Origin of the sequence: Chryseobacterium sp. RU33C (genome assembly GCF_900156015.1) — a bacterium.
Lineage (GTDB): Bacteria > Bacteroidota > Bacteroidia > Flavobacteriales > Weeksellaceae > Chryseobacterium > Chryseobacterium candidae.
Genome location: NZ_FTMT01000009.1, coordinates 1 through 57,671 on the forward strand (window position 1 = coordinate 1; position 57,671 = coordinate 57,671).

Annotated in this window: 43 protein-coding genes, 1 pseudogene and 2 riboswitches (1 of these 46 running past the window's edge); of the genes and pseudogenes, 11 read left to right on the top strand and 33 right to left on the bottom strand. The window is 36.8% G+C overall.

All coding sequences use genetic code 11. The features are described from left to right. From BW946_RS09290 to BW946_RS09300, 3 genes are all read left to right on the top strand, one after another. Nucleotides 1-221, top strand: a 221-nt coding sequence (locus BW946_RS09290; protein ID WP_139325990.1) for a transposase, incomplete at its 5' end; no start/stop codon positions are given. Between the two features lie 234 nt (nt 222-455). Next, nucleotides 456-1,229, top strand: a complete 774-nt coding sequence (locus tag BW946_RS09295) for a T9SS type A sorting domain-containing protein (RefSeq protein WP_076595914.1) — start codon at nt 456-458, stop codon at nt 1,227-1,229. Between the two features lie 249 nt (nt 1,230-1,478). Further along, entirely contained in the window at nt 1,479-2,213 is a 735-nt protein-coding gene (locus tag BW946_RS09300) for a T9SS type A sorting domain-containing protein (protein WP_170872068.1), read from the top strand. Between the two features lie 148 nt (nt 2,214-2,361). On the opposite strand, the gene BW946_RS09305 is transcribed toward BW946_RS09300, so the two are convergent. From BW946_RS09305 to BW946_RS09400, 20 genes and pseudogenes are all read right to left on the bottom strand, one after another. Further along, complete coding sequence (locus tag BW946_RS09305; RefSeq protein WP_076595916.1) at nt 2,362-4,620, bottom strand: DUF5074 domain-containing protein; 2,259 nt, start codon at nt 4,618-4,620, stop codon at nt 2,362-2,364. A 36-nt stretch (nt 4,621-4,656) separates the two neighbouring features. Then, entirely contained in the window at nt 4,657-5,850 is a 1,194-nt protein-coding gene (locus tag BW946_RS09310; RefSeq protein WP_076595917.1) for a cell surface protein, read from the bottom strand. Between the two features lie 14 nt (nt 5,851-5,864). Then, nucleotides 5,865-6,998: a YncE family protein gene (locus BW946_RS09315; RefSeq protein WP_076595918.1), complete on the bottom strand. Its 1,134-nt coding sequence runs from the start codon at nt 6,996-6,998 to the stop codon at nt 5,865-5,867. Continuing rightward, nucleotides 6,995-9,028 carry a TonB-dependent receptor plug domain-containing protein gene (locus tag BW946_RS09320; protein ID WP_076595919.1) on the bottom strand — a complete coding sequence of 678 codons (2,034 nt, stop codon included), beginning with the start codon at nt 9,026-9,028 and terminating at the stop codon, nt 6,995-6,997. Before BW946_RS09320 ends, BW946_RS09315 begins: the two co-directional genes overlap by 4 nt. 108 nt (nt 9,029-9,136) lie before the next feature. Then, a riboswitch (cobalamin riboswitch) is annotated at nt 9,137-9,323 on the bottom strand. A 93-nt stretch (nt 9,324-9,416) separates the two neighbouring features. Then, nucleotides 9,417-10,364 (bottom strand): transporter, encoded by a 948-nt coding sequence (locus BW946_RS09325; RefSeq protein WP_076595920.1) that lies wholly within the window; start codon nt 10,362-10,364, stop codon nt 9,417-9,419. Nucleotides 10,365-10,375: 11 nt separating this feature from the next. Next, entirely contained in the window at nt 10,376-11,431 is a 1,056-nt protein-coding gene (locus BW946_RS09330; RefSeq protein WP_076595921.1) for a cytochrome-c peroxidase, read from the bottom strand. A 10-nt stretch (nt 11,432-11,441) separates the two neighbouring features. After that, nucleotides 11,442-12,269: an MbnP family protein gene (locus tag BW946_RS09335; RefSeq protein WP_076595922.1), complete on the bottom strand. Its 828-nt coding sequence runs from the start codon at nt 12,267-12,269 to the stop codon at nt 11,442-11,444. Between the two features lie 27 nt (nt 12,270-12,296). Further along, nucleotides 12,297-13,058: a GEVED domain-containing protein gene (locus BW946_RS09340; protein ID WP_076595923.1), complete on the bottom strand. Its 762-nt coding sequence runs from the start codon at nt 13,056-13,058 to the stop codon at nt 12,297-12,299. Between the two features lie 145 nt (nt 13,059-13,203). Next, nucleotides 13,204-13,449, bottom strand: a complete 246-nt coding sequence (locus BW946_RS09345; protein ID WP_076595924.1) for a YHS domain-containing protein — start codon at nt 13,447-13,449, stop codon at nt 13,204-13,206. 48 nt (nt 13,450-13,497) lie between these two features. Beyond that, entirely contained in the window at nt 13,498-13,866 is a 369-nt protein-coding gene (locus BW946_RS09350) for a hypothetical protein (RefSeq protein ID WP_076595925.1), read from the bottom strand. A gap of 437 nt (nt 13,867-14,303) precedes the next feature. Next, nucleotides 14,304-14,975 (bottom strand): annotated as a pseudogene (locus BW946_RS09355) (superoxide dismutase); the annotation flags it as partial. A gap of 175 nt (nt 14,976-15,150) precedes the next feature. Beyond that, nucleotides 15,151-15,828: an SCO family protein gene (locus tag BW946_RS09360; protein WP_076595926.1), complete on the bottom strand. Its 678-nt coding sequence runs from the start codon at nt 15,826-15,828 to the stop codon at nt 15,151-15,153. Beyond that, entirely contained in the window at nt 15,815-16,090 is a 276-nt protein-coding gene (locus tag BW946_RS21395) for a YHS domain-containing protein (RefSeq protein ID WP_083688837.1), read from the bottom strand. Before BW946_RS21395 ends, BW946_RS09360 begins: the two co-directional genes overlap by 14 nt. Nucleotides 16,091-16,298: 208 nt before the next feature. Next, nucleotides 16,299-16,508, bottom strand: a complete 210-nt coding sequence (locus tag BW946_RS21655) for a hypothetical protein (protein WP_228402514.1) — start codon at nt 16,506-16,508, stop codon at nt 16,299-16,301. A 734-nt stretch (nt 16,509-17,242) separates the two neighbouring features. Further along, entirely contained in the window at nt 17,243-19,225 is a 1,983-nt protein-coding gene (locus BW946_RS09375) for a heavy metal translocating P-type ATPase (RefSeq protein ID WP_076595928.1), read from the bottom strand. A gap of 45 nt (nt 19,226-19,270) precedes the next feature. Further along, on the bottom strand, nt 19,271-19,690 hold the full coding sequence (locus tag BW946_RS09380) for a Fur family transcriptional regulator (RefSeq protein WP_076595929.1): 420 nt from the start codon (nt 19,688-19,690) through the stop codon (nt 19,271-19,273). Nucleotides 19,691-19,702: 12 nt separating this feature from the next. Beyond that, nucleotides 19,703-20,584 carry a bestrophin family protein gene (locus tag BW946_RS09385; RefSeq protein ID WP_076595930.1) on the bottom strand — a complete coding sequence of 294 codons (882 nt, stop codon included), beginning with the start codon at nt 20,582-20,584 and terminating at the stop codon, nt 19,703-19,705. 133 nt (nt 20,585-20,717) lie between these two features. Beyond that, nucleotides 20,718-21,947: an efflux RND transporter periplasmic adaptor subunit gene (locus tag BW946_RS09390; RefSeq protein WP_076596037.1), complete on the bottom strand. Its 1,230-nt coding sequence runs from the start codon at nt 21,945-21,947 to the stop codon at nt 20,718-20,720. A 46-nt stretch (nt 21,948-21,993) separates the two neighbouring features. Next, nucleotides 21,994-26,355, bottom strand: coding sequence for a CusA/CzcA family heavy metal efflux RND transporter (locus tag BW946_RS09395; RefSeq protein ID WP_076595931.1), 4,362 nt, complete (start codon nt 26,353-26,355; stop codon nt 21,994-21,996). Between the two features lie 148 nt (nt 26,356-26,503). Further along, nucleotides 26,504-26,827, bottom strand: coding sequence for a DUF6660 family protein (locus tag BW946_RS09400; RefSeq protein WP_076595932.1), 324 nt, complete (start codon nt 26,825-26,827; stop codon nt 26,504-26,506). 165 nt (nt 26,828-26,992) lie between these two features. On the opposite strand from BW946_RS09400, the gene BW946_RS09405 reads away from it, so the two are divergent. Both BW946_RS09405 and BW946_RS09410 read left to right on the top strand, forming a co-directional pair. Continuing rightward, the gene (locus BW946_RS09405) at nt 26,993-27,463 is read left to right on the top strand and encodes a hypothetical protein (protein WP_076595933.1); all 471 of its coding nucleotides are present in this window, start codon (nt 26,993-26,995) and stop codon (nt 27,461-27,463) included. Continuing rightward, nucleotides 27,456-27,989 carry a hypothetical protein gene (locus BW946_RS09410; RefSeq protein ID WP_083688838.1) on the top strand — a complete coding sequence of 178 codons (534 nt, stop codon included), beginning with the start codon at nt 27,456-27,458 and terminating at the stop codon, nt 27,987-27,989. The genes BW946_RS09405 and BW946_RS09410 overlap by 8 nt, the downstream gene beginning before the upstream one ends. Nucleotides 27,990-28,158: 169 nt before the next feature. Here the strand turns inward: BW946_RS09410 and BW946_RS09415 are convergent, their stop codons facing one another. Both BW946_RS09415 and BW946_RS09420 read right to left on the bottom strand, forming a co-directional pair. After that, nucleotides 28,159-29,652: a RagB/SusD family nutrient uptake outer membrane protein gene (locus tag BW946_RS09415; protein ID WP_076595934.1), complete on the bottom strand. Its 1,494-nt coding sequence runs from the start codon at nt 29,650-29,652 to the stop codon at nt 28,159-28,161. Between the two features lie 18 nt (nt 29,653-29,670). Next, nucleotides 29,671-32,604 (bottom strand): SusC/RagA family TonB-linked outer membrane protein, encoded by a 2,934-nt coding sequence (locus tag BW946_RS09420; RefSeq protein WP_076595935.1) that lies wholly within the window; start codon nt 32,602-32,604, stop codon nt 29,671-29,673. An 83-nt stretch (nt 32,605-32,687) separates the two neighbouring features. Next, a riboswitch (SAM riboswitch) is annotated at nt 32,688-32,787 on the bottom strand. Nucleotides 32,788-33,030: 243 nt separating this feature from the next. Between BW946_RS09420 and BW946_RS09425 the strand changes: the two genes are divergently transcribed. Then, a complete protein-coding gene (locus tag BW946_RS09425; protein WP_076595936.1) occupies nt 33,031-33,438 on the top strand; it encodes a type II 3-dehydroquinate dehydratase in 408 nt (135 codons plus the stop codon). A 163-nt stretch (nt 33,439-33,601) separates the two neighbouring features. Here the strand turns inward: BW946_RS09425 and pckA are convergent, their stop codons facing one another. The 8 genes from pckA to BW946_RS09465 form a co-directional block, all read right to left on the bottom strand. Further along, nucleotides 33,602-35,218: a phosphoenolpyruvate carboxykinase (ATP) gene (gene pckA, locus BW946_RS09430; protein ID WP_076595937.1), complete on the bottom strand. Its 1,617-nt coding sequence runs from the start codon at nt 35,216-35,218 to the stop codon at nt 33,602-33,604. 127 nt (nt 35,219-35,345) lie between these two features. After that, complete coding sequence (locus BW946_RS09435; RefSeq protein ID WP_076595938.1) at nt 35,346-36,251, bottom strand: GYDIA family GHMP kinase; 906 nt, start codon at nt 36,249-36,251, stop codon at nt 35,346-35,348. Between the two features lie 7 nt (nt 36,252-36,258). After that, nucleotides 36,259-37,134, bottom strand: a complete 876-nt coding sequence (gene fabD, locus BW946_RS09440; RefSeq protein WP_076595939.1) for an ACP S-malonyltransferase — start codon at nt 37,132-37,134, stop codon at nt 36,259-36,261. Nucleotides 37,135-37,204: 70 nt separating this feature from the next. After that, complete coding sequence (locus BW946_RS09445; RefSeq protein WP_076595940.1) at nt 37,205-39,172, bottom strand: LysM peptidoglycan-binding domain-containing protein; 1,968 nt, start codon at nt 39,170-39,172, stop codon at nt 37,205-37,207. A gap of 38 nt (nt 39,173-39,210) precedes the next feature. Further along, the gene (gene bshC, locus BW946_RS09450; RefSeq protein WP_076595941.1) at nt 39,211-40,797 is read right to left on the bottom strand and encodes a bacillithiol biosynthesis cysteine-adding enzyme BshC; all 1,587 of its coding nucleotides are present in this window, start codon (nt 40,795-40,797) and stop codon (nt 39,211-39,213) included. A gap of 12 nt (nt 40,798-40,809) precedes the next feature. After that, nucleotides 40,810-42,747, bottom strand: a complete 1,938-nt coding sequence (locus tag BW946_RS09455; RefSeq protein WP_076595942.1) for a putative porin — start codon at nt 42,745-42,747, stop codon at nt 40,810-40,812. 92 nt (nt 42,748-42,839) lie between these two features. Further along, nucleotides 42,840-44,480, bottom strand: a complete 1,641-nt coding sequence (locus BW946_RS09460) for a RagB/SusD family nutrient uptake outer membrane protein (protein ID WP_076595943.1) — start codon at nt 44,478-44,480, stop codon at nt 42,840-42,842. 12 nt (nt 44,481-44,492) lie between these two features. Further along, complete coding sequence (locus BW946_RS09465; RefSeq protein ID WP_076595944.1) at nt 44,493-47,357, bottom strand: SusC/RagA family TonB-linked outer membrane protein; 2,865 nt, start codon at nt 47,355-47,357, stop codon at nt 44,493-44,495. Nucleotides 47,358-47,752: 395 nt separating this feature from the next. Here BW946_RS09465 and BW946_RS09470 point away from each other — a divergent pair, with 395 nt between their 5' ends. Further along, the gene (locus BW946_RS09470; RefSeq protein WP_076595945.1) at nt 47,753-48,433 is read left to right on the top strand and encodes a hypothetical protein; all 681 of its coding nucleotides are present in this window, start codon (nt 47,753-47,755) and stop codon (nt 48,431-48,433) included. 68 nt (nt 48,434-48,501) lie between these two features. Here the strand turns inward: BW946_RS09470 and infB are convergent, their stop codons facing one another. The 3 genes from infB to rimP all read right to left on the bottom strand — a co-directional run bounded on the left by infB (nt 48,502) and on the right by rimP (nt 53,267). After that, a complete protein-coding gene (infB, locus tag BW946_RS09475) occupies nt 48,502-51,471 on the bottom strand; it encodes a translation initiation factor IF-2 (RefSeq protein ID WP_076595946.1) in 2,970 nt (989 codons plus the stop codon). Nucleotides 51,472-51,547: 76 nt separating this feature from the next. Then, complete coding sequence (gene nusA, locus BW946_RS09480) at nt 51,548-52,783, bottom strand: transcription termination factor NusA (protein WP_034691439.1); 1,236 nt, start codon at nt 52,781-52,783, stop codon at nt 51,548-51,550. A 16-nt stretch (nt 52,784-52,799) separates the two neighbouring features. Beyond that, nucleotides 52,800-53,267, bottom strand: coding sequence for a ribosome assembly cofactor RimP (gene rimP, locus BW946_RS09485; RefSeq protein ID WP_076595947.1), 468 nt, complete (start codon nt 53,265-53,267; stop codon nt 52,800-52,802). A gap of 214 nt (nt 53,268-53,481) precedes the next feature. Here rimP and BW946_RS09490 point away from each other — a divergent pair, with 214 nt between their 5' ends. The 4 genes from BW946_RS09490 to BW946_RS09505 all read left to right on the top strand — a co-directional run. Then, nucleotides 53,482-54,795 (top strand): UDP-glucose dehydrogenase family protein, encoded by a 1,314-nt coding sequence (locus BW946_RS09490; protein ID WP_076595948.1) that lies wholly within the window; start codon nt 53,482-53,484, stop codon nt 54,793-54,795. Between the two features lie 4 nt (nt 54,796-54,799). After that, on the top strand, nt 54,800-55,879 hold the full coding sequence (rfbB, locus tag BW946_RS09495; RefSeq protein WP_076595949.1) for a dTDP-glucose 4,6-dehydratase: 1,080 nt from the start codon (nt 54,800-54,802) through the stop codon (nt 55,877-55,879). 131 nt (nt 55,880-56,010) lie between these two features. Next, complete coding sequence (rfbA, locus tag BW946_RS09500; protein WP_076595950.1) at nt 56,011-56,874, top strand: glucose-1-phosphate thymidylyltransferase RfbA; 864 nt, start codon at nt 56,011-56,013, stop codon at nt 56,872-56,874. 174 nt (nt 56,875-57,048) lie between these two features. Then, nucleotides 57,049-57,671, top strand: partial view of an ABC transporter permease gene (locus tag BW946_RS09505; RefSeq protein WP_076595951.1) — the 5' portion only. It continues 226 nt past the right edge of the window; 623 of the gene's 849 nt are visible here — the first part of the coding sequence; its start codon is at nt 57,049-57,051; its stop codon lies beyond the right edge, outside the window.

A 57,671-nucleotide genomic window follows, 5' to 3' on the forward strand; every position in this document is an offset into this window, starting at 1 on the left:
ATTGGTTCAAAGAGGTGGAAGAAGCAGATTTTAAATCTTTTTCTACCTTAAGAAAAACAATAATGAATCATTACAGGGATATTTTAAACTATTTTCATCAAAGAAGCACAAATGCTGCTGCTGAATCCTTCAATGCGAAAATAAAAAACTTCAGAATGCAGCTCAGAGGTGTAAAAGACAAAGCATTCTTCTTATTCAGATTAGCTAAACTTTTTGCCTAGTCCCCAACTTTTGCGCTTGATCCATTTAATGCCCCCTATCCTATTGAATTAATGACAGCAATTTCTATCAGCAAAACACTTCCCCAATCAGGCATTATTATGCTATTTTTTATTCACTAAAGTAAAGTCATATTAAATTTCATTAAAAATATCACCAATAATGGAAATATTATTTCATATTTATTCTATTAATTATTAAATTTGAATAAAACTATTCATTCTAAAATATATAACATGAAATTCAATTTACTTTCGGGAAATCAATTCTCTATTAAAGCCGGATTGATGGCTTTATTTTTATTTTCTGCCAGCACAATGTCATTGGCACAAGACAGAATTTACGCGCATGCACAAAGTTCAGGCGTATTCGGAGTAGCCTGCCTGGGATGTCGTATAGATAATCCACTTAATGCTGTAGGTTTTAACGAAGACGACTATTCAACAATGGTATTGGGAACCGTGCTATTGGGAGGGATTCAGCAAACTCTTCTTTTCCCAGACCTGAGATCAGACACAAGACTGGTAGTAGGAATCGGAACAGATAATATCCCGTTATCAGTACAATTATTGAGCGGAGTAACACTGGAAACCATGAATGGCGGCACTTCTAACGATGATCGAAGAACAATCGATGTAAGCCTCCTTAAATTGGGAGCAACTCCTAACAGAGGTACAATAGAATTCAAGCCTGCAAAACCCTATGATGGAATAAGAATCGGATTAACCGGCGGTGTTTTGAGCCTTGGTGGTGGTTTCAGAATTTATTATGCTTATCAGGATCCATTAATAAATATTATGGCTCATAGTCAAAACGGACGGATTACTCTTGGCGGAAATGTTCCTGTGGAGGGTTCAGAAGTCACCCTGTTCAATACTTCAGGAAAAGAAGTATTACGTGCAACATTGAACTCAAATACATTCGAAGCAAAACAACCGGAAGGTGTTTACATCATGAATGTACAGACCAGGGAAGGTAAAACATATTCCAGAAAAATTTTAATCAAATAATTTAATAAGCGATAATATAAATACGGCAGACTTTGTTAGCTTGCCGTTTTTTTTATATTCATTTTTCAGATCAAAAATGGCAGCAAGCCCTTTAAACAATAATAAAACTACAATTACAAATATCAATAAATCATTGACAATTCACATAATTATGAAATAAAACAAGTAACATAATTGTTTTAATTACAAAAAGCTAAAACCAAAATTTTTCTACATATGAAATCTTATTTATTACTTAGCCAACGCACCATGAAAACTTCAATTTTGGCATTATTCCTATTTTTAACCAGCACAATGTCTTTTGCTCAGATTGTAAAAACCTACGCAGACAGCCAGACCAATCAGGTATTTGGAGTATGTCTGGGTTGTGGTGTATTGAATCCTGAGAATGACTACTCTACTTTACAGGTGTCAGTAGGTCTTCTTGCGAGAACGGAACAGACATTAATTTTCCCAACTACCAATATTGCAAACAATACCAACAAGCTTGTTCTTGCCATTGGTTCAAACGGAACTCCATTATCTGCACAGGTGTTGGGTGATGTATCTATTGAAACATTTAATGGAAATGTATCCAATAACGATTATACAAGTCTTGCTACAAAAATCATCAACATTGGAGCCGGAGATCCCAGCAAAGGTGAAATTGAGATGACGATGAACATTCCTTTTGACCGTATAAAAATTAATGTTAACTCAGGGGTATTGAATATTGGTGGTGAGCTTAGAGTATATTATGCTTACCAATACAAAGATCCATTCATTAATTTCATGACGCATAGTAATGATGGGCAGTTTACTCTGGACAAAAATGTTTCTGCTGAAGGTTCGGAGGTTACTCTCACTAATACTTCAGGCAAAGAAGTATTCCGTTCCAGGCTGACATCAAATTCTTTTGAAACAAAACAGCCACAGGGAGTATATATTATGAAACTTCAGACAAAAGAAGGAAAAACATATGCTAAAAAAGTGATAATTAAATAAGAAAAAACATAACAGATTGAATCCGGCAAGCTTTCCAAGCTTGCCGGATTTTCATATCCAATTTATAATCATATTGAATGATAAATAAAAAACCTCTGGTCAAAATTGACCAGAGGTTTTATTAACAAGATTACGATCTAAACCGGTATTAGTTTTTGATTAATTTTTGTTGATATACTGCTTTATCTGTGACAGCCTTTAAAATATAAATACCTTTTGGAAGTGTTGTCACATTGATCTGTCCGTTGTTCAGCTGTGCATTAACTACTCTGCCTGAAGTGTCATAAATAGAAACATTCTGGATTTTCTCCTGTGTTTTAATGGTAAGAATATCAGTTACAGGATTCGGATAAATGCTGAATTCAAGTTTTTTCACCTCAGCGGCGGCTAAAGTTGATGTAGTACTGTTTACTGTAATGTTTTTTTCAACCAGTTTACCATTGGAGTTAAAACCAATCACAATATCAGATGTGCCTGAAACAAGTGGTGTTAAAATCAATTCATCATTGGTATTAATCACAGCAGACACCGCTGTAGGATTGCTGTTTGATTTTATGGTTTTCACAACAGATACCGCCATATTATCGGCATCAGAAACTATTGATTTCAGATCAATCGTTGTTGTGTTTCCGGCAGTAACCTGAGAAGGTAAAATGTTACTTACAACAGGAACCGAGTTATTGGTAAATACCGTTAATGAAGGAAACCAATAGTAATCATTCAATGTTTTTGTATTGATAAGAGTTCCGGTCATATCATAAGTATGAATCCAGTTTTTCTGGTAGTGTGCTCCATATCCGCTTTCTGTAGTATTAAGAACTAATTCTCCGGTAACCGGGTTTACACGAAGTGCTGCTCCGTAAGGAATTTGTTTAAACTGACCTGTTTGTCCGGGAATTTCAGCAAAGTTTTCATTAAATGTTTTCGTGGTAACATCAAATCTTACAATCTTTGTTCCTGAACTCCAGCTGCTAATTGAATTGATCCAGTATAAAGCATTTTCTTTATTACTTGCTGTAAATCTGCCTGCATTCCATGCCCCCCAGTCTCCAAAATATTTAGTGGTAGGAATATTATAAACCTGTGTTGCAAAAGTAGTAGGATTAATGTTGATCAGCTTCTGATCCTGAATCCCCCAAACACTTCCGTCTTTGGCCTGAACCACTGAGTAGAAGCCTCCCGCAATAGTACTCACTATAGTATCGGTATTAGGATTAATGACTAAAATTCCTGCCCCTTGCTTTACTGCAAAAACATATTGTGAAGTTCGGATCATATTTCCAATCTGTCCGTTTCCTCCTGTCCCGGTTATTAAAGAACCTACCTGCAAATTATCAATATTGAAAGTAACAATACCAGTAGAAGTGCCAATATATCCTTTATGTTCGTTCACTCCTACAAATGATCTCCCATCACCTCCTCCAATATTATTAAAGCCGGCAAGTTTCTGCATGGTTTGTGCATTGGCTACAACCAGTCTTCCTCCCGGAGTATATTGCGTATCACCTCCATCAGCAGCTTGTTTTGAAACGAAATAGAATTTATCACCATAGATCGTTCCGTATTGTGTAGTTGCTCCAAAAGCCTGATTATTGTTTGCATTACTGTAGACACGGTAATTAATCTGGCCGTTATTATCAATGAAGTTTACGGAACCGTTGGTATGGCCAAACCATTCTTCGTTCACCATAAAATATCCATTGGTATAGTTTGTAGAAGCTACAAATGGAGAAACAGGAGTAATGGTAGAAGAAACAGGTGTTACATTAAATCCTACATTAAAGTTCCATACATCCCAAGAACCATTTTCCAATGCACGGGAGGAAGCACCAACACTGGAATATCCGAAATCAGCATCTGCCGGATTTTTCACCCAGTACGCCCAGTATCCGTTCACAGTCCAGCCAGACTGCCAATGATCGTTCGCGGCATCTACTATCGTGTAGCTGTCAAAATCATAAGCCGTAGTATTGACAAAACCATTCACCGGATATAAAGGATAAGTGGTATTTCCGCTTTTTATCAGAGCATTGGTCCCCTGACCGTTCAGATCAAATCCAATTCCTCCGACTGCTGATCCAAACTGTGTTCCCTGATAAAGCAGGGTATATAATCTGTGGTCTGCTTTAGCAATAGCTTTCAGCATGTCTTCCCCTGTAGCATTTCCGTTCCATTTGAATCCCCAAACCATAGCATCCGGGTTTTTACCGTCGTTCCACTGTACTACAAAAGCAGCCTGATTGGTTCCGGACCCTACCCAATACTGAATATCAGAAAAACTGATGGTAGTGGTATTAAGATTACTGATCCCTGAAATATCATTTCTGGGCACACCCTGTACTTTTATCTGCGCATTGGATAAGCATGCAAACAGAAAAAGCATCATAAAAAGATAAAACTTTTTCATTTTTTATTAATTTAAATAGATTGTATTATTAATTTATTATTTGAAATGTAAATCGTAAGCTCCCGCTACTTCTGTAGAGACTTCTCCCAGCCAGCCAGCTTCCTGATTGACTCCTGTATATATTTTCATAAAATCGATGCCCGGAAGTTTTACATATTTTCCGTTTCTGTCTACCGCCCATGAAATATCAATATTGGAAGCATCATCATTGTTCGGTGCATTATCAGCATATCCAAACTCATATGATTTTCCTACCCAATACGATCCGTCACCGTTCTGATCGTAAAAATTATTCGCAAGTCTTGTTCCCGAAAAGCTGTAAGAATGATCTGTAAACCATAAAGGATAATAGCTCTGGGCGTGAAAGGTATTTTTTGTTTTGAATCCCTGATTTCCCAGATTGTCACTCCACTTGATATATTCCACATCAGTCTGCCAGAATTCAGTTCCGGGTACAGGTGTTTTATTTTCGTCAGGCTTATGATAAGTTATGCTGTAGTCTTTAAGTGTAGCATTTTTGAAATATTCACTGCCTGCAATTTCGTACCATTCATCATTATCGGGTTTTCCGTTTTTATTTCTGTCGTAGGCCACCATAATAATTCCCGGTTCACAAGATCCTGAACGCTGATCCGCGGCATCATTTCCAAAGAATGCATTTCCCAGTACTTTAAAATCACGTCCGTTTAAATTGGGAATCGTATGATCAAAACCGAACACTACATATCCGCCATATCCTCCCAGGCTGATCATCGTAGAATTACCTCCCACTAAAGATTCATTGGCTTTCTGAAGCATATTCGCTGTGGTATTTCCAGGTAGATATTCCGGAATTTCGTTCATAAACTGTCCTACAGCAGGACGGAACTCCAATACTTTAGAAATATATTTACTGTAAGGTGTTTTTTCCTTGGTTACGATTATTTTAGAATGAAAAACCTGCTCGCTTCCATTATTGTTAATCTTTAAAGTCAAAGGGTAAGCATCTGCAGTAGGACTGATGAACTCAAGTTCTGAACTTTGAGAAATAATAGAATCGTTGATACTCCATGTAACCGATCCTGAAGCATTGGTAGGAATACTCAACACCTTTAAACGTTCAATGGTATAGGAATCATCAAGGCCTTTAAAGGTAAATTCCTCTTCATCATCGTGTTTACAGGCGATCACTCCTAAAAGGAAAAAGGATAAAAGTCCGGTTTTTAAATCAGTAAATGTATTTCTGTTCATGTCTTAAAGTTGGGTTATTTGTATAAAAAAGCGAAGTGGGCAGGGATATTTCCGCCTTCTGTTTTCCATTTAAAGTGTCCGTTTTTATCAAAGCAATACACAAATCCCATGGATACATAATTTCTGGCATCTGTGATGTAGATATCTTCTGTGATGGGATTTACGGCAATCCCATAAGGAGTTTTAATAGCGGTTTCATATTCTTTGTCAAAAATTCTGTTGGTGATAATCTCTTCTGTTTTTACATCAATGATCCCAAATGTTTTTTTGTAGCTGTGGGTATTGTAATTGAACTCATTTCCATAGAAATAGAGTTTATCATTCACAATTGTCATTTCACTTACGGAGAGATGAAAATCTTTTTTCACAGTTCCTGTGGCTGCATCTATCAAATAAAGGCTGGAAGGAACGTTATAATAATCTCCTCTTGAGGTTACGTACAAATCACCGTAATTGTCTTTTTTAATGTGATGAAGATTAATCGCTACATTTATTTTTTTGAGTTCTGTAAAAGTATTCAGATCAATTACCGAAACCGTATTGTCATAATCGGGAGCTTTATATCCTCCGGAGTTGGCCACAAACAACTGATTACCCACAATTTCCATTTCTTCCGGCTGATATCCTACTACCACTTCACGCTGAATGGAAAGAGAAGTGGTATCAATTTCCACTACTTTTCCTTTAGGAGCCTTGGGATTAATGGCTACAGGGCCGGCATAGCTGCTGGCATAAGCTTTCCCATTTTTAAAAGCTAGATATCTGCAGTTCTGCAGAGGAATAGAAGTAATACGTTTCGCCGTTTTGGCATCCAGCACTTCAATTTTATTGGAAACATTGACAACGATATAGAGTTTGCTTCCGTACACTTTAATATCATTTCCTACATCTCCCAGTTCTTTTACCACATTCGGATTGATTTCTGCGTAAATATTCCGGTAATAAGTTCCTTTGGTGTAATCAAAAAAATCCAGGGTACATTTATTACTGCCCATATTCCCTTCATTCAGCATATAGAAGCCCTTTATGGATGTATTTTCTGAGGGAAGTCCTTCTACCACTTCCTGACGGACAATAATATCATCTGTACGGCATGAGGTAAGAAAAGCTAATACAAGAAATAAAAAATAAAATTTTAGTTTTCTCATAGGGTGAAGTTTAGAATAAGTTTAAAGTTTCTTCCGGGCATCGGATAATTGATGACCACATCATAGTATTGATTGAAAATATTATTTATCTCAAGGCTTACTTTGAATTGATGATTGGCCCAGTTGAATTTTTTCCGAACAGACATATCGTGAGTATACCAGGGCTGCACATAATTGTATTGAATATTATCCTGATTCACATCATATCTTTCTCCCACATACATTGTACTGTAATTGAAACTCCAGTCTTTATAATCTGCCATCAGACTGAAAGACCCACTGTGCCATGGCGTGTAAGGTATCTGATTACGGTAAAAGGTATCTTCCGGATCGCTGATATCTCTTGCACTTTGGTACGTATAAGAAAGCAAAGGTCGAAGGGTTACTTTTCCCAGCTGCATTTCAGTCTGTACATTCACATCTGCTCCAATGATTTCAACCAACCCAAGGTTCATCATCAGCCAGCGGAACATGCTTCCGTTTGGAGCGGCTACAATTTTATCCTGTACTTTATTGTAGTAACCGTCTACTTTAGCATAAAAAGTTTTAAAGAAACGGTTGTTATAATTCTTCTGATAAGTAAATCCTACGTCATACTGATTGGTAAATTCCGGTTTCAGGTAAGTATTTCCGATATTGGTATAATAGAGATCATTAAAGGTTGGAAGCCGGAAAATCCTTTTATAGAATGCTCTGAGGGTAAGCTCCGGAATGATCTCCGGCTGATAGCTCATAAATACGGCAGGTGTCCACTCTCTGGCATCTCCCGGTCTTTTGTTTTTTCTTACTTCCTCAAATGTAAAGGTTCCTAAAAGGCTTCCCATAATTTTAAACCTGTTCCACTGATAGGTTGTTGCCAATGCTACCAATGTTGTGTAACGCGTAGGATAAGAAAAGTTATCCAGATTGGCATCCAGATTATTGTACTGAAAATCTCCACTCAGGCTGATATCCCAATTGGGCGTAATAGAATAGATATTGGATGAGGAAAGGTAGAGTTCCCGCTGGATATAGGTATTATCGGTATGAATAATAGACTGCGAACGAACCGTATCCATAAAATGGGTATAATCATAAGCAAATTTTGCTTTCAGCTGGGTTTCAAATTTCGGGAACAGTTTTTTTCTCAGATTGGCCTGTACGAAATAATTTTCATCAGATAGTCTCGCTCCCCTTCCTCCAAAACGGCCATTCACAATAGGTGCCGGCATTCCACGGTCTGAAATATAACCGTAACCACGGATATTCCAGCTTCCGTTATTCAAAGTTCCGTTGAGAGAGGTTTCAAAACGTTTTGCTTTGATGTCTGAATCCTGTCTTTTCGCAATGGTATCATAGGCCTGCTGTCCATCAGGATATTTCTTGGCATATCGAAATCTATAAATTCCGTCACTCTGCATAAATTCTCCACTGAAGCTGGCAGAAACCCTGTCTGAAATCTTCTGTTCCAATCGGAATGAAGGGTTGAAAAGATCAATAGACGCACTTTTAGCTCTTATAACGAGATTGGTTTTCCTATTTCCTTTAAATACAGGTGTTTTAGGCTGTAAATAAATAGATCCTGAAGATCCGAAGTCTTTTGCCGGTTGGAAAATCTCACTTTTCTGTCCGTTATACAATGATATTTCTTCCAGATCATCCAAGGAATATCTTCCCAAATCCACCAGTCCGTTTTGGGCATTACCCAGTTGAATTCCATCATAGAAAACCCCTACATGCTGACTTCCCATACTTCGGATATTAATGGTTTTCAAACCACCTAATCCTCCATAATCTTTGATCTGAACTCCTGAAAAGTACCGCAGTGCATCTGCAACAGAATGACTGTTCAATCTTTCCAGCTGCTCGCCCTGTAAGGTTTGTGCCGGAAGGATTTCTTTAAAATTCTTTTTGTATAGATTGATTCCTTTAATGGTCTCTTCCTGAAGACTGTCTTTTTTCCTGGTTTGAGAAGACAAAAATTGAGATATGATCACCATTATGGTGAAAACAGCTTTATAAATTGCAGAAGTAGTTAGTTTTGCCGCCATTAGCTCATTTAGGGTAATGAAGACGCTAATGGGTATAAGAATACAACGACAAAGCACAGCGGTCACTGCACAGAATCATTGATGTCCTAAGCTTTATTCCACGAAAGCGTCAAACGATTATTTTCTGGCAGGTCTTCTGACTTACTCCATTTTTGAAATCCTTCCCATTAAAAAAACAGTGGATATATTCTTCAAAAACTTTGGTGCGGAGCTTACAGCAGCGGGTCTGTTCCGGATTCTCACCGGATTCCCTTTTAAGAGCTTTTTACGGCTCACCAAATCCCGGCAAAGATAAATAATTATTCCTAATACCCAATTAAAATCATGATTGATAAACAATTAAAGCTCCCGAAGGAGCTTTAACATGGTTTTATGGAGGGTGTTTGCCCTAAATTCCAATATTAAGGAAAATACTGAATCTTGATTTGGCTTCAATATCTCCTCCTGCCAGATGAGTATACATGGGAAGCATAATTTCACTTCCCAGGCTCAGCTTTTTATAAGAAGCTTCAAATCCCAGTTTTCCGTACAAAGCGCTCCCGGCAGTGTTAGGCAATGCTTCATCAAATTGCTTATTCTGGGCATATACTTCTCCCTGAACTCCCGTTTTTACAGAAAAAACAGACTTTTCATTTCCTGCAACCTGATAAAAACCTGTTGCAGCATAATTCCACTGGTTTCCAAAACGGTAATTTTTCTTATTCTCTGTTTTGATTGTATAATCTGTGTTAACCAATACGGCAACTTTATTTTTCTGAAATTTATAATTCAAAGCCGCCTGATAATCCCAGCTTCCGGTTCCCAGCTGAAAACTTGGATTGACACCGGATGTTCCTTTTTCATCAAATTTCCCTAAAGGAATTTTCAAGCCCAAACCTCCGCTCAGATGATGGAAATTATCTTTGGAACTCATCAGCTGGTAAATTCCCATCAGATTAAGATCCCCTATTCCATTGATTTTAATATCTCCCTGCATGGTTTTCTTTTCATGAAAGTGGAATGGCAGACTTGCGTAAACACTCAGTTTCTTAGTCAGTGGAATTTTTCCCCAAAGCTGCAGGGTATTAAAATACTGATCCTGCGTAAGATCTTTTACAAATAAGTTTTCTTTGGCTTTGTAATGCTGGGCAAAGTATTTGATTCCGACAAACTGTGGATTCAGCAAAGATTCAAAGCCGGAAGAGCCGTTTCCTGCCGCACAGCCACAGGCATCACAATCATCATCAAAATTGAATCTGCTAAAGGTTTCCGGGGCAATATATGCACTGTCTCTAATGGTCTTCGCCTGATACTGACTCAACAGGATCAAACTTATGATTACTATAATCTTCTTCATGTTTCTATAAATTATTCTGCAAATTTTGGATTGGATATAAAACTCTTATCTGATAGTGTTTTCAGAAAAGCTATAATATACTGTTTATCCTGACCCGTCATGGGAATACCAGTATGCCCATTCTGTTTTAAAAGAGGATCAAGATTTGGATGATTTTCAACATTGTCTGAATAGAAATTAAGTACCGCCTCTAAGCTGTAAAATCTTCCGTCATGCATATAAGGTGCGGTATATTCTACATTTCTTAAGCTGGGAACTCTGAATTTCATGTTGTCATTCCAATCTAAAGTAACCCTGTATCTTCCTCTGTCATCGAACTGGGCGTTATAATACATTCCTGTATTTCGGTAGCTCTCATCGGTAAATAATTCTCCTGAATGACATGATGCACATTTATTCTGGAAAAGGGACATTCCCTGTGTTTCTTCAGCGGTAAAAGATACTTTTCCTTTCATCATCTGATCATATTTGGAATCTGCCGATATCATTGTTGCCATAAACTGAGAAATAGCCTTAAGAATACGGTCTCCAGTGATCTTTTCATCACCAAATGCTGCTTTAAACATTTTTTTGTAATTCGCATCACTATTCAGTTTTCCTACTGCTTCAGGAAGAGAGCTGTCCATTTCAAAATCTGTAGTAATAGGAACCAGAGATCTTTCATCCAGATTATGACTTACCCCGTCCCATGTATAATTTTTGAGAAAAGCCATATTCTGAATAGGTGGTGCATTTCTTATTCCTAATCTATCATCTATCCCATGGCTTACATTATGGCCGTGGTGGGTAAATGCATATTCCTGAATGTGACAGAACCCGCAGGAAATAGTATTATTTCTGGACAGCTTTCCTTCATAAAACAGTTTTTTTCCAAGAGCTACTCCATTTACTGTAACAGGATTTCCGGTAATATCAAACGTCATTTTGGGAAAGCCTGAAGGATATTCTAAGCTATAAGGTTCATCTTTATCAATAGGAATTCCTTCATATTCGTCAGAACATGAAACCAAAAGGCTTGTCAGGATGATGAAAATCCAAAGAGAGCAAAACCGCTCTCTCTTGGACATCGTCAATATCTTAGTCATTATGCACATGATCTACTTTAAACATTTTTGTAATGTTGTTGGTCACATTCACAAGATGCTGGCTGGATCCCATTGCCATATTGTTGCTGCTGTTCAGAGTTAAAGCAGTCTGCCCGCTCAAATACTGATTAAGATCAGCCAGAATATGTACAGAAGGCCTGATATCTTTGGTTACTCTCGCTGTAACAGGTAAATCCAGAGTAATTTCACGGTAAAGATCAGGAGTACTGTTGGCCGTAACATTCCCCATATTCCCACAATGATTCATAAAGTTGGTATCTGCAGAAGAAGTACCATACTTACCTTCAAGCTTGGTAAAAATGTATCCTGCTGCCCAGGACCATGCCATACCAGCTGTTTTAGCCTTCTGCCAGAAGACTCCCTGTCCATCCTGTCCGATAAGATAGGCTGTCTGGCTGATTCCCAAACCAATTCTTATCTTTTTATATTTATTTTGAGGGATATCCGTTAAATTAATGTAATTGATTCCTGCAACAGCTTCTGCCTGATCTACAATGAAAGCCCCTTTATCAGGATCATTATAGTGGTACTTAAATTCTCCTCCGTTCTCATCAATAAGTGCAATATTACTGATCACATATTTAAGAGTAGAAAACTGATGCTTTTGTCCGTTTGCTGAAGTCTGAGTGGTCTGGTTCAGAACAATATCTCCAAGATTATTGAATCCGTTTTCAAATTTGATCTGAAGATTTCCGGGTGTTGTATCCTGAACCTCATCATCATCGCTGCTTCTACATGATGAAAGGGTAAATAATGTAATGGCTACGAAAAATAGGGATAAGAATTTGTAAATTTTCATTTTGATTGTTATTTTAATTGTTAGTTATTATTGTTTTGTTATTTTTATTACTTCAAAGCCTTCTTTGAATTTTAGTTTTACGAAATAAATTCCCTCACAAAGGCTTGACAGATCAATGCTAATGTTTTTGTCTTTCATAGTACTTTGCTTAAGGACTATACCTCCAAGACTACTATAAATTTCATATTCAGTAATAGATTGATCTGACCAGATGTTTACAGAATTTTTCGTTGGATTGGGATAATACTGTATATTATTTATTCTTGAAGTCTCCTTCACAGACAAATTATTGTTGATCACATTCATTATATAATCACGTGTTTCACCTGATCCGAAACTGCTGCAGGCATCTGCGGCAGATATTGAACTTCCATAAGCTCTCGACCGAACTCTCATCCTTATATTTCCTGATGGTATATTATTCGGTATAGAAAGTGTATGGGTATTTTGAGAATTCATTGAATTGACTAACAGTGTGAATTCATTCTGTTCAAAAATACTGTTGCGGTTATAATCAATCCATACCCCAATCACCGCTTCGGAAGACGTAAAGGTAAACACATCATAAGACTGCCCGGCTGTAAGCTGTGCAGTGGTATTCCCGTTCGAGGGATACTCGTGATAATAAACAGTTGGCTCATCATAGGTATTATGATTTAAATCTGTTCCGTTTATTCTGAAGGTTACAAAGGAAGGCTCAAGTCCGCCTCCAAGATTGGCTGTACATACTGCCTGAGCATTTAATAAAGCATAGGACAGCAGTAAACCACTTATTAAAAATGATTTCATTCGGATATTGTAATTAAAAAAAGAGAATCAGCAAAATGCTCCAATAAATCTATCGGAAACATCAATTATGGAAATACCGTTATTTCTTCAAGCAATTTTATTGTCTTTGAAGAGCATCCGCTAATTCTCCTGGAGAAAATAGTTGTTATTTTGAGTATTTTACAGGATTCTTTTTGAACTCTGTCTTGCAGGATTTACTACAAAACCCGTAAATCTTGTTTTTGTAAACGGCAGTATCCGATAAAGACATTGAGGTCTTCATTTTACAGATAGGATCTAAAGTATTTATTACTTTAACCTTTTTACTATCCAGGGTTCCTGAAGTATGTTGTGCAGATATGCTAAGTGATGACATTGTACAGAATAATGTCATAAAAAAAAATATTTTCATTCGAAATCAGTATAAATTGTTATTCTCTATTTTGTTACAGATATAGAGTTATACTAATGGCGGATGAAAAAACTGGTTATAAAGCAAAAGATTGTAAATATTAGTATAAAATGAACTAACAGAATTTTTCAGAGCACCTGATTTTAAAATAAAGCTTTCGTCAAGGCTTTCGTTAATGATAAAATTATCAATAGAATTTAAGCTTATTTTTTGGGGACTTTTATTTCCCTGCTCCTGGGTAGTTTTTACCAATTCTTTTGAGAGGTAACATTTACCGTTACACATCAGCTCAGGTTTCATTCTATTTTCACAAAGTTCTTTTGTTATATAGTCATAATTAACTGTATAATCTATAAATGGCAATATCGGACGTATTGTCATCTGAATAATCATGAATATAGAAATGATGTATTTCACAGAGCAAATTTAATGATAATTTTACCTTTTTTATATGATATTTGACATAAAAGACAACCAATAAATCAAACTATTAGCTGTCTTTTTATCATTTTAATCAATTAATGTTCATCTTCAGCAGAACACAATCCTACAATTGTATGGAAGGTATCGTGCACAGCAGTAAGAGATTTTGTAATATTTGCATCAGAATCTTTCTTCTTGATTTGTTTTTCAAGATTCTGACTATCTTTAAAAAGTTTTGCAATGGCTTCCTTTACACCTTTTTTATTAAATTCAGCAGGAATAGCCGAAGTTTGCAATGCTTTTGCTTTCGCTGCCATCTCTCCTGCTCTGGTTTTTATCGGCTCAAGATTCCCTTCTTCTGCGGGATGAAAAGTCTGGGACATCACTTCATGAAAATCTTTCATTAAAGCCCAGTCATCAAACCTGCCTTTTTTTGCTTTAGTGGCTTGTTCGTATCTTTTACTGATCTCATTCCAGTTGGTAACATTCCAGATCGCGGTAAGATAATCTGCTCTTTTATTCTGATATTTTAAATAATAAGCATGCTCCCATACATCAATTCCGAAGATTGGCGTTCCTTTTTCCTCCACTACATCCATCAAAGGATTATCCTGATTAGGAGTAGAGGAAACAAATAATTTTCCATCTTTCCCTACAGAAAGCCACGCCCATCCTGAACCGAAACGGTCTGCTCCTGCCTTCGCCATTTTTTCTTTAAAAGCATCCATACTTCCGAAAGCTTCGGTGATGGCTTTTGCTAATTTTGCTGAAGGCTGAGTGTTTTTCTGAGGCGTAAGAACCGTCCAGAACAATTCGTGGTTGTAATGTCCTCCTGCATTATTTCTTACTGCAGCAGGTAATTTTGATACATTGGAAAGAATCTGAAACAACGTTTCTTTTTCCTGTGGAGTTCCTGCAATTGCTTTATTCAAATTGGCGGTGTAAGCTGCACCGTGTTTTGAGTAGTGAATTTCCATCGTTTGGGCATCAATATTCCCTTCCAGAGCATTATAAGCATATGGCAGAGGAGTCTGCTTAAACTGAGCCAGTGCAAACTGAGCCGCGAAAACTGCACTTAAAGCAGCTATTTTCATAATCTTCATAACTTTTTTGTTTATGGTTGAACAATTTTTTCTTTTAAAGATGGAAGCCGGGAGATGGAGGCTGGAAGTAATAAATGTCATAACATCAATTTTTCAACTTCTAATTACCCTTACGTCAAAAATCATCAGAACTTCATAGGCCGAAAGTACTTCCTGCTTCCCTCTCCCATCTTCTCTATTTCAATAATTTCTTAATATCCTCAATCAGAATTTCTCTGTCGGGATGGTATTTTCCTGTAAGCACAGGTGTTTTACCTTCCGGATCTCCATAATTCAATCCTGAATAATACAGAATGGGCATATTTTCTTTATTGTATCTGCATCGGATATTTCCGTCCTGATCTACCAGAGCAATCATTCCGCTATGATTCAGGCTTTCCCCTTCATCTTCTTTATCACCTACGTAGATATTAAACTGATCAGCAAGATTACCTATGTATGTACGGTCTCCTGTCAGGAAATGCCAGTTGGGAGATTTTGCACCAATTCTTTGCGCATGTTCTTTCAAAGCTGCAGGTGTATCATTTTCCGGATCAATACTGATAGAGATAATCCCGAAATCAGGATCATTAATCTGGCTCTGAATCGCTTTCATATTGGTATTCATCACCGGGCAGATGGTAGGACATTTGCTAAAGAAAAATTCTACCAGATATACCTTTCCCAACATATCCTTACTGGTGATCTTTTTACCATTCTGATCTGTAAGTTCAAAGTCCGGAACTTTCATCACCGTATAAAGGTTCTTTTTAAAATACCCCATTCCTACCCCGATTCCCAGGAAAAGCAATGCAAATACCACAATGGGTATAATCACTTTACTTTTATTATTGGTCTTCTTATTTTTGGGCATATTTCTCGGGACTTTTTTTAAATTCATCTTTGCAGTACACACTGCAAAAACCGTACGTTTTATTTTTATATACCGCAGTATCTTTAAGAGATCCGGCTGTTTTCATGTGGCAGATAGGGTCTTCTTCATTCACTACCTGTACATTTTCTATTTTCTTTCCTGAAGTGTCCATATGGCTTGCATGCTTTACCTTAGGCGTTTCTTTTGCACACGACAGCAATGATATCGACAGCAAAGCAGTCGAAATAATGAGAGATTTCATTGTAATGTTAAATTAAAATTAATACTATTAAATAAAGTTACGATATAATGCATAAGTGGAAAAAATACAGCATTTCTTAAGAAGAATTGATGCATTCTTTTTGCTTACATCAATTAATTTTAATTGCAAAATATTTCTTTAACGGCTTATTAATAAAGACTTTTGAAAACCTTCATCTATTAAACTAAAGATATAGTTTGCAATACAATTATATCAATGGAGGATGGAATATCCTTGAAAAGTATTCTGAAGAACGAAAATTAAAGTAGCCTGAATCGGGAATTGCAGTTAACAATTCCGAGTTTAGCTGAGAAAAGAAGGAGAGGATATCATGAGAAATAAAAACATCTAATCCTGCAATCTTTATGGTTTGGGAGCTGTTGGATTGTTTTTCTGTTTTTGCCAGTTCTTTTTTCACATAGCATTTTCCCTTACATGTTGATTGTGGCACATTTCTGTTCTCACAAAGGTTTTTTACAATATAATCATAATTAACAGCATAGTTTACCAATGGCAAAACGGGACGCAATGCAACGGTAAAAATGATGAATATGGAAATGAATAACCTCAACGATTCTGTTCTCTGTTACAAATATACTACTTCAAAATTGTTTTATGACAGATTTATGATGAATGTCATTGGAAAATTTTTATCTGTTACCGTCAAAATTTACAAAACTGTGGCTGTTACTATCATCCTATTATCCCGAACTTTGAGCAGGACCAAATCCGATAAATTTAGTTCTTTATATACAGTTTAATCTTGTTGATAAAAGCTTTGCTGATATTGTTGGCAGAGCTTTTTTATTTTTTGTTCGTTGGAAATCACAAAGACGCAGTTTTTTTTAAAATATTTCCTGTATCAAGACGCGAGGATTTTATCTCTGATAAAATTGCAATGCTGTTTTGATTAATCTCTCTAATTAGAGGAGATTTGTTTTTGCAGAGATTACTAATCGGAATGACAAACCGGGTGTATCATTTTTATACTAAATGCAATTATCAGTTATAGTTTATACGAAAGTAAAGGCAGTCTCTTTGTCGCTCCGCAGGAGTCTCAATAGCACAATATAGAGTTTAAAACAAAAGCCCTGCTGAAAATTCAGCAGAGCTTTTATTGAATATAATTGAGTTGTGTTTATTATTTGCTTGTTAAAATTTCATTCTTTGGATTCTCACCGCATTTAAAATAGCGAGCAACGCTACTCCTACATCGGCAAAAACTGCTTCCCACATGGTTGCAAGACCTCCTGCCCCAAGAATAAGAACAACAGCTTTTACAGCAAAGGCAAGTACAATATTCTGCCAAACGATCTTTTTCGTTTGTTTCCCGATATTGATTGCCATTGGGATTTTGCTTGGTTTATCATCCTGAATAACTACATCGGCCGTTTCAATAGTAGCATCACTTCCTAAGCCTCCCATTGCAATTCCTACATCACTTAAAGCCACTACGGGAGCATCATTTACTCCGTCTCCTACGAAAGCTACAGTCTGGTTTTTAGCTTTGATTTCTTTAACCTTGTTCACTTTATCTTCAGGCAGCAGATCTCCGAACGCATTGTCAATTCCCAGCTGATCTGCTACATATTTCACAACAGTACCTTTATCACCGCTCAGCATGGTTGCTTTCACATTCATTTTATGCAGGTTATCCACTGTTTCTTTGGCATCTTCTTTTATGCTGTCTGCAATCGTGATATATCCTGCAAATTTATTATCATAAGCCACTGCAATCACGGTGTACACTATATTGGCGTGGTTGATATCATAACTGATGTTGAATTTATCCATCAGCTTAAAGTTTCCTGCCAAAAGTTCTTTTCCGTTAACCGTTGCTTTCAATCCGTGACCAGCTATCTCTTCAACATTTTCTAAAGGAATAGCATGATTGATCTCTCCTGCATAATTATGAATAGCCGTTGCCACCGGATGGGTACTTTTACTTTCGAGGGCATTGACCAGCTGAAGGATTTCTTCTTTGTTAAATTCAGGGCTTATGCTTACTTCCTGAACTTTGAATACACCTTCTGTCATCGTTCCGGTTTTATCCATCACCACATTCTGAATTTCTGCAATGCTGTCCAGAAAGTTACTTCCCTTGAATAAAATTCCATTCCGGCTTGCCGCTCCGATTCCTCCGAAATATCCTAGAGGAATTGAGATCACCAGGGCACAAGGACAGGAAATCACAAGGAATATCAATGCTCTGTACAACCAGTCTCTGAATTGATAATCGCTCACAAAGAAATACGGCAGTAAACAGATTCCTATGGCAAGAAATACTACAATAGGCGTGTATACTTTCGCAAATTTTCTGATGAACAGTTCTGTAGGAGCTTTTTGAGCCGTAGCATTCTGAACGAGTTCCAGGATTTTACTCAGTTTACTGTCTTCATAGGCTGTATTTACTTTAACCAAAGCAATACTGTTCATATTGATCATCCCGGCAAGAACCGCTTCGCCTTTATTTTTGGTATCAGGTTTACTTTCTCCTGTTAAAGCGGCTGTATTGAATGAAGCCGAGTCTGAAAGCAATTCTCCATCCAGCGCCAGTTTTTCTCCGGGTTTCAGCTGTATAATGTCTCCAATTTTAGCATCTTTGGCTTTCATGGTTTTTGGCTGATTATTGACCATAACCGTTACCTCATCAGGACGCTGATCCAATAAAGCTTTTATATTTCCTTTGGCTCTGGTAACTGCCATAGACTGAAATACCTCTCCTACGGCATAGAAAAGCATTACTGCAACTCCTTCAGGATATTCTCCGATGGCAAAAGCACCAATGGTTGCAATACTCATCAGAAAGAATTCTGAGAATACATCTCCTTTGATGATACTTTTATACGCATCCTTTAATACAGGAAATCCCACAGGAATATATGCAGCCAGGAACCAGACTAAACGTACCCAGCCTGTAAACCATATGGGTTTTATATAGTTGTCAAAGGCAATTCCCAATAATAAAACTACAAAAGAAATAATAGCCGGCAGAAACATCTGAAAGACCGTCTGATCTCCGGAGTCGTGAGAGTGATCATGCCCGTCATGGTCATGTCCGTCTCCTTCTGCATGATGATGTTTGTGTCCTTTTGTATCTGGTTTTTCCGGGGTTGTACTACAGCATTTTTCCATAACTGAATATTTTTATACAAATGTAAAGATGAGACTGATGCAATGCTATTGCAAATTTTCAAGACAGTTTTCACAGATTCCTTTGGCAAACAATCGTATTTCATCAATCCTGAAATTGGTCTGGATATTTTCAGGGAAAGAAATATCTTCTTTGCAGGTTGTCTGTTTGCATATTTTACAGTAAAAATGCAGATGCCAGTCTTTGTGTGTCTTTTCATCACAATCGTCTTCGCAGAGTTTGTATTTCGTGGTTGTATTTTCCTGGATGCTGTGAACAATTCCTTTTTCTTCAAAAGTTTTCAGTGTTCTGTAGATGGTAATTCTATCAGCATTTTCAAAATGATTTTCTATTTCAGAAAGGGACAAAGCCGCTTCCTGAGAGCTTAAGAAATCATATACCAGAATCCTCATACTGGTAGGTTTGGTATTTTTATCAATGAGTTTGTGTTCTATATCTTTTTTCATATTTACAAATTATTACATTTCATAGTACAATGTATTTTCTTTTTTGGAAGGGACATTCTGTTCGCCAATCATCTGTCTGATATTGATTTCTATAGTCTGCGCCAGAGAAGTCATTGGGGTATCTACCGGACCATTTTCAAACGGATCCTGCATGATGATGGATGTTTTTTCAATGGCAATGAATGTCACCGGAACCAGGAAAGTAATGGCAATTTCTACCAACAGCTGAGAATCATCAAGTCCAAACGGAAGAATGGCTGCAAAAACATAGATCAGAATATGTACTAAAACACTATAAGAGCGTGGAAAAACGGTATTCTTCAGTCTTTCACATTTCCCCATACTGTCGCATAATCTTGTGATGATATCATTGAGCTGCATCTGCTGGAAATCCGTCAGTCCTTTGGAGGCAGCAATTTCTTTCACCTGTCTGGAGTGTTCGTCCAGAATTGCATTGGGAATATTGGCTCCTTTAATCTGATGTTGATCCAGATATTGCTGAACTTTTTCAGAAAACGGAAGTTTTCTCAGTGATTCTCCAAGGGCATAGGTCCAGATAATCTGTCTTTCGGCAAAATCTTTTATTGCTTTATCATCTCCGGCAGGTATAAACTGAATAACCAGTCTCACTAAAGTTCTGGAATCGTTGACAACGGCTCCCCAAACGGTTCTGGCTTCCCACCACCTTTCATAGGACTGAGAGGTACGGAATGCCAGCAGCAATGATACTGCTGTTCCCAGCAATGCAGGAATATTCAATGGCAGAGAGATCTTGCGAAACCATGGCAGCTCGTCCAGAAGTCCAATGGCTATGGCAAATATTCCGATCAACAGAATTTGGGTTTTTATTTCACGGATGAAATACCAGACTGATATTTTTTTGTTTAATAACATAATCAGGTCATTTATTAAAAATTCGGTGAGATAATCTTTTCTTTTTTTCTGCCGTTTTTATTCAATAAAAATTCCGTAAACAGCTCTAATGTAAGGATAAAAATCGACATTTTACTGGTTTCAATGGCTTTCATTAATGTTCGTGTTCTCCTGAATTCACCAGTTTTGCATTCACGAAAAATGCTCCTTTTACTACTATTTTTGCATGGTCAGGAATATTTCCTACCGGAGTTACGGCAGTATATCCCATATCGGAAGTTCCTTTTACCACTTCTATTTTCTCAAAATTTAAGGTTTTCGGATGTGGTTTGCCTTTTTCTTCATGTTCTTCTTCCCCTTTTTTATCGGTCTGAACAAACACAAAATATTTCCCGTCTGCTTCTACAATAGCCTCTGTAGGCACTGCAGGTGTGGTACTTTTATCAAGGCTTACAATTCCGGTGATATTCATTCCGTCAATCAGTCCGGATTTGTTTCCAATTACTTCGCAATGCATAGAAATGGTTTTGCTTTCGTTTTCAAAAGAAGATCCGATGCTGTAAATTCTTGCATCATATTCGGTTTCCGGATTGTTGGTCAGTTTAAAATGAACAATCTGTCCTACTCTCATTTTAGGAAGATCTTTTTCAAACACCTGAAGGTCGAGATGAATGGAGCCGTTATCAATCACTGTAGCAACGGGAGAAGAGATATCCACATAACTTCCGATCTGTGCGGTAATACTGCTGATCGTTCCGCTGATAGGGGCAGTGATCACCAAACCGGATTTCATATTTCCATTGCTTACTTTTCCAGGGCTTATTCCCATCATCTGAAGCTGTTTTAAAAGGGATGCTCTTTTTGTTCTTAAGGTTTTAAGTTCCGCATCGGCACTCTGAAGATTTTTCTTCGCCCCTGCATCATTATCAAAAAGTTCTCTCTGTCTTCTGTATTCCTGCTCTGCATAAGTAATTCTGCTGTTGGTCGTCAGGTAATCTTCCTGAAGCCGGATATATTCCGGGTTGGCAATGGTAGCAATCACCTGCCCTTTCTTCACGATACTTCCTACCTGAATATTGATGGTTTTGATGATTCCTCCATACAGCGAAGTAATGGTTGCTTTATTGCTGTTCGGTACGCTCAGCAAACCATTTGCTTTTATCGTTGATGTCAGCTCTTTCATTTCCACAGTTCCTAAAGCCACTCCTACAGACTTCATCTGCTCTTCCGTAAGAGAAGCTATAGTTTGTGGAGCTTCTTCATGAGTCTTCTCTTTCTGTTCTGTTTTTTCAGGAGCTTTTTCTTCCGAAGCTTCTTTTTTTCCACAGCTTGTTAATAACATTGAGAACAAGATAATGGGTATGATATTATATTTGAGTTTCATATCTGAGAATGTATTTTGTGTGATGCTGTATTTCAACACTTTCATATTATTTATTAATGATTGAATTAATGGTTACAACAGATTGGTTCACCTGCTGGATAGATTCCAGATATTTCAACTGGATATTCGTGGCTGTCTGCAGGGCAAAAAGATATTCTACATAAGAGATTTCTCCTGTTTTATATCCCAACTGAGCTGCTTTTACAATTTTCTCTGCGTTAGGCAATGCCTGGCCTGTATAGTAGTCATACTGCTGTAAATCCTGATGATACTGACTGAAGGCGTTTTCCAACTGAGCAGAAAGCTGTTTCTGCTGCATTTTAGCATTGGTTTCAGCGACCTGTTTTTCATATTCCAACGCCTGAATTCTTGCTTTCGTCGTCCCAAATGTTAATGGAATTGCTACGCCTACTGTTGCCGACTGAAAACGCTTTCCTGAGTTATAAAAATTCTCCTGCCCGTTGATGGTATGAAAACCTATCAAAGACTGGTTGGTATATCCTAAGCTGAAATCAGGAAGCCCAAGGGATTTTTCAACTTTTTTGTTTTTCTCGGCGATCTCCATTTCCTGGTAAAAAGCTTTTACCGTAGGATTATTGGCAACCACAGCGCTATCGAGCACATTTTCTGCTTTTAAAGGTGCATAATCTCTGTTAAACGGAACTTCAAGATCTTCTGACGTGTTCATCAGCGTTTTTAAATTCTTGTAGGCGTTATTCAGAAAAACTTCATTTTGTCTGAGCAGCAGATCAATTTCCCCTTTCTGGGTTTCCGCTGTACTGATCTCGATCTTTTTGATATCACCCGCTTTGAATCTTACGTTTGCAATTCTGATGAATTCCTCATAATATTTATCAAGACTGGTCAGCTGGGCTTTATTATACTGAAGATATTCAATCTGATAGTAATAGGTACGAACCTGCTTTATCAGTTCATTGGCCGTAATTTCTTTATCAATCTGTCTGCTTTTAATATTCTCATTGATTAATTCTTTTCTTGCTTTAAATAATGTTGGAAAAGGGATACTTTGTGATATAGCAAATGATTGGTCAAACTTCGGACTGTTGTATTGTCCGAGCTGCGCTTCAAAGCTCAACTTAGGGAGTTCTTTTGCAGTTGCCCTCAATGCTTCAGCGGATTTAATACTTAGGTCTTTTGACTGCAGGGTTAAGTTATTATTCACAGCCTGCTCTACCGCCTGTTCCACAGAAATAGATCTGGACTGTGCTTTAAAAGTCTGTCCCAGCATCATGAAACCTACAACAAGAACCGTTGTAAACATTCCTGTATTACTATTTTTTCTTTTCAAAATCTTTGTGTTAAAAATGATATACAACATTGGCAAAACAAATAGTGTTAGGAATGTTGCGGTTACCAGACCACCAATCACTACTGTAGCCAAAGGTTTCTGTACTTCTGCTCCTGCTCCGGTGGAAATAGCCATAGGTAAAAATCCTAAAGAAGCTACCGTAGCCGTCATCAGTACAGGTCTTAATCTGGTTTTTGTTCCTTCAAATACTCTTTTCAGAATATCGGTTTCGCCTTCTTTTTCCAATTGGTTAAATGTTCCAATCAAAACTATTCCATTCAATACCGCTACTCCAAAAAGGGCAATAAATCCAATTCCGGCACTGATACTGAAAGGCATGTCTCTTACTAAAAGCGCAAAGACACCACCAATAGCACTCATAGGAATCGCTGTAAAGATCAATGCAGCCTGTTTAAACGAGCGGAAAGTAAAATACAACAGCATAAAAATCAGAAGCAATGATACCGGAACAGCGATCATCAGACGTTTGCTTGCTTCCTGTAGGTTTTCAAACTGCCCACCATAGGTAAAGTAGTATCCGGAAGGAAGTTTCACTTTATCCAGTTTTGCCTGAATATCTTTCACCACACTTTCCACATCACGGTCTTTCACATTGAATCCGATCACAATTCTACGTTTTCCCTGTTCACGACTGATTTGTGCAGGTCCTAATTTGTAACTGATATTAGCGACCTGCGATAATGGAATCTGTGCTCCGGCAGCAGAAGTGATCATCAGATTATTCACATCTGAAATATCGGTTCTGTGAAGACTGTCCAGGCGGACAACCAGATCAAAACGTCTTTCATTTTCAAACACCTGTCCGGCAGCTTTTCCTGCAAAGGCTGTACTTACAGCATTGTTGACATCTTCAATATTCAATCCGTAATTAGCGATTCTTGTTCTGTCATACTGAACATTGATCTGCGGGAGACCACTCACTCTTTCAACCTGAGGAGCTGTAGCTCCATCGACTGTCTGAATGATTTTCCCTACTTTATCCGCATACAAGGCTAAAGAATCAAGATTTTCTCCGAAGATTTTTACGGCAACATCCTGCCTGATTCCTGTCATCAGCTCATTGAAACGCATCTGAATAGGCTGGTTTTTCTCAAAAAATACCCCAGGAATTGTTTCCAGCTTTTCACTGATCTCATCCGCGAGTTCGTTGTAGGATTTCTTGGTTTTCCATTCGCTTTGTGGTTTTAATACAACGATCATATCAGTGGCTTCAGGGGGCATCGGGTCTGTAGGAACTTCGGCTGAGCCAGTTTTCCCTACTACCATTTTCACCTCATCAAACTGTCTGATCAATCTTGAAGCCTGCATGGAGGTTTCTATACTCTGGCTCAATGAACTTCCCTGTGGTAAAATACAGTGGAATGCAAAATCGCCTTCCTGCAGCTGCGGAATAAATTCGCCTCCCATATTTTTGAAAATAAAAGCAGAAATAAGAAACACGACAGCCGTTGCTGATACAATGATATATTTGATTTTAATTGCTTTCTGTAATAATGGCTGGTATACCTTTTGAAGACGGTTCATCATTTTATCAGAGAAGGTTTCCTTGTGGGATATTTTCTTAGATAAAAAGAGAGCACTCATCATCGGAATGTAGGTCAGTGAAAGAATCAAAGCTCCCAGAATGGCAAATCCTACTGTTTTGGCCATTGGGGTAAACATTTTTCCTTCTACTCCAGCCAACGTAAGAATTGGAATGTAGACAATAAGGATGATGATTTCTCCAAAGGCGGCACTGCTCCGAATTTTTGATGCAGAAAGGAAAACTTCTTCATCCATTTCAGACTGTGTCAAAGCACGAGTAGATTTTCTTACGCCTAAATGATGTAAAGTGGCTTCTACAATAATTACGGCACCATCTACAATCAACCCGAAATCTATGGCTCCAAGGCTCATCAGGTTGGCGCTTACCCCGAAAACATTCATCATTCCCAATGCAAACAGCAAGGAAAGCGGAATGGCTGAAGCTACGATAAGTCCGGCTCTCAGGTTTCCTAAGAAAATAACGAGAACGAAAATAACAATTAAAGCTCCCTCGATGAGATTTTTCTGTACGGTATTGATGGCTCTGTCTACAAGATCTGTTCTGTCCAGAAAGGGTTCTATAATGACATCATCGGGAAGAGATTTCTGAATGGTCGGGATTTTTGCTTTGATATTGCTGACTACTTCATTACTATTGGCTCCTTTCAGCATCATCACGACTCCACCCACAGCATCTACTTTTCCATCATAGGTTAATGCTCCGTAACGAACGGCACTTCCTAAACGAACATCGGCAACGTCTTTTATAAAGATCGGAACGCTTCCTGTTTCGTTTTTAACTGCAATGTTTTTGATATCCTCAAGTGAAGTTACCAAACCAATTCCACGGATGAAATAGGCGTTGGGCTTTTTATCAATATAAGCTCCTCCGGTATTCTGATTGTTTTTTTCAAGCGCTGTAAAAATTTCGGTGATGCTTGTTCCCATTGCTTTTAACCGATTGGGATCAATGGCCACTTCGTACTGTTTTAATTCACCTCCGAAACTGTTGATCTCTGCAACTCCAGGTGTTCCGTTCAGTTGTCTTCGAACGATCCAGTCCTGCATGGTGCGCAGTTCTTTAGCATTGTATTTCTTTTCGCTTCCTTTTTTAGGGTGAAGAATATACTGATATACTTCTCCAAGACCTGTACTTACAGGAGCCAGCTCAGGAGTTCCCACTCCTTTTGGAATTTCTTCCACAGCATTTTTCAGTTGTTCATTAATGAGCTGTCTCGCAAAGTAAACATCTACATTTTCTTTGAACACTACTGTAATTACAGAAAGTCCGAATCTTGAAATACTTCTTGTTTCCTGAATATCGGGAACATTGGCAATGCTCTGTTCAATGGGAAAGGTAACCAGCTGTTCCACTTCCTGTCCCGCCAATGTAGGACATACAGTAATGATCTGCACCTGATTGTTGGTGATATCCGGCACAGCATCGATAGGTAATCTGGTGGCACTCCACGTTCCCCAGATGATCAGCACCAGGGTCATCAAACCAATGATCACCTTGTTTTTGATACTGAATTTTATGATTTTATCTAACACGATTGATATTTAATTTTTATTGAAAATAAATGCTCACAGCATTACAATGCTGCAGCAAAAATATCCTGAAAACCTCTGCAATGGTATTGCAAAGTTTCAAGCACAGTTTATAATCAGAAAGCATAGGCTTTCTAAAAGTCAATAAAAATTAAATTTTAGGAGGCTGCCAGATAGGATCATAAATCTGGTAAGCGAAGTCGTTTTTGTGGAATAGAATCTTTTTAGAAAAATAAGCCGGTATCTGCTCCGATATTTCTAATAAAGGATCCATTTTAAATGCTGAAACGGTTATCTGACAACAGCTGCATGCACACAATGGAGAACAGATATCTCCTCTTTCTGTAGAATGAACACCATGAATGCTTAATGCAATCTTATTATCTCCTGAATTCAACGGATGAGACGTGTCTTCACATGGCATTAATGAGAGTGCCATGAAATAAATTGCCAGTATCCATCTTAAGAGGTTCATTGTTACAAAGGTAGAGATTTTTTATAAACTGAATTATTCATATTAAGTATTTAACTAACATTTTTATGTAAAAACCTATTCGCAAATATGTACCAAGGTCTTTATGATAAAAATAAAATTCATATCATTGAAAATAAAAATAACTCAATATGAAAAAGGGTACATATGAAAAATAATCACTTTTTTATCACCTTTTATTTGCTGATTATCATTAGTCTGATATCATGTAATAAGCAAAATACAATAAACCAGAATTCATCATTCATTTATAAAGATTTGACTGATACCTACGATTCAAAAACAGGTTTGTTTACACGAAACTATGATTCCGATTCAACTACGATAAAGGTCAATTTAACCAGAGAAGAAGAAGAAAAAATTCTGAAAACTTTTTCAGAAAACAGCTTTGAAAGTCTTCCTTCTACAATTGATTGTTCTATATGGGGATATAATCCTAAGATTTATAACAGATTGATTCTGAACAATATTAATGTAGAGTATATTCACAATACTGAAGAAGGATGGTTCTGCTATAATGGAAAAAAATTCGACAGAATTAACAAAACTATACAGGATATTATCTTCAACAAAAATGAAGTGAAACAACTAGAGCCTTCCACTATAGCATATGAATAAAAAGTATCTGATTGTGGTTAAATATATTTTTTCAATATTCTGCATGATAGGATTTCTAAGCAGTTACGGACAAAAACTATATAAAATAGAAAAAGATCAATTCGGGGAACCTTTATTAAATAATAAAGCAGAATATTCATTTACAGAAAAACCTTCTGAAGAAGATTTAAAAAAAATCGATACTACAGCATATTATGTTCAAATTTTTGAAGATCAATACCACAACGAAAATGAAGTAAAAAATCCAACAATTATTATTTTTCATGATGATGGTTATTTTAGAGAAACATCACTTTTGGCATTTGGGAAATTTGATGAGCATAGAGGAAAAAATTCTGTTTATTATGGAGGAAAATATAAAATAAAAAATAATAATATTCAACTTGAACAATTTGGAAATTCTCCAGATTCAAAAAATTGGTATACAAGATATATAACTAAAGGTAAAATAGAAAATAATAAAATTATTTTTAATGAAGGTTTAGTTTCTGTTTTTGAGAAAAGAAAAAATTTATCCATAAAATAGCGAAATCTTTAATTTTGGAAACAATAAGTAAAGCAGGTCAACAAGCCGCAAATTGGAATAATTGGTTTTGGAAAGGATATTTTTCAATGACTTATGAAAATAACTTTAAAAACAAAAACCACCGCAAAAGCAGTGGCTAAAAATCAAATCTAATTATAAGTATGTCCTCTTATAAGTTCGGGTTGTTTTCAGATTCTCTTTGTGGAATAATGAATAAATAATAATTACTGTTGGGTGTAAAAGCAGATTTATCCGGGAAATCAAGCACAGAATGCCCTTTACCGTCTACGGTTTTCACGGTACCGTCAGGTGTGGTTATCTGAACTTTTATCGGTTTACCATCTGCATCTACAAATGGTTTTCTTACTACTGTACCCTGCGTTCTGATAATATCTGAAAGCGAGAATCCTTCTCCGAACAATTCTTTTCTTCTTTCAATCAGAACTGCATTTACTACCGCATTCTGCGCTAATGAACCATTGTAAATATTGGCATTTCTCGCTAATTTCAATTGATTCAATACTGCGACTGCCTGAGAAACATTTCCGCTTCTGGCTTCTGCTTCTGCTTCAATCAAATACATTTCTGCAGCCCTCATGTAGACAATATCAGCAATAAGGGTTGGCTTAAACTTAAACTTGGCATACCTCAGCAAACCTTCTCTTCCTTTTTGCCCGTCCCATGAAAACAACTGGGATCTGATGTCATTAGTATCAAAAAGATCCTTAAAATAAGGGTCTGCCATAAAACTGTAATAATAACTTCCCGATGAAGACACATCCAGATAATGGAAAGCATAACTCGCATCCGATTGCTCCTGAGTCTGCCCGTGTCCCCAGATCCATTCAGCATTGTTGATATCATTAAAGCCATCTTTATATTTCTCCGGAGCCATCAGTGGAAATCCTTCTCTTGCAATTTTTGCAGATGCTGAAGCTTTGCTCCATTCACCAGTATTCAGATAAGTTCTGGCCAGAAGTCCATTCACAACAGAACGGTTGATTTTATCTTTATTGTTTCTTGTATAACTTTTCAACAGGTTATCAGCATGCGTAAGATCACTTTTAATCAGAGTATAGATTTCTTCAAGACTTGCTCTCTTCTTCCCTACCGTGCTTGTTGTGGAAGGTTCAGTATAAATCGGGGCTGTCAATGCTGATTTGTCTTTCAGATAGCTGAACTGATAGAAGCTCGCCAGATTAAGGTAGCAGAAAGCACGTAATGCTTTTGCCTGTCCTTTCACCTGATTCTTTTTCTCCTGACTTCCTTCCGTTCCATCAATTCTTGTAATCACATTATTCATATTATTGATAGTGGAATACAATAAAGACCATATAAACAGCGGGCGGCTAGCTGTACTGTTCACCATTTCTGTAAAGGCATAAGTAGAACTAAAACCATATTTATTGGTCAATACGGCCACATCACTTCCCATGGCATCACTGGCTCTTAGAACAGTAGAATAACCGATATTGGCATAGGTTGTTCCATCGTTATTAAACTTTGCCCAGGTACCATTTACAACAGTTTCTGCACTTTCAGCTGTTTTGAAAACCTCCACGCTGTTGGCCTGATCAGTCGGAGCTGTGTCCAGATCATTTTCACAGCTTGTCAATGACAAAAACCCGATAAGTGCAAATGATATGTATTTTAATTTTTTCATTGTTTCAATTTTTAAAGGTTAAAGAGTTGCCTGAAGACCAAAAGTGATGGTTCTCATCGCAGGATATCTGTAATACGTTGTTCCGTCCAAAGCCTGTTCAGGATCCATTCCTTTGTGTTTATAGAAGGTCAGGAGGTTTTCTGCCTGGATATAAATTCTGAACTTCTTCAATCCGATTTTCTCAAAATAATCCTCAGGAAGTGTATATCCTAAACTTAGATTTTTAAGCCTTGCATACGTTCCGGAGTAAAGGAATCTTGAAGAAGTTGAGGTCCAGTTATTCGTTGTTGTACTCAATCCCGGAACGTCTGTATAAGGATTTTCCGGTGTCCATCTGTTCAATATTTCAGCACTCCATGCGCGCCCTCCTGCACTTCCGTTATGCATGATGGAAGTATAATCGGTATCTAAAATTTTTCCTCCGATTTTAAATGTCAGCAATCCTGAAAAATCAAAATTCTTATAGGTGATGCTTGTACTGATTCCACCTGTCAGCTTAGGTAATGCAGAACCTTGTAATAGTTTTGTAGCTTTTGAATATTCCGAAGTTGTTCCTTCCACTGAGTTTCCGCTGGCATTGGTAGTAACAGTTTTCCATAAGGGTTTTCCATTGCCTGGATCCACACCAACCCATTCCGGAATAAAGAAATCATATAAAGAACCTCCTACTGTCAGCAATTTAGTTCCTACCACAAGAGAACCTCCGGGTAATTTGGTTACTTTGTTGTTTAAAGTACTTAGGTTCACATCTACATTCCATTGAAAATCATCATTCTTAATAGGTGTTGTAAATAATGAAAATTCAAATCCTGTATTCTGGATGGTTCCGATATTCGCAGGATAATCACTGATTCCCAATGATGGTGCAACCGGCATATTAAACAGAAGATCCTGGCTTTTTCTTTTAAAATATTCGATATTCCCTTTAATCCTGTTATTCAGAATGGAGAATTCCAATCCTACATTTAAATTAAGGTTGGTTTCCCATTTCACATTATTGGTAGAAGTCTTTTCAAGGGTTGTTCCCGGCTCTCCGCCAAGGCTTATAAATCTATAAAGCTCCTGATACGCATAATAAAGCGGCTGCCCATTAGGTCTAAGTAATTTATCATTCCCCTGACCTCCGTAGCTGGCACGCAATGTCAATTGATTGAAAACATTCAGGCTTTTAATAAATTCCTCGTTCGAAATTTTCCATGAACCTCCTACTGACCAGAATCTCCCCCATCTGTTATCTTTCGCAAATCTCGAAGAACTGTCTGCTCTTCCCGATGCAGATAAAAAGTAAGTATTATTGTAGTCATACTCTACTTTTCCAAGGAAACTCAATAAGCTTAATTTATTGCTGTTCCCACTGAAGCTTCCCAGCAGAGAAGCAGCATCCGGTTCATAATAATAAGGAAGTGAAAACTGGCTTCTCGTTCCTGAAATGGTCTGATAATCGTATTTATAAAACTCGTGTCCTGCTAAAGCATTTACATGGTGCTTTCCAAACTTTTTATCATACGTCAGAATATTGCTGGTTGTATAAGAAAGTGTTCTGGTATTTGTTTTCGTTACCGAACCTCCAATTTCAGCGCCTTGCCCCAATAATGGATTTGAGTAATAATGTCCGTTATAATTCACTAAATCCACAGAGAAGCTGGTCTTGAATTTCAACTCCGGCAAGAAAGTGAATTCCATGAATCCTTTTCCGGAGAAGTTATCTTCTTTGTTTTCGTTTTTGTCTAAAGGCAGTGTTGCAGCGGCATTCTGATTCTGAAGCGCATTCGTAGGCCTGTATTTTCCAAAATCATAAACCGGGTTTCCATCAGCATCCAAAATATAAGTACCATCTGCATTTCTTTCATAATAAGGATAGAATGAAGGAATAAATCTTGCTGCGTTGATGATGTTACTCGCCTTGGAATCCGAAGAAGTAGGCGCCTGCTGAATACTGTTTGTATAATTCAGGTTTACTCCAACATTAAGCCATTTTTTCACTTCGGAATTGATTTTTAATCGGGTATTATATCTTTTAAAACCGGATTCAATCGCCATCCCTTTATCATCCAGATATCCCAGTGAAAAGAAGTAATTGCTTTTATCACTTCCTCCGCTGATATCAAGATCCACCTGATTCCTTGAAGCTACTCTCTGTAAAATATCTCTCCAGTCATCATTCCAAAGCGGCGATGCACCAGGTAATAATTTCCCATCTGTTCCTACCGGTTTTGGATAAGCAGTGCCATATGGATTAATTCCAAGGGTCGAAACAAGATTATCAGTTGCCATTTGTGCAGCCTGCTGAGAAGAAACTTTGCCAGACTGATATCCGTTTCTTAATGCTTCCCAATATAATTGAAAGTATTGATCTGTGTTTACCTGTTCATAATCTTTGACAGCTCTTCCTGAGAATCCCTGACTGATATTAAAATTAACTCTGGCTTCTCCTTTTTTCCCTGATTTTGTAGTGATGATAATAATCCCGTTTGCTCCTCTTGAACCATACAAAGCACTTGCTGTAGCGTCTTTCAAAACACTTATAGATTCAATATCGCTTGGGCTAATGGAGTTCAGGTTTCCGTCAAAAGGAATCCCGTCCACTACGTATAAAGGATCACTGGAAGCACTGATTGAGCCAATTCCTCTGATACGGATGGTAGAAACTGCGCCGGGCTGTCCCGATGCACTGGTAGTTTGAATTCCGGCAACCTGTCCTTCCAGTGCTTTGGTAATATTCGTAACTGGTCTGTTATTGATTTTATCGCTGGAAATTGTAGCTACAGAACCGGTATAGCTGTTTCTTTTTGCTTTTCCGTACGCTACCACTACTACCTCATCAAGTTCCTTTTCATGAAGGCTATCTTTTTTCGGCATGGAATTCTGTGCATTGATGCTGGTTATTCCCAGAAAAAAAGCAGCAACCGGAGGTATCCATGCTTTAGAATTGAATAAATTTTTGCTAATCATAATCAATTTTATTTATCATATATTAAAATTTTACCCTTTGCAGAAAAGTCAGCAAAGGGCATCGATAAATACGACAAACCAAATGCTTATTTTTCCTTAAAAGGCTGAATGTAACACCTTGCCCCACGAGGTAGGTTGTTAAGATTTCACAGGGTCAGTTCCCTCCATCTTTCTTTATAAGCCGATCGAAATATGATTGCAAAGCTAAAAACTTTTAGTCTACAAAACAAGTAGACTTATTTATTTTTCATGATAATTTTTTAATAATTAACATAAATTTTTAATAAAACCCACTACAATAAGAAGTTGCAGACCTTATCATTTATTCAAACATGACAAATATCATTGTCAATAATTCAATAGCATGAAAATTCAGTATACCTTAATTTTGTGTGATTTATTGAAAAAACTTTTTAATTTTATGCCATGAAAGTTTTGATCATCAATGGCCCTAACCTCAATCTGTTAGGCACAAGAGAACCGGAAATCTATGGAAATGTTTCTATGGAAAGTTATTTGGAAAATTTAAGATCCGAGTTTCAGGCTTATGAATTACAATATTACCAGTCTAATATTGAAGGTGAGCTTATCAACAGACTTCAGGAGGATGATTTTGATGCGGTAGTGATCAATCCCGGAGCTTTCACCCATTATTCCTATGCAATTGCTGATTGTTTAAAAAATATTCGTAAGCCCAAAGTAGAAGTTCACATCAGCAATATCTACAAAAGAGAAGAATTCCGACAGAAGTCTGTAACAGCCGCTAATACGGATGCCGTTTTATCTGGCTTTGGAATGGATGGGTATAGATTGGCTTTATTGAGTCTGAAATAATTCAGTCGTTTATTTTCCCACAGATGGCACAGATTTTCACAGATAATTATAGAAAAAAAACATATGTCAGTAGTTGCACTGCTGCAAAAATCTATTAAATTTTGAGAAATAAAATACAAAAGCCTCATCATTGATGAGGCTTTTGTACGTTTATGGTTAACTATTAAATAGTTTGTTCCTGTAATTGAGGTCCTGAAGCTACTAACTTCTTACCTTCTTCAGTATCACAGTACTGTTCAAAATTCTTGATATATCTTGAAGCAAGATCTTTTGCTTTTTCTTCCCATACCGAAGCATTTTCATAGGTATCTCTAGGATCTAAAATACCTGCAGAAACGTTTGGTAATTCAGTAGGAATTTCAAGATTCATAATTGGAACCTGAGCTTTAGGAGCATTATCAATAGATCCATCAATGATTGCGTCAATGATTGCTCTGGTATCTTTAAGCGAAATTCTCTTTCCTGTACCGTTCCAGCCTGTATTTACCAAATAAGCTTTTGCACCGTGTTCCTGCATTTTACCGATCAATGTTTTAGAATACATTGTTGGGTGTAATGTAAGGAATGCTTCCCCAAATGCAGGGGAGAAAGATGGTTCAGGTTCTGTAATACCTCTTTCCGTTCCGGCTAATTTTGATGTATACCCGCAAAGGAAGTGGTACTGAGCCTGATCTTCATTCAGGATAGAAACCGGAGGAAGTACTCCGAATGCATCTGCTGAAAGGTATACAATCTTCTTGGCATGACCTGCTTTAGAAGGCAATACAATTTTGTTGATATGATATATTGGATAAGAAACTCTTGTGTTCTCAGTGATTGAACCGTCTGTATAATCTGCTACTCCATTGTTAATAACAACGTTTTCAAGAAGTGCATCTCTTTTGATGGCAGCGAAGATATCCGGTTCTTTTTCTTCAGATAAGTCAATCACTTTAGCATAGCATCCTCCCTCATAGTTGAATACTCCGTTGTTATCCCATCCGTGCTCATCGTCACCGATAAGGTATCTTTTAGGATCTGCTGATAAAGTAGTTTTACCTGTTCCAGAAAGACCAAAGAATAAAGCAACATCACCTTTCTCTCCAACGTTCGCAGAACAATGCATGGAAGCCATACCTTTTAACGGAAGGTAATAGTTCATCATGGCAAACATTCCTTTTTTCATTTCACCTCCGTACCAGGTACCTCCAATGATCTGTAGTTTTTCAGTAAGGTTGAACATAATGAAGTTTTCAGAGTTTAATCCCTGAGCTTCCCAGTTCGGGTTTGTTGTTTTTGATCCGTTGATTACAGTGAAATCCGGCTCACCGTAGTTTTCAAGTTCGTAGTGAGAAGGACGAATGAACATATTAGTAACAAAATGCGCCTGCCATGCTACTTCAACGATAAATCTTACTTTAAGTCTCGTATCTGCATTCGTTCCGCAGAATGTATCTACTACATAAATCTTTTTAGATTCAGCAAGCTGGTTCAGCACTAGTTCTTTACAAGACCCGAAAATTTCTGCTGTTGTAGGTAGGTTTACTTTACCATCCCAGAAAATTGTATCTCTTGTAACATCATCCTGAACAATATATCTGTCTTTAGGTGAACGACCTGTGAAAATTCCTGTTTTTACCGATACTGCGCCAGATTCCGTAAGCTCAGCTTGCTCAAACCCCTGATTTTCAGGAGAAACTTCAGCCTGATATAATTCTTCATAAGAAGGATTATACACTACTTCATAGTTTCCTTTAATCCCTAATTTCTCTAAATCCTGGATGATTTTAGTGTTTTTCATTTTACTTATATTTTCTATTTCTTTATTGACTTCAACAAAAATAATATTAATTATTTGTTAAAGGTGGTTTAAATATACTGATATAAGTCAGAATGACAAATAAAAAAAAAGGATTGCAATTACTTGATTATAAGTTAATTATGTTTTCCCATTCTAAAACAGTGGAAAAACCTTTCTCCCAAAAATAGTTCTTATAGTCCCCAAATTTGGCACTCATTACAAAATCTCCACCCCATGCACCTAAACTTTTGACAAATAAAGGGCAATCTGAGAATAATTTTTCTTTAACTGTGAGAATTTCAAGAAAATTTGCAATTTTATGCTCATGAATCATCATTAATTCGGAAAATTTTTCCAATTCATTGCATAACAATATTTTTTTTGTGAGATCTGAAAATTCATCTACCAATTCCGGAGACTTCTTTTTGGACTTGTATAAGTTGATTCCCTCTCTACTATCCTGTTTCTGATTTAAATGGATAAAAATCAGTTCATTTTTAAAGGATGGACTGAAATCTACCTTCTCATATTTTATCTCAGGTTTACTCTGGAACAGAACTGCAGATTTTTCTTTAGCTACAGCAATATCGTATCCACTGCCACCTAAGCTGATAGTATTAAGATAAAAAGGATCAACCTCTGCCCATTCTGCCAGATTGTTCATCAGGGTGGAACTGCTACCAAGCCCATAATCCGCCGGAAACTGAAGATTGGTTTTTAAATGATAAGTAAGGTCTGCTTTGAATTTACTGCTAGAAAACTGCTGAACATTTTGTAGTGTTTTGGTAATGAATTCAGCACTTGATGGAATATTGGTTTCCAGAATCTGCCAGTTTTTATAATCTATGACAGCTTTTAACCATAATGTATTCTGATGATAAGCTTCCCAAAAAATAAGAGATTTTCCATCTTCTTTTTCTTCAAAGAAAAACTCTTGTCCCAGCCTGGTAGGTACCGCTAAGACAAGAGCTCCATCTAAAGCGAAATATTCTGAAGTAAGCATAAGCTTGCCCGGTGAAAATATCGCGTTCATATTTTTATTAGATTGCAGAAGTTGCTTCTACAGATCCGTCAATTTTTTTGATCAATCCCTGAAGGGTTTTTCCTGGCCCTACTTCTACGAAGTTTGATGCACCGTCTTTAATCATATTCTGAACAGACTGTGTCCATTTTACAGGACCGGTAAGCTGAGCGATCAGGTTTTGTTTGATCTCATCGGGATTTGTTACCGCTGTAGTCGTGATATTCTGGTATACAGGAATTGTTGCTTTTCTGAATTTTGTTTTTTCGATAGCCGCGGCCAGTCTTTCCTGTGCAGGCTGCATCAATGGTGAATGGAAAGCTCCGTTTACTGGCAATAACAATGCTCTTTTAGCTCCTGCTTCTTTCAGTTTTGCGCAAGCTTCTTCTACTGCGGGGGTTTCTCCGGAAATTACCAATTGTCCCGGACAGTTATAGTTGGCAGGAACAACAATTCCGTTGATCTGTGCACAGATTTCTTCAACCTTAGCATCTTCTAAACCTAAGATAGCTGCCATAGAACTTGGATTGGCATTGCAAGCTTCCTGCATAGCCTTTGCTCTTTCAGAAACTAATTTCAAACCGTCATCAAAGGATAAGACTCCGTTGGCAACCAAAGCTGAAAACTCTCCTAAAGAGTGTCCTGCAACCATTTCAGCACCAAGACCATTTACGGCTTTTAATGCTGCTACTGAATGTATAAATATTGAAGGCTGGGTAACCTCTGTTTTCTTAAGATCCGCATCCGTACCGTTAAACATAATGGAAAGAATGTCGAAACCTAAAATTTCATTGGCAGATTCCATCAGATCTTTAATATCTTTTCTAGAATCATACAATTCTTTTCCCATTCCTACGAACTGAGATCCCTGCCCTGGAAATACAAGTGCTTTCATGTATTGAATTAAATATTATGCAAATATAACTATAATGTTAATAATATTCTTTTAAACAGCTATAAATCATTTAAGGCACTAACCTGATTACTCTATAACCGGTATTTACATAAGCACCATTAGCTTTAGATTTTACAAACTCAAATTTGGTAGCAAGCTGAGTCTGAACTTTATTCATCTGTTTAAAGATCTCTCCTTTTTTATTTTCTCTTGTTAACATGTCATTAACAACATCAAAACCTACGATTGCATATTTTGGTGGAGTTTTACAGTATTTGCTTTTATAAGCAGCCAGAATTTCTTTTTCAAAATTTCCGTCCGTATTAATCTTTCTATCCATCAGATATACCAGACTTGCCTGGCTCAGTTCGTCTACTCTCTTCTCAAAAACCGGAGAATAGAACATACTGAATGCTTTTATTCCCTGAACTTCTTTAGAAATAGCGATCATTCTGTTGGCAAAAGCATCTCCAGCAGCATTATCATCATTTGCTAAAATGGCAATAACCGGTGCAGACTGTCCTGTCATCATATTCTGATCCGGCTGAATATCTGCCGGGGAATTAACAATAATGATATTAGGATTTTTCACCGCTTTTTCAAGTCCGGCTTTGATATAATTGGCATTTTCTTTTTTAGCATCTGCCACTATATATATTTTCTGATCTGAATAAATTCCTTTTACCTCTTCTACAATCTTATCAGCATAGGTCTGATTGTTGGTCTCAACAATAATAAGATTACTGTAGTTATAGAGTTCCGGAGAGTTGGCAAATGGTGCTACAACCGGAATTTTCTGATTTTTGGTAAAATCAAGAACATCAATTACATTGGATTTAAAGAAAGGCCCTATGATAAGGTCTGTATTATCAGGATTGATCTGTGTTAAAGAGTTTTTGAATGAAGCTTCATTTCCAGAATCTACCACTTTAATATCCAGTTTTTGTCCTCCTCTTGCATTTCTTTCAATGGCAAGTTTAGCTCCTGTCAAAAAATCAAGAGCCATTGCTCTATACTGAGTTTCGTTGGTACTGTATCCGAAAGGAAGCATTAAGATAACACTTAAAGCATCACCGTTTTTCTTTACGTATGCAGCATCCTGCTTTTTAATTTTTAAAACCATTCCGGTTTTCAAACCATGTGAAAGATCCGGGTTAAGAGCAATAAGCTCATCAATAGAAACACCGAATTTGTTAACGATAGAGAATACTGTATCACCCTGCTGAACTGTATAGGTTACATAATCATCACCTGCTGCAACATTGGAAGCAGTTGTTGATTTTTCGTTCCCGGAATCCATTTTTGCTTTTGGATTAGCAGTTTCTGCAACAGTATCAGTATGAGTCGTTGTATTTGTTCTTTTTATTTTAATGGTATCACCTGGTTTCAGTCCTTTTTCTTCCAATCCCGGATTTAAAGCATAAAGGTCCTGCTGGCTGATGCCAAACTGTTTTGTAATTCTGTAATAATTATCTTTAGCCTGGATAACATAAGACTCTCCTTCTACAGCAGCAGTAACGGTTGTAGGGGTAATCGTCGTTATATTTTTTTCTACAGCGGGTTCAGCATGTTTTTCTGCTGTTACAGCCTGCTGCTCACCACCATATTTTTTAATGCTGGCAAGAGGTAAGGTGATTTCGTCCCCTATTTTCATGTGAGAATCCAGTTCAGGATTCAGTTTTCTCAAATCAGTTTCGGAAATTCTGTATTGTTTTGTAATACCATATATTGTTTGCTTTGGCAGTAAAACAATTTTACCCAGAGAAGAAGCACTTGTGTTTGAAGTTACTTTTTCCGCCGGAGCAGTTTTTGTTACAGCCGGAGTGGCTGCTTTGTCTGATTTTATGGTTAAAACATCTCCGATCGCCAGTTTGCCATCTTTATGTTTGGGGTTTAGCTTCAGCAATTCATCTACAGTCATTCCATACTTTTTGGCAATGTTGTAAGGATTGTCACCTTGCACAACCGTATGTGATTTCTGGGCTGAAACTCCCAAAACCATACATAAACTGGATAGAATAAAAAACCTCTTTATCATATTCGATAATTATAATTTACAAAAATACTTCTTTAAAATTAAATGGCAATAATTATTAATTTGGAATCATCAACCACCATCTCTTCCAAACAATTTTCAAGCCACGAGTAGCCGTAATCTGAAAAGAATACACTAAAGTTATAGACTCTTTCCTGCCATGTTTTTGCGGGATGAACATCTAAAAACAGATTTTCAAGCCGTTCCAGCAATTCGTTCTGTTTTATTTTTTCAGCATGAAGCAGACGTTTTTTCATTCTTTTAAAAGATTTCAACTGTCGTACTTCTTCTGCCTTTATCATATTTCCAAAAGATTTTTCAGTGGTTTCCGCCGAAACTTTCAATGCAGAAAAATTACTGATCAATAATTCTTCTTTTTCTTCAAGTAATTGTAAAATCTGATTATCTTTTAACATCTTCTGATGGGTAAGTACCGAGAAGTTATGGAAAAAATCTTCAATTTTAAGATCAAGTTTCTCAATTTTCCCCAATGTTTTTTCTTTCAGGAATAGCATCGAGTTTCTTGGAATAAGGATAGGGAAAGGTGTATTAATTTTTGAGAAATAATCTTTCAGTTCCAGCCAGTACATGATTTCGGCATTTCCACCGATGTAGGCCAGATTTGGCAGTACATTTTCCTGATACACCGGACGCATCAATGCATTCGGACTGAATTTTTCAGGATGATTTTCCAATTCTTCAAGAATTTCTTCTTCTGTAAACTGGATAGGTTTATCTACAATACTATACTTCTGTCCGTTAAATTCTATTCTGTCTCTGGTTTCAGAAAGGTAGAAAAGGTTTATTTCACGAGGGTTCACCTGAACCTTTCCGTATTTCTCTGTCAGAAACTTTACTTTATCTTCAGAAGTTTTCTGTAAGCTAAAATGAAGAAGCTCATCTTTAAAAATGGTCTTCATCTGATTTTTAAGTTCCTTAGAATCTCCGTCTACAATCAAAAGCCCAAATTCTGAGAAAAGACGATTGACAAGAATCTTAATAGCTTCCGTTAAAGTATTTCCTGCTTTATATGCTTCCTTCATCATTAAGATCAGCTCTGTACCGAAAATAGAATCTTTGAATTCTTTTTCAAATTCCGAAATAAAATAGGTATCAGTGATTTCAATTCTCCCTACCGGACCTCCGGATTTCTCATGGGTTTCGTAATAATTATTCTCGGTTTTAAAATGATTGATCTCCGCAAAGTCATGGTCTTCCGAAGCCATCCAATACACCGGAACGAAATTAAAATCCGGGAAATTTTCTTTCAGATAAGTACATGTCTTTATCGTCTGAAGAATTTTATATACGAAGAAAACAGGTCCTGAAAACAAGTTTAGCTGATGCCCTGTTGTAATGGTGAACGTGTTGGGCAGTTTAATATTCTCAAGATTTTCTTTCTGCCTTGAAGATAGAGAAAGAGTTTCTAACTGACCTTCTAACACATCAGCTAAAATATTTCTTTTTTCTGATGAAAAAGAATCTTTTTTCTGATGAATCTGCTGTCTGAAATGCTCTAAGGAAAATGTATTATTTTCAAAACCTTCAATTTTCTGATGTAAAAAATCTTTTACCAATTGAGGAATGCTTTCTATATCGTTAAATGATATTTTATTAATTGTTTTCAACCTGTACAGTTTTTAGTTGAACAAATACCACACGATTCCGATATTCAATCTGAAATCATACACCGGGTAATGTGGAAATGCATATGCTTTGTTATTGGAAATCACTGTTCCTATCTGCTGTCCTTCTATGAAAAAGAACATTTTCTTCACCTTCATATTAATATAAATATCAGCGATAGGCTGTCCTCCAATGGAGAATGAATCTGCTCTTGGAAGGATATATTCATTAAGAACAGGGAAGTATTCTCTTGAAGCGAATTTAGAAAAGTAATATACTTTAACACCTGCCTGAATTTCTGCTGCTTTTTTGAAGGCCTGAGTCTGGTAGAAGAAATTGGCTCTACCAATGAAGCCCGGCATTGGAAGCAGATCTTTGTTCGTTAAGGTATTCTGGAAATGCACTCTTGTATTCAGATGGAATTTGTTGAAGCTGAATGTAGCATCTCCTCCGATCTGAGAGATATTGACTGAATTGTCACTTTGCTTCGGACTTCCATTGCTGTCAAAGTACGTATAGTTATCAACTCTGAAGTAATTGGCGAAAATTTCAGTTTTAAACCATTTCAGATTGATGCTTCCTCCCACTTCCATTACAGACTGGTTCTTTGCATCTTCAAGATAATAATTGAAATTATTATAAACGGAGGTATTCAATAAGTAATTGAATGAAGGATAGGCACTTTGGAAGTTCACTTTTGCATTAACAAAATAATCTTTGATGGGTTCAAATTTCAGATTATTGGTTGTTTTAAGGTAGCTTTTAAACTGGCTACCGTTTGAAAATTCCAGGAATGAATTCAGTTGAATTTTATCCCAAAGTTTTACCTGCAGATTTCCTACGGCTCCTATTCTGTTTTCTTTGAGTTCACCAGGAAAAGGCACATTGTTGAGTGCAACAATATCTCTTATCCCGAATTTAATCATCTGATAACGCACACCAGCATCCAGCTTGAATTTTTCATTATTAAAGATAAGGCTTACTGTATTGCTGAAATTTTCAGAATATTTCTTGGTTGTAAGTGGAAAACCATTGACTAAATCTGTAGGATCATCATACCAATAAGATTCCAAAGCGGTTTGGTTATAATAGTATTTATTTCCCTGATGAGAAATAATATGTCTTATGCTGAAAGGAAATTTCTCAGAATTGAATGGAGTAAACTGATGACTCAGATAATATCTTCTGTAAGAAAACTGCGAGCTTGAAGAAGCCAGATTTACCTGTGCGTTTTGTCTGTTGCTATAATTACTGTCTCCACTCTGAAACAGATTATCTTCGGTAATCCCTCCACTTTCCTGATTATTTACATTCTGATGAAGATAATGGGCAAAAAGCTCATAGTTTCCGCTTTTCGAAATATAATGCCCCGAGAATAACGTATTGTTGTTTGCTGACAATGAGTTTCTGTAAAGCCCCTGAGAACGAAGTCCCATATATTCAAGAGCGAAGTTGAATCTCTTTCCGATATTCTGGGTATAGGTTGATTTCAGAGCAGCTCCGTTACGCATTGCATTATGATAAATAAATGATGCGGTAGGTGTTTTTACATCATAGTATTTCACATCATTGGCTCCAATGATCATGTAAGATTTATTGGAAGGCAGTAAGGAAAGGTTTTCTTCCGGGTTTACCTCAAATACAAGTGGATTGAATCCTGAACCAATGTTGGCAGGTTGTACTCTTCCGAAGTTATCTTTATTATTTTGCTGTGAAAAGATATAGGTTTTATCAAAAGTCATTACGGTATCAAAAACTTTCTTTTCAGAAAACTGAGTCTGATACTGGTAATCATTAATGGTAGGCTTAAAAATTTTCAGGGAATCTTTTTTCCCGGAATCTATCACAAGGGTATCTTCTTTTTTGGACTGAGGCTTTGTCTCTGCTTTATTAACGACCTGAGCCCTGGCTACAAAACTTAAAGAGAAGAGTATGAAAAGGATGTACTTCATTATTCATTATTATACAGCAAAAATAAGAAATAAAAGGACATAAAAAACCCCTGCTTTGAGCAGGGGTTCTATATCAAATGATTATTGTATGATTAATAACCAGGGTTTTGCTGACAATTTGGATTGGCAGAAGTTTCTTGTACAGGTATAGGTAATGTATACTTATAACTATCATTTGGTAAGTTAAGAGATGGTAACGTGATAAAATCATCTTTAATGTTTCTATCCATTGTTACCCCTGCAACTGCAGCAAGTCTTTTTAGGTCAATATATCTATGTCCTTCTAAAGCAAGTTCAATTCTACGCTCTTTCAAGATATCAGCGTAAGCAGATTGAGCATTCGCATATACAGGAGTTGTTGCAGTACCTAAATAGTTTCTGGCAACTCTCACCTGCTGAATTAGTGCCTGAGCCGAAGCTAAGTTACCTGCAGCTACTTCTGCTTCTGCTAAAATAAAGTACATTTCAGACAATCTGAATACCTTAAGGTCATTTCTTGTTGCTGTACTTGTTTTACCAGGATACTTATCAATAACTAATCTATCATTTCTAGAGTCAACATTCAGGTAGTTTGCCTGTATGATTGATGTTGGATCAATATAATTATATCTTCTAATATCTCCTTTATCAGGTTGTCCGGCAGGAGTATAAATTAAATTGAATAAGTTTCTACCTAAGAACCACATTGGTACTCCAGTTGCTGTAGATTGGTTTGTATTCCATCTTGACCCAATAGTTGCACCAGCACCTAAAGGAAGTCTGTTCAAAGAGAAAATAATTTCTCCTCTTGACGAGTCATTCCATAAGTTTCTGTATGGGTTGAAAGAAGATGCAGTACCATAAAATTCACTTCTCCAAGTACTACCAGTGCTTAAATCAATTGCAGGCGACGTAGTAGTTGTAATAGGATTGGCTACAGTTAACTTAGAACCTGTTGCAGCATCCACAATAGGAGAATTATTAATCACATCCTGAGCATATTGCTTTGCTAATGTAGTATTCCCTCTATATAGATTGAAACGAGCAGAAAGAGCATTAACAAATCCTTTACCAACAGTGTATCTTGCAGCTGCAGTATTAGAATATGTTAAAATACTTCTAGCATAATCTAAATCCGAATTAATAAGGTCGTAAACATCCTGATTCTTAGCTCTTGGTAACTTAGCATCAGTTGCTGGAACATCTTTTATAAGAATAACACCTAATCCATTAGGGTCTTTCATATTAGGAGCAAAATACGTTTCCAATTGAACATAGCAAAATGCTCTGATTGCTCTTGCCTGTGCAATAATACTGTTATATTGAGCAACTTCACCAGAACTAGGAGTGATATTTTTAGCTCCTTCCAATAATCTGTTAACTCTGTTAATTACTTTGTAATTGTTAAGCCAGATCCCATCACTTGAACCAGTACTTACTGATCCCCCTCCTACAATTTGAGTGGATGGATCAAGGAAAAATCTGTGTAGTTCGTACTCCTGACCTCCACTACCGCTTCCAGGCTTAACTTCATCTGTGAAAACTGCAGTAAAATATATTTCATCGATTGGATCAAACACAGCATATACAGATCCATTTAAAGCTTCGTTCAAATTTGACACATTAGTAAATACTTCTTCAGGCTTCAATTCTCCCGCCTGTTTAATATCTAGTGCATCCTGGCAACTATTTAAAGCAAATCCTGTTGCTGATAAAGTTGCTAAAATTAAAACTGTATTTATAATTCTTTTCATAATTCTTTTTTATTAAAAATCAACATTTAACCCAACTGAAACTGTTTTAGGGTTAGGATATACATTTAACGAGTACGTAGTAACCGGCTCAGGGTCAAATCCTTTCCAGCTGCTCCATGTATATAGGTTTTCAGCCTGAACAAACACTTTAATACCTTTAACAGGTAATTTTCCTAACTGATCTTTAGTAAATGAATATCCTAAAGAAACATTCTTAAGTCTTATGAAATCTGATTTATATAAGAATCTATCTGAAGAACCATCTGTACCAGCGTTATCAGCAAATAAGTTAGGTACATCAGATCCAGTATTTTCCGGAGTCCAAGCATTCAATAAATTAGCAGATACGTTAATGTTGGCAGCTGCATAATCAGGATTCATTACCCAAGAGTATAAATTGTCATAAATATATCCACCTTGTTGGTATGAGAATAATGTATCAAGGAACCATCCTTTGTATTGGAAGTTAAATCCAAAACCTCCTGTAAATTTAGCATATGGAGATTTACCTGTCAATCTTCTATCTGAAGGTTGTGGGTTTTCTGTAATATTTCCATTGATATCAAGGAATTGCATATTTCCGTTTGCCGCGTTTACTCCTACGTATGGATATAGCTGATACTGACTAGCAGGACCTCCAATAGCATTAACAACATCTCCTGACAAATCTTCGTTACTCATAGAAACGATTTTGTTTGAGTTGTAAGCACCGTTAACAAAGATGGATAGTTTTGTGTTCTCCGTTTTAATAGCATTAACCCTGATTAGACCTTCAACCCCCTTATTATCAAGGATTCCGTCATTTCCTCTAATACCATAAGTACCTGTAACAGCTGATCTCTGTAAAGTATTGAACATTCTTGTTGTTCTCTTTTGATAGTAGTCAAAGCTACCTTCTATAAGACCTTTATAGTTGAAATCAACCCCAATATTTGTTTGTTTTACCTGCTCCCATTTCAAATATGGGTTAGATAAATTCACAAAATTATATCCTAATAAATTTTGATATCCAGAGATCCCTGAATATAAATCAAGGAAATTATTTGGAAGTAATGCCAACGGGTTTTGGTTATTAGCTGCAACTCCTAAATTCTGGTTACCTGTAGTACCAATAGAAGCTCTTAATTTAAGCAATCTGAATCCAGACTCAGCCATGAAATCTTCTTTGTCGATATTCCATCTTACAGCAGCTGACCAGAAAGTTTCCCATCTGTTAGTAGGTAAGAAACGGTATGATCCATCTCTTCTGATAACCCCACTTACTCCATATTTATCTTTATAATCATAGTCTAAAGTTCCGAAATACGCCAGGGTTCCTGCAGTTACTTTTGAAGCTCCTACAGTAGGTCTGTAAATATTCGGTGTATCAGGATTGAATGGAATATATCCTGTTCCAGCACCAAACTGCCATTGTAATGGGTTTAATCCATTTTGAGTTTGGGTATTTGTGTTTACATGAGCTTTAATATAATCCATGTAAGCAGCAACTGAAATAGTATGGTCACCAAATGTTTTATTGAAAGTAATGTTTGTGATACTGTTAAATGTAAGATCCTGAGTAGTTGTAAAACTCTCTGATCCTCCATATTTAGCACCAGCTCCTGCTGCTACAGCCGTAGACAAATATCCCTGAGCTCCTCTAGCAAAGATTCTTTCGTATTCTTTGTATTCTATACCAGTTCTGTTCCCTACACTTAGGTAATCAGTAATCTTATAATTCACATTCGCATTCGCAGAAATACTTAGTTCAGTAAATCTGTTTCTCACTCCTCCATTAATGTTATCCTGAAGAATCCAAGCTCTATTTCCTGCACTGTTTTGTCCAATAGCGTTGAATAATTCTACCCCATTAGAATATGGATTAGGAGCCACATAAGAAGGAGAAAGCACGCTACCAAATAATGCATTCTGGATTACATTGGAGCTGATTCCTGTATTTTCCTCATCATCTAACTGATTTCTTTTGGAATATCCTAAACCTAGAATTGTACCGAAAGTTAATCTGCCATCTTTAGACTTACCACTTAAGTTATTTCTTAAAGTAAATCTCTTGAAATCGGTAGACTTTACAGTACCTTCACTGTCTAAATAACCTAAAGACAAGAAGTTGTTTATATTTTCACCACCTCCTGTAATCGCTAAATTGTGTTGCTGAGAAATACCTACCTGAGTAAATTGTTTTCTCCAGTCAGTATCTATAGCCCAGTTATCAATATCTTCCTGAGATAAGTCTTGATCTGCCGCAAAACCACCTCCGTAAATTTTTTGTATCTGTAATTGCTGTTTAGCGCTTGACATATTATAGTCAGGCTTAGGGATCATTGAGAAAGAAGTTAAGGCATCATAAGAGATTCTCAGTCCTGAATTAAATTTCCCCCCTTTCGTTGTAATTACAACAACTCCATTTGCAGCTCTGTTACCATAAATTGCGGTAGCTTGTGCATCTTTCAGAATACTGAATGTCTCAATATCATAAGAGTTTAAGTTTCTGAACTGCGAACCTGAAGTGATTACCCCATCTACTACGTATAATGGATCTCTTGAACCATTCAAAGAACTCATACCTCTAATCAAGATATTGAATTTCCCAGAACCTGGAGAACCAGATCCAGAGTTAATAACAATACCTGGTGCTGTTCCCTGAATTGAATTCAGAACAGAAATATTAGGTCTGTTTTCTAAAGTTTCAGCACCTACGGTAACTGAAGAAGTTGTAGATTTTGCTTTTGTAGCGGTCTTACTATATCCTAAGACAACTACTTCCTCAATTTTTGTCTCCTTGTCTTTTTTATCCTTGGAGTCATTTTCCTGAGCAAATACAGCCTGTCCTGTAAAAAACAAAACACCAGCCGTTAATACACGTAATTTAACATTCATATTAACAAATTTTAATATATTTTAGGAGCAAATATGTTAATAAATATTAACACTAGCAAATTTTTCAGATTCACAAATCATAGATATATTCATGATAAATCAATCTAATCCCACAACACACATTATAATTCATAATATTAGATGTAAAAAATTATTAAAATTTAAATTAGAAACTTAAATTATTCGCTTTTTAACACTTTAAAATCAAAAGAAAAATAATTATTTATAATGAATCTAAATTAAAACAATGCTAATATTCAAGCTTATAGGCGTTTTTTTTAATTTATATGATCATTAATTTCTATTTTTTCAATACAAATGTTTCATCCAATTAAACAGATAAAAAATACTGGTTTCTTTTAAAAAGTAATATATTTATAACCTAAAAAAAAAACATGAGAAAAATAGTCTTAACAGCATTAGCCATATTTAGCTTCAGTTTTAGTTTTGCACAAAATACACTTTCAGTAAATGGTGCTACAGGAGCACAATCCGTATTTGATGGCATCAACTCAACTACAGGTAAAACATTTAAATATGATGAGATTGCAGGAGATTCCCCATATATTGGGAAAGAATTTTCTGATGCAAAGATTGCTGTTAATTATGAGCAGCTTCCTATACGCTATAACAGCTACACTGATGAAATCGAATTTAAGAAAAACGGAAATGTTCAGGTTCTTCCAAAAACCACAGATTTTTCAAGAATTGAAGTTCTGTCTCCTAGACAAGTAATCGTTTTACTGGACACTTCAGATAATTTAAACGGATATTTTTTTGAATTGATCAACGGAAAAAACAATCTGTACAAAAAAATCAAAACTAAATTTACTGATGTTGTACCGGCCGCAAATTCTTATGCAAGTGAAAGACCTGCTAACTTCAGAACATTGCCTCCAGTGTACTACATCAAAACACAAAACGGCTTTATCAAGAAGCCTAAAAATCAAAAGGATATTATCAATCAGTTTCCAGATAAAAAAGACAGCTTAACCACCTTCTTTAAATCCAATAAAATAAAGTTTGATAAGGATGAGGATTTAATAAAGCTTGTTACCTTTTTGAATGAAAATTAACGAAATATTTATAAACAATCATAAAAAAAGCAGGCATCTGAGATGTCTGCTTTTCTTTTCTTAAATTATTATTTCAATTTCTTCTTGACTGCTACTTCTTCGTAAACTTCAAGAATATCTCCGATTTCAATGTCATTGTAACCTTTAAGGTTTAAACCACATTCATAACCCTTAGTGACTTCTTTCACATCATCTTTGAAACGTTTTAAACTTTCAAGCTCACCGTCGAATTTAACAATACCGTCTCTTAATAAACGTACTTTGGATTGTCTTGTCACTTTTCCGGTAAGAACCATACAACCTGCAATTGTTCCCACTTTAGAAATCTTGAATACCTCACGGATTTCAACATTACCAATCACCTGCTCCTGAATCTCCGGAGAAAGCATTCCTTCCATCGCTTCTTTTACCTCATCAATTGCCTTATAGATTACAGAATAGGTTCTGATCTCAATTTCTTCACGATCTGCAAGCTCTTTCGCATTAGCACCCGCTCTTACGTTGAATCCGATGATAATTGCATCTGATGCAGCAGCTAAGTTAATATCAGATTCTGTGATCTGCCCAACCCCTGAGTGAAGAATTTTAACACTGATCTCTTCTGTTGATAATCTTTGTAACTGATCAGAAAGAGCTTCTACAGAACCATCCACGTCACCTTTAAGGATAATATTCAATTCTTTGAATTCTCCTAAAGCAATACGTCTACCTAATTCTTCAAGTGTCGTATGCTTCTTAGTTCTGATTGACAATTCTCTCTGCAGCTGTTCTCTCTTATTGGCAATAGCTTTACCTTCACTTTCATCAGCATATACCCGGAATTTATCACCTGCAGTAGGTGCCCCATCCAAACCTAGGATTGTAGCAGGAATTGATGGACCGGCTTCATTAAGATTTTTACCTCTTTCATCAAGCAAAGCTTTTACTTTACCATGATTTTTACCTGCTACCACATAATCTCCAACTCTTAAAGTTCCGGTCTGTACCAGCATTGTTGCTACATAACCTCTACCTTTATCTAAAGATGCTTCAATAACAACTCCGTTTGCTGCACGTTCAGGATTTGCTTTTAATTCAAGCATTTCAGCCTGTAGTAAAACTTTCTCCAACAATACATCTACGTTATTACCGAATTTGGCTGAGATTTCTTGTGCCTGTACATTTCCACCCCACTCTTCTACCAAAACAGGAGGGTTTAAACCTGAAAGCTGCTGACGGATGTTATCAGGGTTGGCATTGGGCTTATCCACTTTATTGATTGCAATAATCATTGGTACCTGCGCGGCCTGAGCGTGAGCAATTGCTTCTTTCGTTTGTGGCATCACATCATCATCGGCAGCAATTACGATAATTGCAATATCCGTGATCTGAGCACCTCTTGCTCTCATCGCTGTAAAGGCTTCGTGACCTGGTGTATCTAAGAAGGTAATTCTCTGACCGTTTTCCAGTTTCACGTTATAAGCACCGATGTGCTGAGTAATTCCTCCTGATTCACCAGCGATTACGTTGGTTTTTCTGATGTAATCCAATAATGAAGTTTTACCGTGGTCAACGTGTCCCATTACAGTAACTACCGGAGCTCTCTGTAATAAGCTTTCTTCAGTATCCACTTCATCTTCAGCATCTGTATCTTCAAGATCAGCATCTGAGAATTCGATTTTATAACCGAATTCATCTGCTACTAATAATAAGGTATCCGCTTCAAGTCTCTGGTTCATGGTAACCATTACCCCTAATGAGAAACAAGCAGAGATTACTTCCGTTGGAGAAACATTCATCAAACTTGCCAATTCACCTACTGTGATGAATTCTGTTACTTTCAGCGTTCTGTCTTGTGCTTCAAGCTCCTGCTGACGCTCATCCTGCTCTCTACGGAAAGTTCTCTTGTCTTTTCTGTGTTTTGCAGATTTAGACTTACCTCCTTTGTTAGTAAGTTTTTCTAATGTTTCTTTGATCTGGTTTTTAACTTGTTCGTCAGTTAATTCAACTGGCATAACTCTTTGTCCGGGTCTGTTGTTCTGGCCTACTTTTTTGAAGCCACCACCTTGCCCCTGACGGTTTCCACCCCCTTGGTTATTTCCAAAACGGTTTCCACCCTGGCCACCCTGACCTGGAGGACGATTTCCTTGTACTCCCTGACCTTGGCGGTTTCCACCTTGTCCACCGTTATTATTCTGACGGTTTCCCTGGCCCTGACCACCCTGGTTGTTATTATTTCCTGAGTTTTGATTATTCCCCTGACCTTGTTGGTTATTCTGGCCACCTGGTTTTTCAATTCTCTTTCTTTTCTTTTTTGCTCCTGCACCCGGCTTTGGCGCAAACTGAGTTAAGTCTATCTTTTCACCAACGATCTTAGGACCGTCAAGTTTCTGATACACTGTCTCAATTTTCTGTGGTTCCTGAGATTCAGGCTCAGCCTCAGCTTTCGGAGTTTCCACTTTTTTCTCTTCTACAATAACTGGTTTTGGAGTTTCTTTTACTGGTTCCACAGGTTTAACTTCTTCTTTTTTCTCCTCCATTTTTGGTTTGCCTTTTTTCACAGGTCTGTTTCTAGATTCTATTTGAGACAAATCAATTTTATCCAAAACTTTAAATTCCTGCTTTTCTGGTACTGTTTTAACTTCCGGTTGCTGTTCTTCTTTCACGATTTCTTCTTTCTTTTCTTCAACCGGTGTTGCAACAGGAGCCACAGGAGCCGCAGGAGCTTCTTCAACTTCAGGCTTCTTAGGCTCTAAGTCTATTTTACCTAAAATTCTGGTTTCTGGTTTATTTGCTTTAGCTCTTATCACTTCAGGGGTTTTCTTTTCTTCAATTTCCAGCTTTTCTTCCGGAACTTTAGTGATCACCACCTCATGGGAAGCCTTTCTTTGTTCGCCGTCTTTAGCAAACTCAGCCTCCAATGCAGAATATGCCGCTTCTTCCAATTGAGCGTTAGGATTGCTTTCAACCTCGAACCCCCTTGACTGTAAAAACTCTACTAATCTGGACATCGAAATGTTGAATTCCTTAACCGCTTTATTTAATCTAATTTTTGGCATTTATATTATTTACTGTTTTTAATTTTTAAAATTAAAGTATTTCTTTTTTACTGTTTATTAAGATTTATTTACAATCTTAATCTTCAAATTCTTCTCTCAGAATACGTTTAACCTCTTCGATTGTTTCTTCTTCAAGGTCAACCATATTTAAAAGACTTTCAGTTTCTTTATCCAATACTGATTTTGCAGTTGTAAGTCCTACTTTCTTAAACTCATCCAAAATCCACTGCTCGATATCATCGTTAAATTCTCTCAATTCAACATCGTCATCCTCGCTGGATTCTCTGTATACATCAATTTCATATCCTGACAACCAAGAAGCCAGTCTGATATTCTGTCCTTGCTTTCCAATCACTTTAGAAATCTCTTCAACAGGGGTGTAAACCAATGCATAGTTTTGATCCTCGTTGATGTCAATTTTATTGACGGTCACATTTCCTAATGCTCTCTTCACCAAAATCTCAGGGTTTTTAGACCACTGAATAACATCGATGTTTTCATTTCTCAACTCTCTTACAACGCCATGAATTCTGGATCCTTTAACTCCAACACAAGCTCCTACCGGATCAATTCTGTCATCATAAGCATCTACTGCAATCTTTGCCTTTTCACCAGGAATTCTCACTACCTTTTTCAGGATAATTGTTCCGTCCTGGATTTCAGGAATTTCCAGCTCTAATAACTTCTCAAGGAACTTAGGTGCAGTTCTGGAAATAATAATCTGTGGTTTAGAACCTTTAAAATCTACTGTCTCAACAATAGCTCTGATATTCTCACCCTTTTTAAAGAAATCGGATGGGATCTGGTTTTCTTTTGGTAAAATAAATTCATTTCCTTCATCATCCAGCAGAATCACGTGCTTATGACGGATATGATGGATTTCACCAACAACGATTTCACCAATTTTATCTCTAAACTGTTCGTACAGCATTGCATTATTGTGCTCCTGAAGTTTTGTAGCCAGAATCTGCTTAAGGGTAAGAATATTTCTTCTTCCCAATTGTGCAACAGGAATTTCCATTGTAAAGTCTTCTCCTACTTCGAAGGTAGGATCAATCTTCTTAGCTTCAGAAATTTCAATTTCCAAATCATCATCTTCAGACATTTCGTCCTCTACAATTGTTTTATTTAAAAATATCTGAAAATCTCCTTTATCCGGGTTTACAATCACATCAAAATGATCATCTGAATCAAATCTCTTTCTTAAAAGAGTCTTCAGTGAATCTTCAATAATTGCCATAAGATCAATCTTACTGATCCCTTTTTCGTCTTTAAAATCACCAAAGGATTCAATCAACGCTATATTATCCATCTATTCTTTTTTCTTTTTAAAATTTAATTACTACTAATGCTTTTTTGATCTCAGGATAAGAAATCTCTTTCTCCTCCTCCACATCTACTTTTCCTTTTCCGATATCTTTTGGCTTACGGTAACGTAAAACAAGTGTGATCTTCTCATCGTCTACTTTTGACAATTCTCCTTCAATTTTGGAAGAATCCTCCAGCATCACCTCAATCTCTCTTCCAATGTTTTTATTGAACTGTCTTGGTGTGGATAATGGCTCGCTCAGTCCTGCAGACATCACCTGAAGGCTGAAGTCATGCTCTTCACGATCCATATTAAATTCAATGGCACGGCTTGCATCAAGACAATCCTGCAAAGAAACTCCGTTATCACCATCCAAAATCACTGTAATATCATCCCCTGCAGAAATTTTAAGATCGATAAGAAACAGATCTTTTCTGGTCTCAAGGAATTCATTTAATAATTCTTCAATTCTTTTTCTAAACTCCATATTTATTTATCTTGATTTACAGTACGAAAAAAGGCTTTCTTCCGAAGCCTTCCCATTTTTTCCGTAAATCCATTGCAAATATAAGCTTTTTTTCTAAAAATGCAAAATTATCTTAAGTATCAAGTAAATAGCGCAAGATTCATTTACAATAAATTAAAAGAATATGTCACAGGATTTTTATTACTTTTGTGTTTAGAATTTTAAAACAAACATTTTGAATATAACGATTGTAGGAACAGGTTATGTAGGATTAGTTACAGGAACTACTCTGGCAGAACTTGGCAATTCAGTATACTGTGTTGATATTGATGAAAAAAAAGTAGAAGGTATGAAAAGCGGCATTGTTCCCATCTATGAGCCGAACCTTGAAGAAATGTTTTTAAGAAACATCCAGTCTGAAAGATTATTTTTCACTACCAATCTTAAAGAAGCGCTGGACAAAAGCGAAGTTATATACCTGGCATTACCTACTCCTCCGGGAGAAGATGGATCTGCGGATCTGTCTTATGTACTTCAGGTAGCTAATAATATTGGTGAACTGATGACTGAATACAAAGTCATTGTCAATAAAAGTACAGTTCCCGTAGGAACTGCGGACAGAGTGAGAGAAGCAATTGCTTCCAAAACAGATATCGCTTTTGATGTAGTTTCAAACCCTGAATTCTTAAGAGAGGGCTTTGCTGTTGAAGATTCAATGAATCCCTCAAGAGTGGTGGTTGGCGCAAGTTCAGAAAGAGCTAAAAACATTATGTCTAAAATATACCAGCCTTTTACCAATACAGGAATTCCAATTATCTTCATGGATGAGAAGTCTTCAGAACTTACCAAATATGCAGCAAATTCATTTTTAGCGGTAAAAATTACCTTTATGAATGAAATTGCCAACTATTGTGAAAAGGTAGGTGCAGACGTGGATAAGGTAAGACTGGGAATGGGTAGTGACGACAGAATCGGGCACAGATTCTTATTCCCAGGAATCGGATATGGAGGAAGCTGCTTTCCTAAAGATGTAAAAGCGCTTATAAAATCCGGAAAACAGGAAGATTTTAATTTCAAGATTCTGGAAGCTACTGAAAATGTGAATACCACCCAGAAAGTTATTTTAGTTTCTGAAATTGAAAAATATTTTGGCGGAAGCATTGAAGGAAAGAAAATTGCCATGTGGGGGCTTGCCTTTAAAGCAAACACAGATGACATCAGAGAAGCTTCCTCTTTAGATAATATTGCTCTTCTGCTGGAGAAAGGAGCTGAAATCATAGCATATGATGCGGTTGCAGAAAATAATGTACAGAAACTCTTAGGCAATAAAATACAGTATGCCAAAGGGATGTATGACGCACTGGAAAACGCAGACGCACTATTTATTGCTACAGAATGGCCGGAATTCAAAAACCCTAATTTTGAACTGATGGCTAAAAAAATGAAAAACAAAGTCATTTTTGACGGCAGAAATATGTACCCGCTGGAAATCCCTGAACAAAACGGATTTCATTATAAAAGTATAGGAAGAAAGACCATCACAAAATAAATCAATGAAAAACATTATCATCACAGGAGGTGCCGGATTTATCGGTTCTCATGTTGTAAGAGAGTTTGTAAAAAACAATCCGGATACTACAATCATCAATCTTGATGCTCTTACCTACGCCGGAAATCTGGAAAACTTAAAGGACATCGAAAATGAGCCTAATTATGTTTTCGAAAAAGCAGATATCACAAAACCGGAAGAACTTAGAAAAGTTTTCGAAAAATATAACCCGGATGCTGTTGTACATTTGGCAGCAGAAAGCCACGTAGACAGAAGTATTACAGATCCAATGGCATTTATCAATACGAATGTAAACGGAACTGCTAATCTTCTGAACCTTTGTAAAGAATTCTGGACATTAAATCCTGATCATACTCACGGCAGATTCCCGGATGAAAAAAGAAAGAATCTTTTCTATCACATTTCTACTGACGAAGTATATGGAAGCTTAGGCGAAACCGGGTTCTTTTTAGAAACAACGTCTTATGACCCTCAATCTCCATATTCTGCTTCAAAGGCTGCTTCCGATCATTTGGTGAGAGCTTACGGAAATACCTATGGAATGCCTTTCATCGTATCAAACTGTTCCAACAACTACGGTCCGAATCATTTCCCTGAAAAGCTGATTCCTCTTTGTATTTCTAATATTATCAATGAAAAACCGCTTCCCATTTATGGCGACGGAAAATACACCAGAGACTGGTTATTCGTCATTGACCATGCCAAAGCGATTCATCAGATCTTTAAGGAAGCAAAAACCGGAGAAACTTATAATATAGGAGGTTTCAACGAATGGCAGAATATTGACCTTGTAAAAGAACTGATCAAACAAATGGATGCCAAACTGGAAAGACCCGAAGGCTATTCTGAAAAACTGATCTCTTTTGTAAAAGACAGACCGGGCCACGATAAACGCTACGCCATTGATGCAACAAAACTGAATAAAGATTTAGGCTGGAAACCTTCAGTAACTTTTGAAGAAGGGCTGGCAAAAACTATCGACTGGTATCTTGAAAATAAAGAGTGGCTTGAGAATGTAACTTCAGGCAACTATCAGGATTACTACAGCAAGCAATACAGCTAAATTTCCTGCTATTAAGGAAGAATTATAGAATCTGGGATAATTAATTACATTTCAGTTTTTATCATCAACCAGAAATAGCTAAATAAATGCATTTACAACACAAAAGAAATACGCGTAATACGTACCAAAACATGAAAGGAATAATACTAGCCGGAGGTTCCGGAACAAGACTTTACCCTCTTACCATTGCAGTAAGCAAGCAGCTGATGCCTGTTTACGACAAACCCATGATTTACTATCCGCTTTCCACACTACTTTTAGCAGGAATCAAGGATATTCTCATCATCACTACTCCACATGACCAGGAAGGCTTCATCAAGCTTTTGGGTGATGGCTCACAAATTGGCTGTAATATAGAATATGTTGTACAGCCTAGCCCGGACGGTTTAGCACAAGCTTTTATTCTGGGCGAACAGTTTATTGGGAATGATGCCGCTGCACTGGTATTGGGAGATAATATTTTCTACGGTTCAGAAATGGGAACTTTATTGAAAAACAAAACCAATCCGGAAGGAGGAGTTGTTTTCGCTTATCACGTAGCGGATCCGGAAAGATATGGTGTAGTGGAATTTGACAAAAATCTGAAAGCTGTTTCTATTGAAGAAAAGCCTTTAAATCCTAAGTCAAACTATGCTGTCCCTGGTCTTTATTTTTATGATAACAGCGTAGTGGAAATCGCTAAAAACATCAAGCCTTCTGCAAGAGGCGAGCTGGAAATCACAGATATCAACAATGTTTATTTAAACAATGGAAAACTTGAAGTAGCTGTTCTTAACAGAGGAACCGCATGGCTGGATACAGGAACTTTTGATTCTCTTCATGACGCTTCAGAATTTGTGAGTGTTATTGAAAAAAGACAAGGATTTAAAATTGGCTGTATTGAAGAAATTGCCTTCAGAAACAAATTCATTGATGAAGAGAAGCTGCTTGAAACTGCTACTAAATATGGCAAAAGCGGATACGGTGAATACCTGAAACAACTTATCGGAAAATAACACATATAATTTATAAAATTCATAGACTATTGGCTTTATGGTCAATAGTTTTTGCTCATACCAACAAATATCAATATATTAGTTGTTGATTTTTAGTTTTATTGACAATGAAAATTCATAAACTAATACATAAGGTAAGAATTAATTATTATAAATTTGCAAAAACTTACACAGATGAATGAACCACAACAGAAGTGGACAGAAACGATTGATGCAGATCATTCGCTATTTGACTTGAAGCTAAAAGAAGTCTGGAGATACAAAGACCTTGTTTATATGTTTGTAAAAAGAGATTTTGTATCCAGCTTTAAACAGACTATTTTAGGCCCGATATGGTTTTTTATTAATCCCATTTTAACGACTATCGTTTATCTGGTTATTTTTGGAAGAATTGCCAAATTGCCTACAGACGGAGCTCCGCCACTGCTTTTTTATCTGGCTGGTGTTACCCTTTGGAATTACTTTTCTTCCTCATTAATGGCCACCTCCTCTACTTTCACCGGAAATGCCGGAATCTTTGGAAAAGTATATTTCCCAAGACTGGTTAGTCCGTTATCTATCGTTATTTCAAACCTGATGCGGTTTGGAGTACAGTTTGTCTTATTTATTCTTGTGTGGGCATATTACCTGAATGAAGGAAAGGTTCATCCTAACATCTGGATTCTTGCGACTCCGTTCCTTATATTCTTAATGGCACTTTTTGCCTTAGGAGTTGGGATGATCTTTTCGTCACTGACTACAAAGTATAAAGATCTTGCTATGTTACTGGGTTTTGGAGTAAGCTTATATATGTATGC

Coding starts and splice junctions, on each gene's coding strand:
- BW946_RS09295 (WP_076595914.1), top strand. CDS start 456: ATGAAATTCAATTTACTTTCGGGAAATCAATTCTCTATTAAAGCCGGA.
- BW946_RS09300 (WP_170872068.1), top strand. CDS start 1,479: ATGAAAACTTCAATTTTGGCATTATTCCTATTTTTAACCAGCACAATG.
- BW946_RS09305 (WP_076595916.1), bottom strand. CDS start 4,620: ATGAAAAAGTTTTATCTTTTTATGATGCTTTTTCTGTTTGCATGCTTA.
- BW946_RS09310 (WP_076595917.1), bottom strand. CDS start 5,850: ATGAACAGAAATACATTTACTGATTTAAAAACCGGACTTTTATCCTTT.
- BW946_RS09315 (WP_076595918.1), bottom strand. CDS start 6,998: ATGAGAAAACTAAAATTTTATTTTTTATTTCTTGTATTAGCTTTTCTT.
- BW946_RS09320 (WP_076595919.1), bottom strand. CDS start 9,028: ATGGCGGCAAAACTAACTACTTCTGCAATTTATAAAGCTGTTTTCACC.
- BW946_RS09325 (WP_076595920.1), bottom strand. CDS start 10,364: ATGAAGAAGATTATAGTAATCATAAGTTTGATCCTGTTGAGTCAGTAT.
- BW946_RS09330 (WP_076595921.1), bottom strand. CDS start 11,431: ATGTCCAAGAGAGAGCGGTTTTGCTCTCTTTGGATTTTCATCATCCTG.
- BW946_RS09335 (WP_076595922.1), bottom strand. CDS start 12,269: ATGAAAATTTACAAATTCTTATCCCTATTTTTCGTAGCCATTACATTA.
- BW946_RS09340 (WP_076595923.1), bottom strand. CDS start 13,058: ATGAAATCATTTTTAATAAGTGGTTTACTGCTGTCCTATGCTTTATTA.
- BW946_RS09345 (WP_076595924.1), bottom strand. CDS start 13,449: ATGAAAATATTTTTTTTTATGACATTATTCTGTACAATGTCATCACTT.
- BW946_RS09360 (WP_076595926.1), bottom strand. CDS start 15,828: ATGCCCAAAAATAAGAAGACCAATAATAAAAGTAAAGTGATTATACCC.
- BW946_RS21395 (WP_083688837.1), bottom strand. CDS start 16,090: ATGAAATCTCTCATTATTTCGACTGCTTTGCTGTCGATATCATTGCTG.
- BW946_RS09375 (WP_076595928.1), bottom strand. CDS start 19,225: ATGGAAAAATGCTGTAGTACAACCCCGGAAAAACCAGATACAAAAGGA.
- BW946_RS09380 (WP_076595929.1), bottom strand. CDS start 19,690: ATGAAAAAAGATATAGAACACAAACTCATTGATAAAAATACCAAACCT.
- BW946_RS09385 (WP_076595930.1), bottom strand. CDS start 20,584: ATGTTATTAAACAAAAAAATATCAGTCTGGTATTTCATCCGTGAAATA.
- BW946_RS09390 (WP_076596037.1), bottom strand. CDS start 21,947: ATGAAACTCAAATATAATATCATACCCATTATCTTGTTCTCAATGTTA.
- BW946_RS09400 (WP_076595932.1), bottom strand. CDS start 26,827: ATGAACCTCTTAAGATGGATACTGGCAATTTATTTCATGGCACTCTCA.
- BW946_RS09405 (WP_076595933.1), top strand. CDS start 26,993: ATGAAAAATAATCACTTTTTTATCACCTTTTATTTGCTGATTATCATT.
- BW946_RS09410 (WP_083688838.1), top strand. CDS start 27,456: ATGAATAAAAAGTATCTGATTGTGGTTAAATATATTTTTTCAATATTC.
- BW946_RS09415 (WP_076595934.1), bottom strand. CDS start 29,652: ATGAAAAAATTAAAATACATATCATTTGCACTTATCGGGTTTTTGTCA.
- BW946_RS09420 (WP_076595935.1), bottom strand. CDS start 32,604: ATGATTAGCAAAAATTTATTCAATTCTAAAGCATGGATACCTCCGGTT.
- BW946_RS09425 (WP_076595936.1), top strand. CDS start 33,031: ATGAAAGTTTTGATCATCAATGGCCCTAACCTCAATCTGTTAGGCACA.
- pckA (WP_076595937.1), bottom strand. CDS start 35,218: ATGAAAAACACTAAAATCATCCAGGATTTAGAGAAATTAGGGATTAAA.
- BW946_RS09435 (WP_076595938.1), bottom strand. CDS start 36,251: ATGAACGCGATATTTTCACCGGGCAAGCTTATGCTTACTTCAGAATAT.
- fabD (WP_076595939.1), bottom strand. CDS start 37,134: ATGAAAGCACTTGTATTTCCAGGGCAGGGATCTCAGTTCGTAGGAATG.
- BW946_RS09445 (WP_076595940.1), bottom strand. CDS start 39,172: ATGATAAAGAGGTTTTTTATTCTATCCAGTTTATGTATGGTTTTGGGA.
- BW946_RS09455 (WP_076595942.1), bottom strand. CDS start 42,747: ATGAAGTACATCCTTTTCATACTCTTCTCTTTAAGTTTTGTAGCCAGG.
- BW946_RS09460 (WP_076595943.1), bottom strand. CDS start 44,480: ATGAAAAGAATTATAAATACAGTTTTAATTTTAGCAACTTTATCAGCA.
- BW946_RS09465 (WP_076595944.1), bottom strand. CDS start 47,357: ATGAATGTTAAATTACGTGTATTAACGGCTGGTGTTTTGTTTTTTACA.
- BW946_RS09470 (WP_076595945.1), top strand. CDS start 47,753: ATGAGAAAAATAGTCTTAACAGCATTAGCCATATTTAGCTTCAGTTTT.
- infB (WP_076595946.1), bottom strand. CDS start 51,471: ATGCCAAAAATTAGATTAAATAAAGCGGTTAAGGAATTCAACATTTCG.
- nusA (WP_034691439.1), bottom strand. CDS start 52,783: ATGGATAATATAGCGTTGATTGAATCCTTTGGTGATTTTAAAGACGAA.
- rimP (WP_076595947.1), bottom strand. CDS start 53,267: ATGGAGTTTAGAAAAAGAATTGAAGAATTATTAAATGAATTCCTTGAG.
- rfbB (WP_076595949.1), top strand. CDS start 54,800: ATGAAAAACATTATCATCACAGGAGGTGCCGGATTTATCGGTTCTCAT.
- rfbA (WP_076595950.1), top strand. CDS start 56,011: ATGAAAGGAATAATACTAGCCGGAGGTTCCGGAACAAGACTTTACCCT.